Genomic DNA, 48989 nt, shown 5'->3' with positions numbered 1-48989 from the left:
CAACCCACTGTCCGGGATGGGTTGACCACTACACAGAGATTTTTGAGGGCGAGAGAGTACCGCAGACTCAAAAAAGCCGCTTGCTGTCGGGAGCGGTCACGCCGCTAGGTGATACAGCGTTTCTTAGGCGCCGGTGGCAGAGTATTGAGCCGAGAGGAACGAAACAACCGGGCTGAACGAGCGAAGTTGAAAGACTTTCTCTATCAAGGAATCCGCATGAAACAAGGCTTTTGGCCAAACCCGCGCCGCCCGGCGCTCGGCAACTCTGCCCCATCTTGCGAATCACGCTGTGCGTGATTTGCCCTACGTCTTCCAGAGAAACATCCGACGCTCCGGCCCGCCCCATCAGGAGGCCGAGCGGAATCGTCGTGTAGGGGGTTGAGCGGCAGGAGGCCGCGAAAGCCGCCTCGGTCCACGAAGGACCGTGGCGGCGTGCCCCCGGAACGGCGATGGAGGGAGGGAACCCCAGTCGCGAAGCGGCTGGGGCCGGATGCAGGGGCAAGCGTTTTTGGTTACTTTTGCCGCGATTGGCAAAAGTGACTCGCCGGGGGGCGAAACACGGATTTCTGCTAAGTAGCGGTGTATAGAACGTGAAGTGCTTAAATCCTGTTAAATACCTGGTTTTTAAGTTTATCTGAACTTTGTGTTGAAAGTTTTCTCTATGAGTTTTTTTAAGCAGATAACTTTTACTTCTTTTGGGTATTGTGCTCCATCATTGCTTTCTATCTCGTATATTTCCCACTCGAAGTCGGTGTTGTCTGATTGCTTGATTCTTCCAGAGCAAGTGAAAGTGTCTTGAACTATTTGCTCTTCTTCTATGTCCACTTCCCAGGCTACTATGTAATCAACAATTGCTAAGGCGTGGTTGAATGGGCCGTAGTTATTAAAGTTGTACTTGTATTCTATTGATACGATATTTTCACTTGCTAGGGGGTGGGTAGTGCTTGTGTCTTTTATGCCGAGGCTGTCAATCCCCTGGGTGGAGAATGTTATTACTCTTTTCCATTTGTCATAATGTTCATTGCTCGGATCTATTAGGTTATATAGGGATGAGTAAAGAACCCCAACTAAGTACTCTTCGCCAGGTTGTGGGGATACAAAGATTAGATTATTTTTGCTTTGATCTTTTATTCTGAATTTTTCTCTGCTCTTGAGGTCTTCTTTTGATGTGTCGAGTATCTCTATTTGCTCGTTTAGTTTGTTTTCAGTGCTCTCTTTTTTTAGTCGAGAGAGAAGCTCTTGAAATACCTTGTCGGTCTTCTTTAAGTGATCTAGAAATTTTTTTATTTCTTTGAGGAGGTCGGGGTCGGAAAGGGCGTCAAAAGCTTTCTTGCTAAGTGAGTTACGGTTTGTAACGAGGTCGAAGTCGCCATCTAGAATTAACGTGTAATGGCTAGGGCTTTCGCCCTCTGCGAGTATCTCATAGCCTTCCAGGCTAGAGAATATATCCATATATCTACATATCTTTATGCCGTTTACAGAAATGAATAGCCCTCGTTGATCTCCCAGTCGTATACCGGATTTTGTTTTACCTTTTCTATCTAGGTTTGGATAATCTTCGTGAGCCCGTCTATTCCCATCAAGAGCCATGATTACAGTGTAATATGTGCCTGAGATTTGAAATCTTTTTGCTGCTCGAGAAAAGAATCGCCCATCTCTGAGTCGGGAAACTTGAGATGGGGTTTTTACTTCTGCGTCTGTCTCTTTGGATTTTAGATATGGGAAACCAAATGGGATGTTATGCGTTTTTTTGTTTCCATAGAATATAAGTTCTGATTTTTTGAATCCATCAGAAGTCTGAGTTATTTGTGTGGAGCTAAAGCCTTGATCTTTATTTAGAGCACGAGTATCTCCGTGCTTTGTATATAGTCTAACATAGTTGTAAGCATATGATTCTTCAATTTTTCTTCCAAACTGGAAGTATTTGCTAAAATTTTCTGTGTCTAATCCGTCTATTATTATCAATGTCCCGGTTTGGCAGTTTTTTTCTTTTATAAATTTTATTAATGAGTCTATCGCAAGTTGGGTGTCTGCTGATGTTTCGGGTAAAAAGTTAGATATGATTTTCTCAAGATTTTCCGAGGTTTCAGGGGTAATGTTGGTGCTTATGTCTAGGTTTTTTCTAGGGTTTTCGACGGACTTGAAATGCCATTCTGTATTTTTTTTACCAAACTTTGTTGCAATGAGTATGCGAGCGCAGGCGAAGCAAAGCTTGGAGCCTTGGCATTTGTATCCAATAGCTTCTCCTTTTTTCTTTGTTGACTTTCCTATGGAGAAAAATGCTTCGTATGGAGTTACTCCATTTGTCTTCTTTTCAGTGTCAAGGCCTGTTCCATCGTCAAAAAATATAAAACCTTTTTCAGACTTTAGTGGTGCATAAAATAAATTCTTAGCGTCTGCATCGTATGAGTTTGAGATAAGCTCGCGAAGAACTTCGCATGGATCATTTCTATTGACGGATAATTCACTAAGGACGTGTCGGAACTCAATTTGTGGTCGCATTTCTTTCTCCAATAAAAAACCCCGCACAAGGCGGGGCTTCGGTCTTTCTATCGCTTCCCCAACAATCCATGTGGTGGCACAGCGCTACTAATGGTCTCGACCTTTTACACCATCATCAATCCCAGCTCAAGGCCCCCCCCGTCTGGTACTCGATAACCCGCGTCTCGAAGAAGTTCTTCTCCTTCTTCAGGTCCATGATCTCCGACATCCACGGGAACGGGTTGGTGGTCCCCGGATACTCCTCCTTCAGGCCGATCTGGGTCAGGCGCCGGTTGGCGATGAACTTCAGGTAGTCCTCCATCATCGCCGCGTTCATGCCCAGCACCCCGCGCGGCATGGTGTCGCGCGCGTATTCGATCTCCAGCTGGGTGCCCTGGAGGATCATCTGGGTCGCCTCGTCCTTCATCTGGGCGTCCCACAGGTGCGGGTTCTCGATCTTGATCTGGTTGATCACGTCGATACCGAAGTTCAGGTGCATCGACTCGTCGCGGAGGATGTACTGGAACTGCTCGGCGGTGCCGGTCATCTTGTTGCGGCGGCCCATGGAGAGGATCTGGGTGAAGCCGCAGTAGAAGAAGATGCCTTCCAGCACGCAGTAGTAGGCGATCAGGTTGCGCAGGAACTGGCGGTCGGTTTCCGGGGTGCCGGTCTGGAACATCGGGTCGGAGATCGAGCGGGTGTACTTCAGGCCCCACGAGGCCTTCTTCGCCACGCTGGGGATCTCGTGGTACATGTTGAAGATCTCGCCCTCGTCCATGCCCAGCGACTCGATGCAGTACTGGTAGGCGTGGGTGTGGATCGCCTCTTCGAAGGCCTGGCGCAGGATGTACTGGCGGCACTCGGGGTTGGTGATCAGGCGGTACACGGCCAGCACCAGGTTGTTGGCGACCAGGGAGTCGGCGGTGGAGAAGAAGCCGAGGTTGCGCATGACGATGCGCCGCTCGTCTTCGCTGAGGCCGTCCTTGCTCTTCCACAGGGCGATGTCGGCGTTCATGTTGACTTCCTGCGGCATCCAGTGGTTGGCGCAACCATCCAGATATTTCTGCCAGGCCCAGTCGTACTTGAAGGGGACGAGCTGGTTGAGGTCGGCGCGGGCGTTGATCATCTGCTTGTCGCCGACCTGCACGCGCGCGGCGGAGCCTTCGAGGTCGTCCAGGCCTTCCTGGATGTCGAGGTCGTTCAGGGCCTTCTTGGCGCGGGCGACAGCGTCGGAGTCGTCGGCGGAAACGGCGCGCGCTTCTTCCACCGAGCCGGCGGCTTCGTCGTCCAGCTTGTCATGGCCCTGGGCAACGGCCTGGGCGGCGGCGGGCGCGGCCTTGGCTTCGGTCGGGTCTTCTTTGTCGAATTCGTCCCAGCTCAGCATCTTGCTCTCTCCTGGTCTGGCGGCCGTCTCGGCGGCCTGGATATGGGGCGTGAGGTGCACGCGAAAGCGGTGGTCCGGCACGGTCTGGCCGGGCCGTTCTTCTCCCCCGGAGGGAAGAAGGGGATTGTTCCTGGCCCTGGCGAGGGGCCTTGCGCTGCCAGCGTGGCGCTGGACGAGCGACCGTCAGGCGCCGGACAGGCCGGACTCACAGGGGGAGTCCGGCTTGCCCGGCCGCGACACGGACGCCGTTCAGCGACGCGCGATCACTGGCAGGCTTCGCAGTCGGGGTTGTCGATGCTGCATGCCTGCGGCACCGGCGCCGGCTTCGGCTCGGCGGCCGGGGCGGCTTGCAGGCCGTCGTTGCCACCGGCCGACACGGCGTTGAGCTTGCCGGTGTTGATGGTGGACTTCTCGGTGCTGGTGGCGGCCAGGGCACGGAGGTAGTAGGTGGTCTTCAGGCCGCGGAACCAGGCCATGCGGTAGGTCACGTCGAGCTTCTTGCCCGAGGCGCCGGCGATGTACAGGTTCAGCGACTGGGCCTGGTCGATCCACTTCTGGCGACGGCTGGCGGCTTCGACGATCCAGCGGGTCTCGACTTCGAACGCGGTGGCGTAGAGGTCCTTGAGGTCCTGCGGGATGCGCTCGATCTGCTGCACGGAACCGTCGTAGTACTTCAGGTCGTTGACCATGACCGGGTCCCACAGGCCGCGGGCCTTGAGGTCGCGCACCAGGTAGGGGTTGATCACGGTGAACTCGCCGGAGAGGTTCGACTTCACGTACAGGTTCTGGTAGGTCGGCTCGATCGACTGCGAGACGCCGGTGATGTTGGCGATGGTCGCGGTCGGCGCGATGGCCATGATGTTCGAGTTGCGGATGCCTTTCTGTACGCGCTCGCGCAGCGGTGCCCAGTCGAGGGTTTCCGACAGGTCGACTTCGATGTACTTGGCGCCGCGCTCTTCGATCAGCTTCTTCTCCGAGTCGATCGGCAGGATGCCTTGCGACCACAGCGAGCCCTGGAAGGTCTGGTAGGCGCCGCGCTCGTCGGCCAGGTCGCAGGAAGCCTGGATCGCGTAGTAGCTGATGGCTTCCATGGACTGGTCGGCGAAGGCGATGGCCGCGTCCGAACCGTAGGGGATGTGCTGCAGGTACAGGGCGTCCTGGAAGCCCATGATGCCCAGGCCGACCGGACGGTGCTTGAAGTTGGAGTTCTGCGCCTGCGGGACCGAGTAGTAGTTGATGTCGATGACGTTATCGAGCATGCGTACCGCGGTCTTGACGGTCTTCTCCAGCTTGGCGGTGTCCAGCTTGCCGTCGACGATGTGGTTGACCAGGTTGATCGAGCCCAGGTTGCAGACGGCGATCTCGTCCTTGTTGGTGTTCAGGGTGATCTCGGTGCAGAGGTTCGAGCTGTGCACCACGCCCACGTGCTGCTGCGGGCTGCGCAGGTTGCACGGGTCCTTGAAGGTCAGCCACGGGTGGCCGGTCTCGAACAGCATGGAGAGCATCTTGCGCCACAGGTCCTTGGCCTGGACGACCTTGTGCAGCTTCAGCTTGCCGTAGCTGGCCAGGGCCTCGTAGTACTCGTAGCGCTCCTCGAAGGCCTTGCCGTAGAGGTCGTGCAGGTCGGGGACGTCGGACGGCGAGAAGAGGGTCCAGGAGCCGTCGTCGAAGACGCGCTTCATGAACAGGTCGGGGATCCAGTTGGCGGTGTTCATGTCGTGGGTACGACGACGGTCGTCACCGGTGTTCTTGCGCAGCTCGAGGAATTCCTCGATGTCCAGGTGCCAGGTCTCCAGGTAGGCGCAGACCGCGCCCTTGCGCTTGCCGCCCTGGTTGACCGCGACCGCGGTGTCGTTGACCACTTTCAGGAAGGGCACGACGCCCTGGGACTTGCCGTTGGTGCCCTTGATGTAGGAGCCCAGCGCGCGCACCGGGGTCCAGTCGTTGCCCAGGCCGCCGGCGAATTTCGACAGCATGGCGTTGTCGTGGATGGCGCCGTAGATGCCCGACAGGTCGTCCGGCACGGTGGTCAGGTAGCAGCTGGAGAGCTGCGGACGCAGGGTGCCGGCGTTGAACAGGGTGGGGGTGGAACTCATGTAGTCGAAGGACGACAGCAGGTTGTAGAACTCGATGGCGCGTGCCTCGCGGTCCTTCTCCTCGATGGCCAGGCCCATGGCCACGCGCATGAAGAAGATCTGCGGCAGTTCGAAGCGGATGCCGTCCTTGTGGATGAAGTAGCGGTCGTACAGGGTCTGCAGGCCGAGGTAGGTGAACTGCTGGTCGCGCTCGTGATCGATGGCCTTGCCCAGTTTCTCCAGGTCGAATTCCTTCAGCTTGGCATCGACCAGCTCGAACTCGGCGCCTTTCTCGATGTAGGCCGGCAGGGCCTTGGCGTACAGCTCGGCCATTTCGTGATGGGTGGCGCTCTCGGCCACGCCGAGGAAGCCCAGGGCTTCGGCGCGCAGGGTGTCCATCAGCAGGCGGGCGGTGACGTAGGAGTAGTTCGGCTCGCGCTCGACCAGGGTGCGCGCGGTCATCACCAGGGCGGTGTTGACGTCCTTCTCGGCGACGCCGTCGTAGAGGTTCTTCAGGGTCTCGCGCTCGATCAGCGCGCCGTCCACCTCGGCCAGGCCTTCGCAGGCTTCGCTGATGATGGTGTTCAGGCGGCCCATGTCCAGCGGCGACAGGCTGCCGTCGGCGCGGGTGATGCGGATGCTCGGGTGCGGCTGGGCGACATCGCTGGCGGCGCCGGCGTTCTTGCGCTCGGCGGCGCGGGCTTCGCGGTAGATCACGTAGTCGCGGGCGACCTTCTGCTCGCCGGCGCGCATCAGGGCCAGTTCGACCTGGTCCTGGATCTCTTCGATGTGGATGGTGCCGCCGGACGGCATGCGGCGCTTGAAGGTGGCGGTGACCTGCTCGGTCAGGCGGCGCACGGTGTCATGGATACGCGACGAGGCGGCGGCGGTGCCGCCTTCCACGGCGAGGAACGCCTTGGTGATGGCGACGGTGATCTTGTCATCGGTGTAGGGGACTACGGTGCCGTTGCGCTTGATCACGCGTAGCTGGCCCGGCGCGGTGGCGGCCAGATCCTGCGACGAATCGGCGGCCTGCGGCGCGCTGGCCTGCGGGTTCTCGCGTGTGGTGTCGGTATGCATGGGTGGGTATCTCCACGTTCTCGTAATGGTTTTGCTAGCGGGCGCCGGGGCGCCCATTCCCTTGAATCGATAAAGAGCCGGGCAGCCGGCCTCGCGGCGGCTGCTTCATTCGAATGCTGAGGGTGGGGACTGTGAGTGCCTCCCTGGCCCTGGCGGGTTCGTGGCGTTTTGCCGTCGAACACAATACCTAGTGGTGTTGACTGTCTGTTTACAGCGTCCGTTGCAACACCCGTACCGCTTTTCCAACGTCATGAAGGGCTCCTTGCGGTGAGCGCCGTCGATGCTTTCAGTACGTCTGGAAAATGCTTTTTTGCGGAGCCGCCGGAGCCATCAGAGTGGTCCGTGCGCGGTTGGTTCCGTTGTAGCCGTTCGTGCGCTCGAAACCCAAGATATAGGGGGTGGCGACGATGGGGATACAAGATAATGCGCTAATGGGGTGTTTGCAAGGTGACAGTCTGGGGGAAACCTGTGGATAAAGTGTGGGTCTTCTGTGCGTGAGTCCTAGGAAGCGTCCGTAGGCCGCGGCAGCGCTGGAGAATGCCATTCGTCGCCCTCGGAAAGCACCGGCGCAGACCTACTCCCCAACCTTTCGGGGCGCGCACCCTACCCACAATATGTAGTGTTTGCAAGATGTTCCTCGCGTGCTGCCGCGCGGCCCCCGTATTGGCTACAATGCGGGCCGCTCTGAGGGGGCCGCACGGCGGCTCCGGGACCGCGATACGAGGAGGCTGTGTGGAGCAAGAAGCCTGGCGCATCCTGATCGTCGAGGACGATCGACGCCTGGCCGAGCTGACCCGGGAATACCTGGAAGGCAACGGCCTGAAGGTCGACATCGAAGCCAACGGCGCACTGGCGGCGGCGCGTATCCTCGCCGAACGCCCGGACCTGGTGGTGCTCGACCTGATGCTGCCGGGCGAGGACGGCCTGTCCATCTGCCGCCAGGTGCGCCCGCAGTTCGACGGTCCGATCCTGATGCTCACCGCGCGCACCGACGATATGGACGAGGTACTCGGCCTGGAGATGGGCGCCGACGACTACGTGTGCAAGCCGGTGCGCCCGCGTGTGCTGCTGGCGCGCATCCGTGCCCTGTTGCGGCGCAGCGAGGCGCCGGAAGCGGGCGCCCCGGCGGCGGACAGCAAACGCCTGGCGTTCGGTCGCCTGGTGATCGACAACGCGATGCGCGAGGCCTGGCTGGACGGGACCACCATCGAGCTGACCAGCGCCGAATTCGACCTGCTCTGGCTGCTGGCGGCGAACGCCGGGCGCATTCTCTCCCGCGAGGAGATCTTCAACGCCCTGCGCGGCATCGAGTACGACGGCCAGGACCGCTCCATCGACGTGCGCATCTCGCGGATCCGCCCGAAGATCGGCGACGACCCGATGCACCCGCGGCTGATCAAGACCGTACGCAGCAAGGGCTACCTGTTCGTCGGCGAGGGCTGAGGCGCTTTTTTCCTGCGGGCCGGGGCGCGGGCGTCCCGGTCGGCCAGAATCAACAGCAGCGGACAGCGGCCGGGGGCTCGCCGATGAAATCCATCTTCCTGCGCATCTATGGCGGCATGCTCCTGGCCCTGCTGCTGGTCAGCGGCCTGGGCCTGCTCGGCCTGCACTGGATCAACGAGGTGCGCGGCGAGCACTACCGCGAGGAGCTGGCGCGCGGCACCTTCCGCCTGATGGCCGACAACCTGCAACCGATGACCGCCACCGAGCGCAAGCGCGCCCTGGCGCAGTGGAGCCGCTTGCTGGGTATTCCCCTGCAACTGCACGGGCTGGATGAGCTGCGGATGGACGGACGCAGCCGCGCGCGCCTGATGAACGGCCAGGTGCTGGTGAAGCAGACCGCCGAGCACGCCGTCACCGTCTATACCCAGGCCAGCGCCGCCGAGAACCTGGTGCTCAGCGGCGAGGTGCAGCAGGTCAGCGAGCAACTGGCGCGGGCCACGGTTTACCTGCTGATGGACGAACTGGTGCGCTACCCGGCCAGCGAACAGCCTTACCACCTTGCGCGGATCGTCCGCGACAAGCGCTTCGGTTTCCCGGTGCACTTGCTCCAGGTCAAGGAACTGGACCTCGACGACGACCAGCGCCGGCGAGTGGTGGAGGGCGACACGGTGATGGCGCTGGGCAAGGACGGCGACTCGATCCGCATCTTCGCCGGCATCCTCGACACGCCCTGGGTGCTGGAGCTGGGCCCGCTGTTCCAGATGAACCCCTATCCGCCGCAGCTGCTGTTGCTGCTCGGCGCGCTGTGCCTGAGCTTCATCGGCCTGATCACCTACCTGCTGGTGCGTCGCCTGGAGCAGCGCCTGCGCAGCCTGGAGGCGGCCGCCACGCGGATCGCCCGCGGCAGCCTGGATACTCGCGTCGAGGTGCGCGGAGGCGACTCGGTGGGACGCCTGGGCGCGGCCTTCAACCATATGGCCGAGCACATCCACCGGCTGCTGACGGTGCAGCGCGAGATGGTTCGCGCGGTGTCCCACGAGTTGCGCACGCCGGTGGCGCGGTTGCGCTTCGGCCTGGAGATGATCGAGACCGCCGAGACCGACGGCGCCCGCCTGAAGTACCTGGAGGGCATGGACAACGATATCCAGGACCTCGACAAGCTGGTCGACGAGATGCTCACCTACGCACGCCTGGAACAGGGCTCGCCGCCGCTGACCTACCAGCGCCTGGAGCTGGGCGTGCTGGTGCGCCAGGTGGTGGAGGAGATCGCCCCGCTGCGCCGCGAGGTGCTGGTCAGTTGCGAGGAGGGCGCGCTGGTGCCTGAGGAGCTGGGCAGTTGGATCGAGGCCGAGCCGCGCTACCTGCATCGGGCCTTGCAGAACCTGCTGACCAATGCGCTGCGGCATGCCGATCGTCGGGTCAGGATCAGCTACCGGGTCAGCCTGGAGCGTTGCCGGGTGGATGTCGAGGACGACGGGCCGGGGGTGCCGGAGGCGCAATGGGAGCGGCTCTTTACGCCATTCCTACGCCTGGACGATAGCCGGACCCGTGCTTCCGGCGGGCATGGCCTGGGACTGTCCATCGTCCGGCGGATCGTCTACTGGCATGGCGGCCGGGCCTCCATCGGCCGCAGCGAGACTCTGGGCGGTGCCTGCTTCACCCTGGCCTGGCCGCGCAAGGCGGGTCTGCGCGACCGCTGAAAAGCCGACGGAAATATGGCGGCTAGCTATCTGCAAGTGCATGCGCAGACGTATTCCAGGCGTAGCGAAAACATATCGAAAGGCCAGTCCCGCCGGGCGTGGCGAGGATTCCGCCAGGGGCTAAAAAAGTCCTTTTCAGTTGGACTCGTTTGTTTATACTCCGGGACGCGGTGGCTAGTGGAACGCCATTCGAAATGCCCGCTCCAACGGCATTTTGCCGGGGTCGGATAACAAGAACAGCGTTGCGCAGCCGAACCGTCGAAGTCTTCCCGGATTGGGAAGGCCACTTATAAAAAATTGCAAGTTGGAGAGTGTGGTAATGGCTGATCGTGAGGTCGGAACCGTCAAGTGGTTCAATGACGCCAAAGGTTATGGATTCATTCAACGCGATAGCGGTCCGGACGTGTTCGTTCACTACCGCGCCATCCGCGGCGAGGGTCACCGCTCCCTGGTGGAAGGCCAGAAAGTGGAATTCTCGGTGATCCAGGGCCAGAAAGGCCTGCAAGCGGAAGACGTCTCCAAGGTCTGATTCCCGCAAGCAAAAGCCCGTCGCGAGACGGGCTTTTGTCATCCAGCGCATCCACCCCGCCAGGCCCCCGTTGGGCGGCCCCTCGCAGCGCGGGGTTTTCGTCGTTCAGGCGGTGCGCCAGGTAATTTCCTCGACGCCCCCGGCGTCGACCCGCAGCCAGCGGTCGGCGTCCTCTTCGCCCTGGTTTTCCTCCCAGCCGCCCGGCGCGCAGCGGATCTCCACGCCGAGCGCGGCATGCGCGGCCCTGGCGCAGGCGAGGTCGTCGTCCCAGGGCGTGCTGTCGCTCTCCAAGAACAGGCTGTGCCACTTGCCCACCGCCTTCGGCAGCCAGGTGACGCGCACCGCGCCGTGCTCGCCGCGGGCGGTGCACTTGAGGGTCTGGCCGTGCTCCTGCCATGGGCCGCAGGGTCCCAGCGCCTGTTCCAGCCAGGCGGCGACGGCCGCGTGCTCGGCGTCTTTCAGGTAGATCTCGATATCCGGTTGGCGCATGGGGTCCTCGGGGACGGTCAGTCGCGTTGCAGCCAATCGTAGCGCACCGCCACGCTGACTTCGAAGGGTTCGGCCAGGATTCGCGCGCGGCGCTCGGGGTTGACCCGCCAGCCGTGCGGGGTCATGGCCAGGAGGTTTTCCCGCGCGTCGTAGCTGTCCAGCGCCAGGCGGAACTCGAGGGTCTCGGTGTGGCGCAGGCGCAGTTGCGCGGGCAGGCCGGCGAGGTGCTTGTCGTCGGCGTAGTCGCGCACGTCGTCATAGAGCCGCTGGCGCAGTTCCAGCAGGTGCGCGCTGGCCGGGCCCAGGCGCAGTACGCCGCCGCCGGGGGCGAGGACGCGCACGGCTTCGTTCCAGTCGATGGGGCTGAACACGCTGGCGATCAGCTCGCAACTGGCGTCGGCCAGCGGCAGCCGGGCCATGCTCGCCACCAGCCAGGACAACTGCGGCGCGCGGCGGCAGGCGCGTTTCACTGCCTCGCGGGAGATGTCCAGGGCATAGCCTTCGGCGCCTGCCAGGGCTTCGCCGAGCCGGGCGCTGTAGTAGCCCTCGCCGCAACCGATATCCAGCCAGCGTCGCGGCGCGCGTTCGGCGGCCAGTTCGGCCAGGCGCCGGGCAAGCGGCGCGTAGTGGCCGGCGCCGAGGAACTGGCGACGGGCCTCGACCATGGCGGCGTTGTCGCCCGGATCGAGGCTTTTCTTGTGCTGCACCGGCAGCAGGTTCAGGTAGCCCTGGCGGGCGCGGTCGAAGCGGTGCCCGGCGGGGCAGGCGACGCCGTTGTCGACCTCGCCCAGGGCGGCGGAGCAGAGCGGGCAGATCAGCATCAGGCGAGCAGCCTCACCAGGGTCTGGTAGTAGATTTCGGTGAGCAGTTCCAGGTCGCTGGCCAGGACCCGCTCGTTGACCTGGTGGATGGTGGCGTTGACCGGGCCGAGTTCGACCACCTGGGTGCCCATGGTGGCGATGAAGCGTCCGTCGGAGGTGCCGCCGCTGGTCGAGGGCTGGGTCTCGCGACCGGTGACCGCCCTGATGCTGGCGGCCACCGCATCGAGCAGTTCGCCCGGCTCGGTGAGGAACGGCAGGCCGGACAGCGCCCATTCGACGTGCCAGTCCAGGCCGTGCTTGTCGAGGATCGCCTCGACGCGTTTCTGCAGGCCTTCGACGGTGGATTCGGTGGAGAAGCGGAAGTTGAACAGCGCGGTCAGTTCGCCGGGGATGACGTTGGTGGCGCCGGTGCCGGAGTTCAGGTTGGAAACCTGGAAGCTGGTCGGCGGGAAGAAGGCATTGCCGTCGTCCCAGTGTTCCGCCGCCAGTTCGGCCAGCGCCGGGGCGGCCAGGTGGATCGGGTTCTTCGCCAGGTGCGGGTAGGCCACATGGCCCTGTACGCCGCGGATGGTCAGCTTGGCGCCGAGGGAGCCGCGGCGGCCGTTCTTCACCACGTCGCCGACCAGGCTGGTGCTCGACGGTTCGCCGACGATGCACCAGTCCAGGCGCTCGCCGCGTGCGGCGAGGCGTTCGACCACCGCCTTGGTGCCGTGGTGGGCCGGGCCTTCCTCGTCGCTGGTGATGAGGAAGGCGATGGCACCCTTGTGCTCCGGGTGGTCGGCGACGAAGCGCTCGACGGCGACGATCATCGACGCCAGGCTGCCTTTCATGTCCGCCGCGCCGCGCCCGCAGAGCATGCCCTGGTCGTCGATCAGGGCGTCGAAGGGTTGGTGCTGCCAGGCCTGCAGCGGGCCGGTGGGGACCACGTCGGTGTGCCCGGCGAAGCACAGCACCGGGCCGTCGCCGCCGCGCCGTGCCCAGAAGTTGTCCACCTCCTCGATGCGCATCGGCTCCAGGGCGAAGCCGGCGGCTTCCAGGCGGCGCATCATCAGGGCCTGGCAGTCGGCGTCGAGCGGCGTGACGGAGGGGCGGCGGATCAACTCGCAGGCGAGTTCGAGGGTCGGCGAGAGACTCGGCGAAGAGGCGGTCATGGGGAGGGCATCCTGAGCGGGTCGAGCGGAAAGGGGGAATCTTAAAGCATAAACGTGGGCGAAGGGACGCCGTTTAGGCGAGCGGGGCCGGCCGTCCCGACGCCTCGCCCGACCTCAACCGCCGATCTGCTCGGCGCCGCCGGCCAGTTCCTCGCGCGGTTTCGGCAGCGACGAGAGCAAGGCCATGACCAGCGCCGCCAGGTAGGGCAGCGATTGCACCAGGAGCATGGCGACCCAGATCAGCAGGTCGCGGCTCGGCACGCCCTGAACCGCCACGATGCCGGCCGCCGCGCCCCACAGCAGGAGCATCACGAAGACTTCCTCGCGGGCCTCCGCCAGGGCCACCAGCAGGCCGTGGCTGGAGCGCATCTTCGGCGTGCGGAAGAACGGGATGCCGCGGGTGACGAAGCCGTACAGCACCGCCTTGGCAATGGTGTGCGAGAGCGACAGGCCGGCGAGGGCGGCGAAGAACGAGTCGCGCAGGTCGACGCCGACGGTGCGCCGGTAGAGGAAGAGGATCTTGCCGACCTTGAAGACGAACAGGGCCAGCGGCAGGATCGCGAAGATCAGCAGCGGCGGGTCGACGCGCTTGGGCACGATGATCATCGCCGCCGACCAGAGCAGCGCGCCGAGGGTGAAGAAGATGTTCAGGCCGTCGGCGATCCACGGCAGCCAGCCGGCCACGAAGTGGTAGCGCTGGCCGCGGGTCAGGCGGCTGCCGTCGGGACCGCGGCCGCGCAGCAGGGCGTCGGTATGCCGCTTCATGATCTGGATCGCGCCGTAGGCCCAGCGGAAGCGCTGCTTCTTGAAGTCGATGAAGGTATCGGGCATCACCCCCTTGCCGTAGCTGCGCTCGAAGTAGGCGGCCGACAGGCCCTTCTCGAACACCCGCAGGCCCAGCTCGGCGTCCTCGGTGATGCACCATTCCGGCCATCTCAGCTCGTCCAGCACGCTGCGCCGGATCATGGTCATGGTGCCGTGCTCGATGATCGCGTCGCGGTCGTTGCGGGTGACCATGCCGATGTGGAAGAAGCCCTTGTACTCGGCGTAGCAGAGCCGCTTGAAGGCGCTCTCGTGCTGGTCGCGGTAGTCCTGCGGCGACTGCACCACGGCGATCCGCGGGTCGCCGAAGTGCGGCACCATGTGCCTGAGCCAGTCGGGGTCGACGCAGTAGTCGGCGTCGATCACCGCGACCACCTCGACGTCCGCCGCCACGTGGCCCAGGGCGAAGTTCAGCGCGCCGGCCTTGAAGCCTTCCAGCGGGGCGACGTGGAAGAAGCGGAAGCGCTCGCCCAGGCGCGCGCAGTGCGCCTCGACCGGCTGCCAGACGGCCGGGTCGCGGGTGTTGTTGTCGATCACCAGGACTTCGTAGTCCGGGTAGTCGAGGCGGGCAAGGGCGTCGAGGGTCTGCTTCAGCAGTTCCGGCGGCTCGTTGTAGCAGGGTACGTGGATCGACACTTTGGGCCGATAGGCCTGCGCGGCGGTGATCGGCAGGAATGGCCGGCGCCGCTTGCGCGTCCAGACCGCCTCGGCCAGCTCGTGGGCCTCGGTGAACAGCACGATGACCACCCCCAGCGCGCCGACGCCCAGCAACGCGCCGACGGTCAGGCTGAACCAGGTGCTGTACTGCTGGCTGTAGTCGTAGGCGATCCACACCAGCACCGAGGCGCAGGCGAACGAGACCACGGCGAGGAAGGTCCTCCCGCGCTGGCGCAGCGAGGAACTGTCGATCAGCAGCAGGGTGAAGGCGAGTACCGCGAGTACCGCCGAGGCGATGGCCAGGGCGCGCCACTTGGGAATCGGCACCACCGGCCCGGTGAAGTTGAACTTGGCCTTGCGGTCGGCGTTGTAGACGCCCCAGTAGGCGCCCACCGAGCCTTCGGCGCTGACCTTCCAGGGCTGGTCGAAGGCTTCGATGACGAAGTAGCTGTAGCCTTCGCCGTTGAGCGCGTTGGTCAGGCGCCGCAGGTAGATGGCCTGGTCCGCGGGTGTCGCCTCGGCGCTGCCGCGCATGCGCCCGTTGCTCGGCCAGCCGACCTCGGCGAGCAGCAGCGGCTTCCTCGGGAAGGCGGCCTTGAGTTCGCGCGCGCGTTCGAGCACGAAGTCCACCGCGTCGGCCACCGGCGTGGCCTCCCAGTAGGGCAGGACGTGGGCGGCGATCAGGTCGACGTGTTGCGCCAGTTCCGGGTGTTCGCGGTAGACGTGCCACTGTTCGGCGGTGGTCACCGGAACCTTGACCGCCGCGCGGACCCGGTCGAGGTAGGCGATCAACTGTTCCGCCGTCACCTCGCGGCGGAACAGCGCCTCGTTGCCGACTATCACTCGCACCACGCTCGGCGACTCGTTGGCGATGCGGATGGCGCGGGCGATCTCGGCCTCGTTGCTGGCCAGGTCCGGGCCGAGCCAGATGCCCAGGCTGACGCGCAGGCCGAACGCCTCGGCCAGCGCCGGGATGTCGCCGAGCGCGCCCTGGACCGAATAGGTGCGGATGCTGTGGGTGTGCCGGGCGACCAGTTCCAGGTCGGTGCGCATCTGTTCGGCGCTGGGGTAGCGGCCGCTCTGCGGGTTCTGGTTGAGGCGGAACGGCGAGAAGGAGAAGCCGGAGATGCGTTCCGGCCAGTCCGGTACGCTGACCGGACGGTTGTACAGGGCCCAGATGCCGGTGAAGAGGGCGGCCAGGGCGACGATGACCACCAGGTTGAGCCCGATCTTGCGTGAAGACATAGAGATGAAACCAGGTTCCGGATGTTTCGCTGAACACGGGGCGGCGCATGCTACCCCGCACCCCCCGGGGTGTACAGGCACCGGGCCGGCGGGTCTGTTGCAAGTCTAGTCCGGCCTGCGCGACGAGCCGTAAGAACGCAGGCGACGCGGCGGCCGCGGCTTTTTATAATGCGCGCGGCAATCCGCGATTCGGTTTCAGAGGTGGTTGGTGATGCAGGTGGATGAACAGCGCTTCGGCGGTATCGGCCGGTTGTACGGTCGCGAGGGGCTGCAACGCCTGGCCGATAGCCACGTCGCGGTGGTCGGCATCGGTGGGGTCGGTTCCTGGGCGGCGGAAGCGCTGGCCCGCAGCGGCGTCGGCGAGATTTCCCTGTTCGACCTCGACGATGTCTGCGTGACCAACACCAACCGCCAGGTGCATGCCATCGAAGGCTCGGTGGGCAAGGCCAAGGTCGAGGTGATGGCGGCGCGCATCCGGGCCATCAACCCGGCCTGCCGGGTCCACGCGGTGGCCGATTTCGTCACCCGCGAGACCATGGCCGAGTACATCGTCGACTTCGACTACCTGATCGACTGCATCGATAGCGTGGCCGCCAAGGCCGCGCTGATCGCCTGGTGCAAGCGGCGCAAGATCCCGGTGATCACCACCGGCGGCGCCGGTGGCCAGGTCGACCCGACGCAGATCCAGGTCGCCGACCTGAACAAGACCTTCAACGACCCGCTGGCGGCCAAGGTGCGTTCCACCCTGCGCCGCGACTACAACTTCTCGCGCACGCCGGGGCGCACCTACAGCGTGCCCTGCGTGTTCTCCAGCGAACAACTGCGCTACCCGAAGCCGGACGGCACGGTGTGCCAGTCGAAGAGTTTCGTCGGCGAAGGGGTGAAGCTGGACTGCGCCGGCGGCTTCGGCGCGGTGATGATGGTCACCGCCACCTTCGGCATGGTCGCTGCCGCCCGCGCCGTCGAGCGCCTGGCGGAAGGCCGCGCGCTGCGGCCGTCGCGGCGCACGCCGGGGAACGCCTGATCAGGCGCCGACCGCCACCAGGCTGAGCAGGCGTTCGTCGAGCACGGCGAACTGGGCGTCCAGCTCGCTGCCGTGGCGCCACTCCGGCGACAGGTCGGTGAGCAGGCGCAGCCGGGCCTGGCCGTCGGCGCGCCATTCCAGCAGTTCCGCATGTTCGAAATAGAAGCGCTTGCCCACCAGCGGATAGAGCGCCTTGAACAGGCTTTCCTTCAGCGAGAACGCCAGGGTCACCAGCAGGCCGGTGCGTCGCTCCAGGTCGTCGGCGAAGCGCAGGCGCTCGCCTTCGGTGAGTATCTCGCCATGCAGGTAGCGCGCCCGTTCGGCTTCGAGCAGGGTTTCCACGTCCAGGCCGAGCCCGCGCCAGTCGCCGCGCGCCGCCACCAGGGCGGCGGCCCAGCGGTCGCCATGGGTGATCGAGCCGCTGATCGCGGCCGGCCAGACCGGTGCGCGGTCCTCGCCGACGGCCGGCGTCTGGGCGCGGCCATCGAGGGCGAACAGGGCGGCGCGTGCGCAGAGGCGCCCGGCGAGAAACTCGGCCTGGCGCTTGGCCACCGCGCGGAGGATGTTCGCCGGCGGCTGGATGCCGGCCAGGGCGAAGTCGCCGGGTTGCAGCAGCGCCGGGTCGAAGCGGGTGCTGCGCAGTTGCACGCCGGGCAGCGCGACGGGCAGCGGCCAGCGGTCGTCCAGTGGGGTGCAGAAGGAGGGGAGACGGTCGTTCATGGCGCGCATTGTGCCGGTTCCCGACGTGGCCCACCAGTCACGCGGCGCTTACACAAGATTGCAAAAGCGCAACAAAGGAAAACGGACCGCGAGGCCCGGTTTTGACAGACTGCGCCGCGCATTCCTGTGGAATGCAGGTGAGGTTGTTTGTTGATGACGGGATACTGTCCTGTCTCGACCTTTCAAGACGGGAGTCCCTCCGGGGACTCCCGTTTTTTTATGCGTCGGCGCAGGGTTCAACCCTGCCCGAAGATGTCCTTGAGGAACGCCTGCAGGTCTGCCCAGGAGCGCTGGTCGGCCTGGCGGTCGTAGCCGATGTCCAGGCCGTGGCCTTTGTGCGCGTCGGCGTCGGGGTTGGTGAAGCCGTGTTTGGCGTCGTCCTGGATCACCACCCGGTAGTCGGCGCCGGCGGCGTTCAGTTCCTGTTTCAGGGCGTCGAGGTCCTTGGCCGGGACCAGGCTGTCGGCGCTGCCGTGCTCCACCAGGATCTTCGCCTTGACGCTGCCCTTGCTGGCCGGGGTGGCGGTGCCGAGGGCGCCGTGGAAGCTCGCCACGCCGGCCAGCGGCAGGCCCTGGCGGGCCATGTCGAGGACGATCTTGCCGCCGAAGCAGTAGCCGATCGCGGCGATCTGGCTGGGATCGGTCTGCGGTTGCCGCTTCAGCAGTTCCAGGCCGGCGAGGAAGCGCGCCTTGGCGGCGTCGGCATCCCGGGTCGCGGCCTGCATGAAGGCCATCGCGTCCTGCGGGTGCTCGGTGTGCTTGCCTTCGCCGTACATGTCGATGGCCAGGGCGCTGTAGCCGAGTTCGGCGAGGTCGCGGGCGCGGCGTTTGGCATAGTCGTTGAGCCCCCACCATTCGTGGACCACGATGACCCCAGGGCGGATCCCCGGCTTGCTGTCGTCGTAGGCGAAATAGCCGACCATGCGCGTGCCGTCTGCGCTCCGGTAAGGCATCTCGCGGGTCTGGATAGCGGCCTGGGCGCTGGCGGCGCAGGCGATGAACAGCAGGGCGCAGAGCAGGCGCATGGCATCTCTCCGTGAAAGGGTCCCCGATCAAGATAGACGCTTGTGCGCGGGACGCGGGGAAAACCCTCGGTGCCGGCCTTGCGCCGCTCAAACGCGGGCCATTCGGCCAGGCAAAGGGTGCGCCGCTCATCTACCCTATGGGCGAGTCCCTTCCCCTCGCTAGGACACCGTCTGGATGCCTGACCTGAGTACCTGGAACCTGACCATTCCCCAGGGCCGCCCGGCCATCACCATCTCCACCAGCCAATTGCAGCGCGACTACCGCAGCGACTATTTCCAGCGCACCGCCGACGGCATTCGCTTCTGGGTGCCGGTGAACGGCAGCCACACGCGCAACAGCGAGTTCCCGCGCAGCGAGTTGCGCGAGACCCTGTCCAGCGGCAGGCCCTACAACTGGCTGGAGGCGACCCTGCGCATCGAGGCGGTGCCCTCGACCCGGCGCATGATCATCGGCCAGATCCACAGTGATGGCAGCAATAGCGGCCAGGCCGCGCCGCTGGTGAAGCTGCTCTACCAGTTGCGGCTCGACCAGGGGCGGGTCCAGGCGCTGGTCCGCGAGCGGCCGGACGACGGCGGGACCAGAGCCTACACACTGATGGACGGGATTCCTCTCGGCCAGTCGTTCAGCTACCGCATCGGCGTGTCTCGCAGCGGATTGCTCAGCGTGTCGGTGAATGGTAGCGCCCTGGAGCAGCAACTGGACCCGCAGTGGGTCTACCAGGGCCTTTATTTCAAGGCCGGACTCTACCTGCAGGACAACCGCGGACCGTCCAGCGAGGGCGGGCGGGCGACATTCAGCGAGCTGCGCGTTAGCCATCAATGAGCGGTCGAGGCGTCTGCGCCGCGGACTTCGCGTTGTCGTGGCGCTTCGCAACTGCCAGATCTGGCAGGCGCGGAAGAAGGAAAACCTGGCCCGGAAAAAAATATCCGTATTTTTCCAAGGGGAAATAGGCCGCGCGATCTGGCGATTCTGGTACTTCAGTACAGGGAGCCGCCTTGGCGTATCGCCCCGAATAAATGTGACGTTTTGCGCAGCGCCCTTCCGGGTTTGCACGATTGGTATAGCCCTGGCTGGATGAAATTCACTCTTGCCGCTGGCCAGCGTAGTTCTTTGCAAGTCAAAAGTTCGCCGTCAATAATTATTGTGGATAACTATTGTTCCAGGCTTTTCCTGTCAACTGTGCGAAGCGTCAGCTTATTGCCGGTTTTTCCTCTCGCTATTGCTTTCTCCACGTTCCGAAGAAGTTCGGGCGTACAGGTTTCTTTGCTGTTTTCAGCGAGAACCATTCGTTTCAACAATTCGAATATGTGGAGATTCAGAAATGAAAAATCAGGTGAATGCCCTGGCGGTTCTAAGTGTGGGTGAAATCGAACAAGTTTCTGGCGCCGGGACTTTCCTGGGCGATGCCATCATCAACGGCGTCTACGCGGCCAACTCCTTCCTGAACTCGCCGCTGTTCTCCAGCATCGGCAACGCGGCCAGCGCCATCGGCCTCAACCGTACCCACGAGCTGGTCGACCTGCTGGCCTTCCAGGTGCCTTCGGTGGCGGCGATCACCGTCGGCAAGATTCTCGGCGGGACCGACAACCACAATGTTCCGTTGCATTACAACAAGGAAAGCGGCGAAGGGCTTTACAGCTGATCGCAACCTGTTGAAAGAGCGATTCGATGCTCAGGCATCGAGTCGTTCCTGGTTAATGCATTGATGGAGTCGATGATATGAAACGCAGGAGTGTGCTCTTGTCGGGTGTCGCCCTGAGTGGAACCGCACTGGCCAATGACTCGATATTCTTTTCACCCTTGAAATACCTCGGGGCGGAACAACAGCGATCTATCGATGCCTCGCGAAGTTTGCTGGACAACCTGATTCCGCCGAGTTTGCCGCAATATGACAACCTGGCCGGAAAGTTGGCGCGGCGTGCGGTATTGACCAGCAAGAAACTGGTATATGTCTGGACCGAGAACTTCGCCAATGTCAAAGGCGTGCCGATGGCCCGCTCGGTGCCGCTGGGCGAGTTGCCGAATGTCGACTGGCTGTTGAAGACCGCCGGGGTGATCGTCGAGCTGATCGTCAATTTCGTCGCCTCGTTGCCGGCGTCGGCCGCCGCGCAGTTCGAGCGGATCGCCGCCGGGCTCAGCGGTGACCTGGAGGCGGCGCGCCAGGTCCACGAGGCGTTGCTGGAGGAGGCGAAGAACGATCCGGCCGCGGCCGGCAGCCTGCTGCTGCGCTTCACGGAGTTGCAGACGCGGGTGATCGCCTTACTGACGCGGGTCGGCCTGCTGGTCGACGATATTCTCAAGAGCGCCAGCAACCTGGTTACCCAGGGGGGCAGGGCGACGGCCTGAATCGCTTCCGCGCGGTGTTCGGCACCCTGCGCCTGCCAGAGGTCGCCGACAGCTTCCGTGACGACGAAGCGTTCGCCTACTGGCGGGTGGCCGGGCCTAATCCGCTGCTGATCCGTCGCGTCGATGCGCTGCCGGCCAACTTTCCGCTGGGCGAGGAGCAGTTCCGCCGGGTGATGGGCGCCGACGACAGCTTGCTGGAGGCCGCCGCCAGCCGCCGCCTGTATCTGCTGGACTACGCCGAGCTGGGCAAGCTGGCGCCGTCGGGAGCGGTGGACAAACTGCTCACCGGGACGGGCTTCGCCTATGCGCCGATCGCCCTGTTCGCCCTTGGCAAGGATCGGGCGAGGCTATTGCCGGTGGCCATCCAGTGCGGTCAGGACCCCGCTACCCATCCGATGTTCGTGCGTCCCGCGGAGTCGGAGAGTGATCTGTACTGGGGTTGGCAGATGGCCAAGACGGTGGTCCAGGTCGCCGAGGAGAACTACCACGAGATGTTCGTCCACCTGGCCCAGACCCACCTGGTGAGCGAGGCGTTCTGCCTGGCCACCCAGCGCACCCTGGCGCCCAGCCATCCGCTGCACGTCCTGCTCGCCCCGCACTTCGAGGGCACCCTGTTCATCAACGAGGGGGCGGCGCGGATCCTGTTGCCCAGCGCGGGCTTCATCGACGTGATGTTCGCCGCGCCGATCCAGGACACCCAGGCCACCGCCGGCGGCAATCGGCTGGGTTTCGACTTCTACCGCGGCATGTTGCCGGAGAGCCTGAAGGCGCGGAACGTCGACGACCCGCTGGCGCTACCGGACTACCCCTATCGCGACGACGGCCTGCTGGTATGGAATGCCATCCGCCAGTGGGCGGCCGACTACGTGGCGGTGTACTACGCCAGCGACGGCGACGTCACCGCTGACGTCGAACTGGCGGCCTGGGTCGGCGAAGTGATCGGCAGCGGCAAGGTGGCCGGGTTCCGCCCGATCACCGGTCGCAGCCAACTGGTCGAGGTGCTGACCATGGTGATCTTCACTGCCTCCGCGCAGCATGCGGCGGTCAATTTTCCCCAGCCTTCGATGATGACCTACGCACCAGCCATCTGTGCCATGAGCGCGGCGCCGGCACCGGACTCGCCAAGCGGCAAGAGCGAGGCCGATTGGTTGAAGATGATGCCGCCGACCCTGGTGGCGCTGGAGAAGGTGAACATCTATCACCTGCTCGGTTCGGTCTACCACGGTCGCCTGGGCGACTACCGGCAGACCGGGTTCCCCTACGCGCCGGTGTTTTCGGACAGGCGGGTGACCGCCAGCGGCGGCCCGCTGGAGCGCTTCCAGGCACGCCTGAAGGAGGTCGAGGCGACCATTCGCACGCGCAACCAGGCGCGCCGCAGGCCCTACGAGTACCTGTTGCCGAGCCGGATCCCGGCGAGCACCAATATCTGAGCCGGAGAAAGAGGACGGGGCGCCCCTGGGCGCCCCGTTGCTCTTAGCGGCCTTCGCTTTCGGCGGCGTCCGCCGGCGCGGCATGCCGCTGCTTCAACTGGCGGCGCGCCAGGAGGCTGCCGAGGAGGATCACGAACAGCGCGCCGAAGACCGCCGCACCGTAGTGCAGGTAGGAATCCCATTGCGCGTAGGGCGCCAGCCAGGGCTTCAGGGCGCTGTCGGTGAGCAGCATGCCGCCGGCGATCCAGCCGAGCAGGCCGCCGCCGAAGAGGATGATCAGCGGGAAGCGGTCGATCAGGCGCAGGATCAGCTGGCTGCCCCAGACGATGATCGGGATGCTGATCAGCACGCCCAGGGAGACCAGGAAGAAATCCCCGGCCGAGGCGGCGGACAGGGCGATGACGTTGTCCAGGCTCATCACCGCGTCGGCGATGATGATGGTCTTGATCGCGCCGAGCAGGTGGGTGCTGCCCTTGATGTCGTCGCCGTTCTCCTCCTCCGGCAGCAGCAGCTTGATGCCGATCCACAGCAGCAGGAGCGCGCCGATTACCTTGAGGTAGGGCAGGTCGAGCAGGTGCAGGGCGAAGAACAGCAGCAGGATGCGGATCAGGATGGCGCCGGCGACGCCACCGAAGATCGCCTGCTTGCGCCGGTGCGCCGGCAGGTGCCGGCAGGCGAGGGCGATGACTACGGCGTTGTCGCCGCCCAGGAGGATATCGATGGCGACGATCTGCAGCAGGGCTGTCCAGAACGTCGGGTCGCTCAACCAGTGGATCAAGGTTGTACTCCGAAACGTGTAGTGAGGGTGGAAAGCCCGGGGCGGTGGCGGGTGGCGGCCGCCCGGCTTTCCTGCGGTGGTCTGGGACCGTCGGGGCCGGCTCCGGCTTGTGGACGGAGGCGGGGAACACTGCTTGGACCGGCGAACGCCCGGCCAGTGCCCGGAAAACGGACGCGCGGGTGGCGCAGCGCGTTCGGGCACGGATGTGACGCGGCGGATCGGCCGCGAGACACCCGGCATGCGTATTCCATCGCCAGTCTGCCCGAGCAAGGTTTCACCCGCCTTTCAGGGCGGAGATGGCGCCGCACCCGGCGGGACGGTAGGCTAGTGGCCCGTGTGGCTGACTCGACCAGTCGAACGCCGATCACCGAGTCAACCGTACAGGCCACCAGGCCTTCGGCGCCGGGGGAAGCCCGCCGGTGCCATGGATGACCGTTCACCGTACAAGGAAACCCCATGCGCAGTCTTCTTCTCTCCTCGCTGGCCCTGCTACCCGCCCTGGCCCTGGCGCAACCCGACGCCTCGAGCTTCCCTTCCTGCCTCGCCGGCCTGCAGAAGAAGGCCCAGGCGCAGGGCATTTCCGCCGACAGTTATGAGCGCTTCACCAGCGGCCTGCAGGCCGACCTCAGCGTGCTCGACCTGCTCGACGCGCAGCCGGAGTTCACCACCCCGCTGTGGGACTACCTGGCCGGTCTGGTGGACGAGCAGCGGGTCAGCGATGGCAAGGCGATGCTCGCCCAGCACGACAAGCTGCTCGACCAGGTGGCCGCGCGCTACGGCGTGGACAAGTACACGGTGGTGGCGGTGTGGGGCGTGGAAAGCGACTACGGGCGGATCTTCGGCAAGCGTCCGCTGCTGACCTCGCTGTCGACCCTGTCCTGCTACGGGCGCCGCCAGTCGTTCTTCCAGGGCGAGTTCCTCGCCACCCTGAAGCTGTTGCAGGCCGGCGACATCCGCGACGCCGGCATCACCGGCTCCTGGGCCGGGGCCTTCGGCCATACCCAGTTCATGCCATCGACCTACGCGCGGATCGCCGTGGACTTCGACGGCGACGGTCGCCGCGACCTGGTAGGCAGCGTGCCGGATGCCCTCGGTTCCACCGCCAACTACCTGAAGAAGGCTGGCTGGCGTACGGGACAGCCGTGGGGCTATGAAGTGAAGGTGCCGGCCGACTTCCCCGCCAGCCTGGCCGGGCGCGGCAAGCGCCAGCCGCTGTCGGCCTGGGTCGCCCGTGGGGTGAGGCGGGTCGACGGCCAGCCGCTGCCGGGCGGCGACGAGAAGGCCGCGATCCTCCTGCCGGCCGGGGCCCAGGGCCCGGCCTTCCTGGTCTATCGCAACTACGATGCGATCTATTCCTACAACGCCGCGGAAAGCTACGCGCTGGCCATCGCCCTGCTTTCCGACCGCCTGCGCGGCGGCAGCGGCCTGGTGGCGTCCTGGCCGACCGACGACCCGGGCATCAGCCGGCTCGAGCGCAAGCAATTGCAGAAGGCGTTGCTGGCGCGCGGCTACGACATCGGCGAGGCCGACGGGCTGATCGGCACCAGCACGCGCAAGGCGATCCAGGCCGAGCAGAAGCGCCTCGGCCTGACCCCGGCCGACGGTCGCGCCGGGCGCAAGATCCTCGAGGCGCTGAAGGGCGCCCAGCCCTGATTGCGCCGCGCCGCCCGGTCCGCGGGCGGCGCTACCAGCCCTTCACCCCGGTCATGTCCGGCAGGTGGTGGGCGATCCCCTTGTGGCAGTCGATGCAGGTGGCTTCGCCGCTGGCCAGGGCGGTGGAGTGCATCTGCCGCGCGCGCACGCTCTGCCGGGTGAAGTCCATGAACTCGAAGTTGTGGCAGTTGCGGCATTCCAGCGAATCGTTGGCCTTGAGTCGTGCCCATTCGTGCTCGGCCAGCTCGCGGCGGTGATCGAGGAATTTCTCGCGGGTGTTGATGGTGCCGAAGATCTTGCCCCAGACCTCCTTGGAGGCCTGCATCTTGCGCGCGATCTTGTCGGTCCACTTGTGTGGCACGTGGCAGTCGGGACAGGTGGCGCGGACTCCGGAACGGTTGCTGTAGTGGATGGTGTCCTTGAGTTCGACGAACACGTTGTCGCGCATCTCGTGGCAGGAAATGCAGAAGGTCTCGGTGTTGGTCGCCTCCAGGGCGGTGTTGAAGCCGCCCCAGAAGACGATCCCGGCGATGAAGCCGCCGAGGGTGAGGAAGCCCAGGCTGAAATGCACGCTGGGACGACGCAGGACCCGCCAGTAACCGGCCAGCCAGGCGATGAGTGCTTTCATGCGGCCTCCCTCAGGGTTTGCGCGCCGCATTGGCGGCTTCTTTCTCGAGGATCTGGTCGATGTTCTCGAAGCGGTTGTCGACCAGCGGCTTTACGTCCTGTTGCGGCACATGGCACTGCACGCAGAAGTAGCGGCGCGGCGAGACGGCGGCCAGCGGCTGGCCGTCGCGGTCCATGTAGTGGGTGATGCTGATCATCACCGCCTGGGTTCGCGCGCTGTTGGCGCGGCTGTGGCAGGACAGGCACTTGTTGCTGTCCTTGTCGATGCGATAGCCGACGATGCTGTGGGGAATGGTCGGCGGCTGCTCGGGGTAGTTGCGCTCGCGTTTCAGGTCCTTGTTTTCCTCGGCCGCCAGCGGCGGCGCGGGGCGGCTTTCGGCCAGCGTGCCGCCGGGGCGGCGGCCGTCGGGGGCGGGCGCGTCCAGCGGGTAGCCGAGGTCGGCGGCGAAGGCCGCGGGGGCGCCGAGCAGGACGAGGAGCAGGGCAGTCAGCAGAGGTTTCATGGCGCGCTCCTCAGGCCAGGTTGAGCAGTTCGATGCGAACGGCGCACTTCTTGTAGTCGGTCTGCTTGGAAATCGGGTCGGTGGCGTCCAGGGTGACCTTGTTGATCAGCTTGTTGGCGTCGAAGAACGGCACGAACACCAGCCCCTGGGGCGGCTTGTTGCGCCCGCGGGTCTCGACCCGCGCGCGGATCTCGCCGCGCCGGCTCACCACCTTGACCTCGCTGCCGCGGCGCAGCTTGAGCTGGCGCGCATCCTCCGGGTGCATGTAGACCAGCGCGTCGGGCACCGCCTTGTACAGCTCCGGGACCCGCGCGGTCATGCTCCCGGTGTGCCAGTGTTCGAGCACCCGGCCGGTGGCGAGCCAGAACGGGTAGTCCTGGTCCGGCGCCTCGGCCGGCGGCTCGTAGGGCAGGGCGAAGACGATCGCCTTCTTGTCCGGATAGCCATAGAACTGCACGCCGCTGCCCTTGCTCACGTAGGGGTCGTAGCCCTCGCGGTAGCGCCAGCGGGTCTCCTTGCCGTCCACCACCGGCCAGCGCAGGCCGCGCGCCTCGTGGTAGGCGTCGAAGGGGGCGAGGTCGTGGCCGTGGCCGCGACCGAAGGCGGCGTATTCCTCGAACAGACCCTTCTGGATATAGAAGCCGAATGCGTCGACCTCGTCGTTGGCGTAGCCCTTGGCCAGGTCGCTGGCCGGGAAGCGGTCGACCTGGCCGTTGCGGAACAGCACGTCGTAGAGGGTCTTGCCCTTCAGCTCGGGGGCCTTCGCCAGCAGTTCCGCGGGCCAGACCTCGTCGGTGGTGAAGCGCTTGGAGAATTCCACCAACTGCCAGAGGTCGGACTTCGCCTCGCCCGGTGCCTTCACCAACTGGTGCCAGAACTGCGTGCGGCGCTCGGCATTGCCGAAGGCGCCTTCCTTCTCCACCCACATGGCGCTGGGCAGGATCAGGTCGGCGGCCTGGGCCGAGACGGTGGGGTAGACGTCGGAGACGATCACGAAGTTGTCCGGGTTGCGCCAGCCGGGCAGCACTTCCTGCATCACGTTGGGACCGGCCTGCATGTTGTTGCTGACCTGGGTCCAGTAGACGTTGAGCACGCCGTCCTTGAGCATCCGGCTCTGCTGCACGGCGTGGAAGCCGACCTTCTCCTGGATGGTGCCGGCCGGCACCTTCCAGATCTTCTCCGCGGTTTCCCGGTGCTTCGGGTTGGTCACCACCAGGTCGGCGGGGAGCCGGTGGGAGAAGGTGCCGACCTCGCGCGCGGTGCCGCAGGCCGAGGGCTGGCCGGTGAGCGAGAAGGGGCTGTTGCCCGGTTCGCTGATCTTCCCGGTGAGCAGGTGGATGTTGTAGATCAGGTTGTTCGCCCAGACCCCGCGGGTGTGCTGGTTGAAGCCCATGGTCCAGAACGACACCACCTTGCGCTTGGGGTCGGCGTAGAGTTCGGCGAGGGCCTTCAGTCGCTCGGCCGGCACGCCGCTTTCGCGCGCGGTGCGCTCCAGGGTATAGGGCTTGACGAACTCGGCGAAGGCCTTGAAGTCGATATCGCTCCAGGTGTTGGCCTTGTCGGCGTTCTTCGCCTTCTTCTCCAGCGGGTCGTCCGGGCGCAGGCCGTAGCCGATGTCCTCGGCGCCATGGGCGAAGCGCACGTGGCGCTCGACGAAGTCGCGGTTCACCGCGCCGCTCTCGATGATGTGGTTGGCGATATAGTTGAGGATGATCAGGTCGGTCTGCGGCTTGAACACCATGGGCAGGTCGGCCAGCTCGAAGCTGCGGTGCTCGAAGGTGGACAGCACCGCGACCTTGACCTGCGGCGCGCTGAGCCGGCGGTCGGTGACCCGCGACCAGAGCACCGGGTGCATCTCGGCCATGTTCGAGCCCCAGAGGACGAAGCTGTCGGTGGCCTCGATGTCGTCGTAGCAGCCCATCGGCTCGTCCATGCCGAAGCTGCGCATGAAGCCCATCACCGCCGAGGCCATGCAGTGGCGGGCGTTGGGGTCGATGTTGTTGCTGCGCAGGCCGGCCTTGAACAGCTTGTTCGCCGCATAGCCTTCCCAGACCGTCCACTGGCCGGAGCCGAACATGCCGACCGACTCCGGTCCCTTGGCCTTGAGCGCGGCCTTGAACTTCTCGGCCATGATGTCGAAGGCCTGTTCCCAACTGATCGGCTGGAACTCGCCCTGCTTGTCGAACTTGCCGTCCTTCATGCGCAGCAGCGGGCGGGTCAGGCGGTCGCTGCCGTACATGATCTTCGACAGGAAGTAGCCCTTCACGCAGTTGATCCCGCGGTTGACCTCGGCCTTGATGTCGCCATGGGTGGCCACCACCTGGCCGTCGCGGGTGGCGACCATCACGCTGCAACCGGTGCCGCAGAAGCGGCAGGGGGCCTTGTTCCAGACCAGGCTGGTGACGTCCGCCTCGGTCACCAGGTTGCTGGCGCGGACCAGGATCGGCAGGCCGGCCGCCGCCGCGGCGATGGCGGCGGCGTTGGCCTTGGCGAATTCACGACGGGTGAGGTTCATCGATTGTCTCCTCGGGCGAGCACGGTATCGCGCGGTCGGTCATGGCCGCCGCGTCGTTGCTATCGTCGTCGTGCAGGATCTCGTGGTAGACCAGCACGGCGTTGAGCACTCCTGGCAGGTTCTGCAACTGGCCCAGGGTGTCGAGAATCTGTTCTTCGCGTTCGGCTTCCAGCACCAGGATCAGCTTGCCCTGCGGGCTTTCCTGGTAGATCTCCAGGCCGTCGAGCAGCGCCAGGTTGGCCTTCACCGCCGGCAGTCGCTCGGGTCGGCAATGCAGGATGAGGCTGGCGATCTGCAGGGCTTCAGGCATGTCGTGGAGACTCCTTGGTGGATAGCGCGCGCAGTTGGATGGCCTGGCTCGGACAGGGCGCCAGGCAGGCGCCGCAGCCGTTGCAGCGCTGGCTGTCCAGCTCGGCCAGGGCGACGCCGCCGGGGGCCGGGCGGAAGCGGATCGCGGCGGGTTCGCAGGCGTCCTGGCAACTGCGGCAGTGGATCCCGGCCAGGGCCAGGCAGGCTTCGCCGATCGTGGCGATCCAGGGGAAGGCCGGGCGCGCGCCATCGAACAGGCCGGCCTCGCAGCGGCTGGCGCATTCCCCGCACAGCGTGCAGCCGGCGCTGGAGAGGTCGAGTTCGACGAGCCGACCGGCGCCGAGCTTCAGCACGCCTTCCGGGCAGGCCTCGACGCAGGCGGCGCAGCCTGTGCAGCCTGCGGCGAAGTCGGCGGCGGTCCACGGCGGGCGACGCGTCGGCGGGTGCCCGCCGAGGCGGCGGAACAGCTCTCGGCGACTGCTCATACCCGACCTCAGGCCGGCGGCCCGGGCGGGCCGGCCAGTAGCTGGTACATCCAGACGCAGAAACCGAAGCCGCCGACCAGTGCGACGGACAGCAGCGGGAACAGGCAGATCACGAGAAACAGGAAGAGCCTGGCTTCCATGCCCTTGACGCGTCCCTGGTCGGGTTGTTCGTTCATTGGCCCAGCCTCTATGCAGGCGACTGTAGAAAGCCTAGACCCTACTTGCAGTACGGGCAAAAACCTCGCCGAGCCGGCGCGCGGCAGCCTGGAAACAGAGCGTTCGCCGGCAAACGCGAGTCGTTCAGCCCGGGTTCAGCAAGCGTTCAGGGGCGGTTCAGTACCCTGTCCGTACTCTGCAAGCCGTGAACGACACGACTCTCGCAGAACGGAGAAAGACCATGAAAGCACTCAAGACTCTCTTCATCGCCACCGCCCTGCTGGGTTCCGCCGCCGGCGTCCAGGCCGCCGACAACTTCGTCGGCCTGACCTGGGGCGAGACCAGCAACAACATCCAGAAATCCAAGTCGCTGAACCGCAACCTGAACAGCCCGAACCTCGACAAGGTGATCGACAACACCGGCACCTGGGGCATCCGCGCCGGCCAGCAGTTCGAGCAGGGCCGCTACTACGCGACCTACGAGAACATCTCCGACACCAGCAGCGGCAACAAGCTGCGCCAGCAGAACCTGCTCGGCAGCTACGACGCCTTCCTGCCGATCGGCGACAACAACACCAAGCTGTTCGGCGGTGCCACCCTCGGCCTGGTCAAGCTGGAACAGGACGGCAAGGGCTTCAAGCGCGACAGCGATGTCGGCTACGCTGCCGGGCTGCAGGCCGGTATCCTGCAGGAGCTGAGCAAGAATGCCTCGATCGAAGGCGGCTATCGTTATCTGCGCACCAACGCCAGCACCGAGATGACCCCGCATGGCGGCAACAAGCTGGGCTCCCTGGACCTGCACAGCAGCTCGCAATTCTACCTGGGCGCCAACTACAAGTTCTAAATGACCGCGCAGCGCCCGCGAGGGCATGCTTCGATGGCCGGGCCGGAAGGTCCGGCCGCATCTCATCCGGAGGAACCTCATGAAACTGCTGGTAGTGGAAGACGAGGCGCTGTTGCGCCACCACCTCTATACCCGCCTGGGTGAACAGGGGCACGTGGTGGACGCGGTACCGGATGCCGAGGAAGCCCTCTACCGGGTCAGCGAATACCACCACGACCTGGCGGTGATCGACCTCGGCCTGCCGGGCATGAGCGGCCTGGACCTGATCCGCGAGCTGCGTTCGCAGGGCAAGTCCTTCCCGATCCTGATCCTCACCGCCCGCGGCAACTGGCAGGACAAGGTCGAAGGCCTGGCCGCCGGGGCCGACGACTACGTGGTCAAGCCGTTCCAGTTCGAGGAACTGGAAGCGCGCCTGAACGCGTTGCTGCGACGCTCCTCGGGGTTCGTCCAGTCGACCATCGAGGCCGGCCCCCTGGTCCTCGACCTGAACCGCAAGCAGGCGCTGGTCGAGGAGCAACCGGTGGCGCTGACCGCCTACGAATACCGCATCCTCGAATACCTCATGCGGCATCACCAGCAGGTGGTGGCCAAGGAACGCCTGATGGAACAGCTCTACCCCGACGACGAGGAGCGCGACGCCAACGTCATCGAGGTGCTGGTCGGCCGCCTGCGGCGCAAGCTGGAGGCCTGCGGCGGCTTCAAGCCGATCGATACGGTGCGCGGCCAGGGCTACCTGTTCACCGAGCGCTGCCGGTGATCCGTTCCCTGCGCATCCGTCTGATGCTCGGCGCCGCCGCCCTGGCGGTGCTGTTCATGCTGGCGCTGCTGCCGGCCCTGCAGCGGGCCTTCGGCATCGCCCTGGAGAACACCATCGAGCAGCGCCTGGCCGCCGACGTGGCGACCCTGGTCTCGGCGGCGCGGGTGGAGAAGGGCCGCCTGGTGATGCCCGAGCACCTGCCGGTGGAGGAGTTCAACCTGCCGGAGGCCAAGGTCCTCGGCTATATCTACGACCAGAATGGCGATCTGCTCTGGCGCTCCACCTCGGCGGCCGACGAGTCGATCAACTACACGCCGCGCTACGACGGCCGCGGCAACGAATTCCACACCACCCGCGATGCGAAGGGCGAGGAGTTCTTCGTGTTCGACGTCGAGATCGACCTGCTGCGCGGCAAGCAGGCGGCCTACAGCATCGTCACCATGCAATCGGTCAGCGAGTTCGAGAGCCTGCTCAAGGGGTTCCGCGAGCAGCTCTACCTGTGGCTCGGCGGCGCCCTGCTGGTCTTGCTCGGGCTGCTCTGGCTGGGTCTGACCTGGGGCTTCCGGGCGATGCGCGGGTTGAGTTCCGAGCTGGACCAGATCGAATCCGGCGAGCGCGAGAGCCTGAGCGAGGAGCATCCGCGCGAGCTGCTGCGCCTGACCCACTCGCTGAACCGCCTGTTGCGCAGCGAGCACAAGCAGCGCGAGCGCTACCGCCACTCCCTCGGCGACCTGGCGCACAGTCTGAAGACGCCGCTGGCGGTCTTGCAGGGGGTCGGCGACCAGCTCGCCGAGGAGCCCGGCAACCGCGAGCAGGTGCGGGTGCTACAGGGCCAGATCGAGCGCATGAGCCAGCAGATAGGCTATCAGTTGCAGCGCGCCAGCCTGCGCAAGAGCGGCCTGGTACGCCATCGCGAGCAACTGGCGCCGCTGGTGGAGACCCTGTGCGACGCGCTGGACAAGGTCTATCGCGACAAGCGGGTAAGCCTGCAGCGGGACTTCTCGCCGTCCTTCAGCGTGCCGGTGGAGCGCGGCGCGCTGCTGGAACTGCTCGGCAACCTGCTGGAGAACGCCTATCGCCTGTGCCTGGGCCGGGTCCGCGTGGGCGCCCGGCTGGGGCCGGGTTACTCGGAGCTGTGGGTCGAGGACGACGGTCCCGGAGTGCCTGCCGAACAGCGCGCACGAATCATCCGCCGCGGCGAGCGCGCCGATACCCAGCACCCGGGGCAGGGCATCGGCCTGGCCGTGGCGCTGGACATCATCGAGAGCTACGACGGCGAACTGAGCCTGGACGATTCCGAGCTGGGCGGCGCCTGCTTCCGCATACGTTTCGCTACAGTCTGAGACTTGGCGGCCGTTACCTACGTCTGAGGTGTTTCCGCGCTACGCTGAAGTCTGTTCGGCTGGCGCAGTTCCTTTGACGCAGGTACCGGGGATTCGAGCGGATGTTCAGTGGCAAAACCGACGACAGGGGCTTGTGGGCGGGCATCCAGGCCGGTGTGCTGTTCTTTCTCGCCGCCCTGGCCTGCATCTACCTGTCGCGCCAGCCCGCCACCATCGCTGCGATCTGGCTGCCCAACGCGATCCTCACCGCCGCCCTGCTGCGCGCGCCGCTGCGCCAGTGGCCGGCGATCCTGCTCTGCTCCGCCGTGGCCAACCTGGCGGCCAACCGCCTGTATGGCGACAGCCTGTGGATGAGCGCGGCGTTCCTGCCGGCCAACCTGAGCGAAGCGATCTTCGCCGCGATGCTGTTACGCATCAACCGGGTGCGCGAGGACTTCGAATTCAACCTGCATTCGGCGGTTCGCGTGCTCTGGGCCGGCGCGCTGATTCCGCCCTTGCTCGGCGCCTCGGTGGGCGCGGTGCTGGTCAGCGTCTTCGGCATGGGGCGTTTCCCGGAAATGTGGGCGCGCTGGTACGTGGGCGATGCGATGGGCATGCTCGCGCTGCTGCCGTTATGCATGGCCAGCAACCTGGCGGCCTGGCGTCACGCTCTGTCGGGGCGGGCGGGAGTGGACAACGCGATGCTCCTGCTGGTGACCCTGGTGATCAGCTTCGTGGCCCTGACGCGCCTGCCCTACGCCTTCATCTACGTGCTCCTGCCGCTGCTGGTGGCCGCCGCCAGCACCAGCGTGTTCGGTACCGCGCTGATCGGTTGCCTGAACACCTGTTTCATCGCCGTGCTGATCGCCCTCGGCGTGTTCGTCCCCGAGTCGTCCCAGCAACGTTTCGGCGAGCCGCTGCTGTACCTGCCGATGGCCTTGACCCTCATTCCCGCCTTCCTGGTCTCGGTGATCATGGAGCGCAGCCGCCGCGAGCAGCATCAGGTGGCCATCGGCGAGGCGCAGTTCCGCGGCGCCATGGAATTCTCGGCGATCGGCATGGCCCTGGTGTCGCTGGAGGGGCGGCTGTTCAAGGTCAACGAGGCGCTGTGCCGGATGCTCGGCTATTCCGCCGAACGCCTGGGCGAGCTGTCGTTCCAGGAGATCACCTATGTGGACGACCTGGAACTGGACCTCGACCTGGTGCGCGACCTGCTCGCCGGGCGTATCAACTCCTACCAGATGGAGAAGCGCTACCTGCGCCAGGACGGCGAAACCTTCTGGGCGCGCATCAGCGTGTCGCTGGTGCGCGACGAGGAGGGAGTCGCCCAGTACTTCGTCACCCAGGTGGAGGATATCGACAGTCGCAAGCGTGCCGAGCTGGAGCGCGAGCGCCTCGCCGAACGGATCAAGCTGGCCACCGACGCCGGGCAGATCGGCATCTGGGAGTGGGACCTGGCGCGCAACCGCCTGCACTGGGATTTCCGCATGTTCGACCTGTACGGCATCCGCAGCGGTCCCGGGGAGACCACGGTGGAGCAGTGGAAGGCGAGCCTGCATGCCGAGGATCACGACCGCGTGCTGCGCGAGCTGGAGCGCGCCGTCAGCGGGTTGCAGAAATTCGACTGCGAGTTCCGTATCGTCCGCCCCAACCGCGAGGTTCGCCACCTGCGGGCGATCGCCACGCTGACGCGCGACGAGGACAACCGTCCGGTGCGGATGATCGGCATCAACAGCGACATCACCGAGATCCGCACCCTGGCGGAAACCCTGCACGAGGAAAAGGAACGCCTGCAGGTGACCCTGTATTCCATCGGCGATGCCGTGTTGACCACCGACGCCGGCGGCCGCGTGACCTTCATGAACCCGGTGGCCGAGGCGATGACCGGCTGGACCTTGCAGGACGCCATCGGCGCGCCCCACGAACTGGTCTTCAACGTGCTCGACAGCGACACCGGCGAGGCCCTGGAAAGCCCGGTGCGACGCTGCCTGCAGAACACCCGGGTGTTCTACCTGGAGGACGGCGCCACGCTGATCAGCCGCAAGGGCGAGCAGCACGATATCCAGAATTGCGCGGCGCCGGTGCGCACCCGCGATGGCGAGATCATCGGCACCGTGCTGGTGTTCCAGAACGTCACCAAGGCCCGGGCGATGCAGCGCGAGCTGAGCTATCACGCCTCCCACGATGCCCTCACCGGGCTGTTCAACCGCACCAAGTTCGAGGAGGAGCTGCAACGCGCCCTGGCCAACGCCCAGGAGCGGGCGACCCAGCATGCGCTGTGCTTTATCGACCTCGACCGCTTCAAGGTGGTCAACGATTCCGCCGGGCACGCGGCGGGCGACATGCTGCTGCGCGAGCTGAGCCGGATTCTCGCCGACCGCACCCGCGCCTCCGACACCCTGGCGCGGCTGGGCGGCGATGAGTTCGGCCTGCTGCTGTTCGATTGCGACCTGGCGGAGGCGGAGCAGGTGGCGAGCAAGCTCATCGAGCAGATCTGCTCGGTGCGCTTCCCCTGGGAAGGGCGGCTCTACGACGTGGGCGCGAGCATCGGTATCACCGCCCTTACCGCCACCTCGCGCAGCACCAGCGAACTGATGAGCCAGGCCGACGTGGCCTGCTACGCGGCCAAGCATGCCGGGCGCAACCGGGTTTCGGTGTACCAGTTCGGCCATGAGGAAGTGGAGCGCCAGCACCGCGACATACTCCTCGCCAGCGGGCTGCGCGAGGCCCTGGAGAACGACCGCTTCCAGTTGCAGGCGCAGGAGATCGTCCCGGTCGGCCCCCGCCGCGACGGCGACCGGCACTACGAGCTGCTGCTGCGACTGTACGATCCGGATGGCCAGATGACTCCGCCGGGCGCCTTCATCCCGGCCGCCGAGCGCTTCAACCTGATGGCCAGCATCGACCGCTGGGTGATCAACGAGGCGCTGATCAACTTCGGCGCGCGGATCGCCGCGGTGGAGGGCCTGAGCATCGGCATCAACCTGTCCGGCAACTCGCTCAACGATCCGCTGTTCCTGCCTTACCTGCTGGATCGCATCGAACACTCGCCGCTGAGGCCGGAGCGCCTGTACTTCGAGCTGACCGAGACGGCGTTGATGAACCAGTTGTCGGTGGCTTCGCGGATCGTCGCCAAGCTGCGCGACCTCGGCTGCAAGGTGGCGCTGGACGACTTCGGCTCCGGCCTGAGTTCCTTCAATTACCTGAAGAATTTCGTCGTCGACGTGATCAAGATCGACGGCAGCTTCGTCCGCAACCTGGACAAGAGCCCAGTGGACCAGGCCATCGTCGACTCCATCAACCAGATCGCCCACCGCCTGGGCGCGGTGACCGTGGCCGAGTTCGTCGAGAGCCGGGAAATCCTCGATCACCTGGCGCGCCTCGGGGTGGATTTCGCCCAGGGCTACGCGGTCGGGCGGCCGCAGCCGTTCGCCACGGTGCTCGACCAACTGCGCAGCGGGCTTCGTCGCCAGGAGCTGGGCTGAGCTTCAGGCTTCCGCCTGGTGCCGGTACGCGCCGGGGGTGAGGCCGGTCCACTTCTTGAACGCGCGATGGAAGGCCGAGGGCTCGGAAAAGCCGAGCTGCTCGGCGATGTCCTGGATCGATAGCTCGTCCCGACCCAGGTGGTAGATCGCCAGGTCGCGGCGCAGGTGGTCCTTGAGTTGCTGGAAGCTGCCGCCTTCCTCGCGCAGGTGGCGTCGCAGGGTCTGCGAACTCATGTGCAGTTGGCGGGCGACCTGGTCGAGGTCTGGCCAGCGCCGGCAGTCGCGGCCGAGCAGGCGGCGGATCTGGCTGGTCAGGCTGTCGCCGCCGTCCGGGCGCGCCAGCAGGTCGGCGGGAGAGTGCTGGAGGAACTGCTTGAGGGTGCGTTCGTCCTGCAGCAGCGGCATGCCCAGGTAGCGGGCGGCGAACAGCAGGCTGGTGCAGCCGGCGGAAAACCGCCGGGGGCAGGGAAACAGCAGGTCGTACTCGGCCTGGTGGTCCGGCGCCGGGTAGCTGAAGGTGGCTTCCTCCAGGCGGATGCGCTGGCCGATCAGCCAACTGGCGAGGCGGTGCCAGATCACCAGCAGGCTTTCGGCGAGGAAGTGATCCGGGTCCGACAGGTGGCGTTCCTCGAGGCTCAGGCGCACCAGGTCGCCGTCGCGCCGCAGGTGGATCAGCGGCGCCTGGGGGAACAGGCCGTAGAACAGTTCGCCGCGCTGCAGGGCCTTTTCCAGGGTCCGGCAATGAATCAGGGTGTGGCACATCATGGCGAAGGTGCCGCGCTTGCTGCGGACTTCGCCGAAGCCCATGTATTCGTCGTCCAGCACTTCCCAGAGCAACTGCATCAGGCGGGTGAACTGCTCCGGCGCGATGCGTGCCCGCGGTTCGTCCAGCAGGGCCGGCTGGATGCCGGCGCGACGCAGCAGGGCGGGGCCGTCCAGGCCTTGGCGCGTGGCCCCGCGCAACGCGGCGCGGACGAAATGGCTGGCGATGGTGCGCTCACGCATGGCGGCGTCCTTGTTGTTGGAACGGCGATGGTAGGGCGCCACCCGGAAGACGACAAGGGTGGTGGCGGACTCCCGCCATGCTCGCGCGGCACAGCCGGCCCGCCGGGCGGTAATCCGCCACGCTTAGCCCGCTATGCAATTTTCATTTATTATTTAACTTGTTGATATATAAGGATTTTATTTAGAGAAAGAGCATCCTGGCACAGCCTCTGCAATGCCTGGGCAAGGTTCCGCCGCGGCGGTTCACGACAAAAAATCTCCCCAGCAAGGGGGGTAACGCTACCGGTGAGCGCGTTCCAGGGAACTGGTGAAGCGCCCCCGTGAGGACTCTGCCCATGACCAAACAACCCTTCTACAAGAGCCTGTACGTGCAGGTTCTGGTCGCCATCGCCATCGGTATCGCGCTCGGCCACTGGTACCCGGAAACGGCGGTGGCGATGAAGCCGTTCGGCGACGGCTTCGTCAAGCTGATCAAGATGGCCATCGCGCCGATCATCTTCTGCACCGTGGTCACCGGCATCGCCGGCATGCAGAGCATGAAGTCGGTCGGCAAGACCGGCGGCATGGCGCTGCTGTACTTCGAGGTCGTCTCCACCGTGGCCCTGATCATCGGCCTGGTAGTGGTCAACGTGGTCCAGCCGGGCGCCGGCATGCACGTCGACCCGAACACCCTCGACACCAGCAAGATCGCTGCCTACGCCGCTGCCGGCGAGAAGCAGAGCACTGTCGACTTCCTGATGAACGTGATCCCCGGCACCGTGGTCGGCGCGTTCGCCAACGGCGACATCCTCCAGGTCCTGTTCTTCTCCGTGCTCTTCGGCTACGCCCTGCATCGCCTGGGCAGCTACGGCAAGCCGGTGTTCGAGTTCATCGAGCGCGTCTCCCACGTGATGTTCAACATCATCAACGTGATCATGAAGGTCGCCCCGATCGGCGCGTTCGGCGCCATGGCCTTCACCATCGGCGCCTACGGCGTGGGTTCGCTGGTGCAGCTCGGCCAACTGATGCTGTGCTTCTACATCACCTGCATCCTGTTCGTGCTCATCGTCCTCGGCGGCATCGCCCGCGCCCACGGCTTCAGCATCCTGCGCTTCATCAGGTACATCCGCGAGGAACTGCTGATCGTGCTGGGCACCTCGTCTTCCGAGTCGGCCCTGCCGCGGATGATCGACAAGATGGAGAAGCTCGGCTGCAACAAGTCGGTGGTCGGCCTGGTGATTCCCACCGGTTACTCCTTCAACCTCGACGGCACCTCGATCTACCTGACCATGGCCGCGGTGTTCATCGCCCAGGCCACCGATACACCGATGGACATCACCCACCAGATCACCCTGCTGCTGGTGCTGCTGATCGCTTCCAAGGGCGCCGCCGGCGTCACCGGCAGCGGCTTCATCGTGCTCGCCGCGACCCTTTCCGCCGTCGGCCACCTGCCGGTCGCCGGCCTGGCGCTGATCCTCGGCATCGACCGCTTCATGTCCGAAGCCCGCGCGCTGACCAACCTGGTCGGCAACGGCGTGGCCACGGTAGTGGTTTCCAAGTGGTGCAAGCAGCTCGACGAGGGCACTTTGCAGCGCGAACTGGCCGGCGAGGGCAACGCTTCGTCGCCTGCCAGCGATATTCCGGTGGGCGGCCGCGAAGCGGTCTAAGCTCAAACCTGTTCGGCAGGGGGAAGTGAAGAGCTCCCTGCCGCCCTTCGAACCCGCCCTCGTGGCGGGTTTTTTTATGCCTCGGCGGCGGCCTGCTCGCGCAGCCAGGCGAGGAACAGCGAGAGGGGCGCTCGTTGCGCCGCTCCTGGCAGGCTCACCGCGTAATAGGCGAAGCGGCTCGGCCAGGGCCGCTCGAGGGCGACCGCCAGGCGGCCGCTGGCGATCTCGGCGCGGGCATGGATCTCCCGTACCAGCGCGATACCCTGGCCGGCCTCGGCGGCGCGAACCAGCAGCAGGTCGTCGGCGAAAGCCGGACCTCTCTCGCTGCGCGGGTCGTCCTCCACCCCCATCGCCCGCAGCCACAGGCGCCAGTCATTGCGCTCCGACTCCTGCAACAGCGGGTAGGCCAGGCAATCGATCGCTTCGCGGATCTCAGGGCCTTCCGCCAGCAGGCGCGGGCTGGCCACCGGGATCAGCGGCGGGGCCATCAGCGCCTGCACGTCGAGTCCGGGGTAGTCGCCGAGCCCGTGGCGGATGGCGACGTCGATTCGTTCCCGGCGCAGGTCGGCGAGCAGTGCCGTAGCCTCCACGCGGACTTCCACCTGCGGGTGCGACGCGCTGAATTGACCGAGGCGCGGCACCAGCCAGGTGGCGGCGAAGGAGGGCTCGGTGCTGACCGTGAGGGTCTGGCGGGCATTGATCGCCTCCAGCTGGGCAAGGCTCGCGGTGATCTGCTCGAAGGCCTGGCGGAGGCCGGGATAGACCTGCTCGCCCTCCGGCGTCAGGCGCATGCCATGGCTGAAGCGCTGGAACAGGACGACGCCGGTGCGCGCCTGCAGAGCCCTGAGCTGCTGGCTTACCGCGCCGGGAGTGACGCCCATGGCCGCGGCCGCGCGGGTGAGATTGCCATGGCGGGCGGTTTCGACGAAAGCGCGTAGCGCGAGGAGCGGGAGGACGGCACCCATGAATTCAGTTTTTCTATAAACAGGTTGTAGAAAGGATCGTTTTTCATCCGCCGGCCTGGGCTTCAGTATGTGTGGCGAAACGAGAGACTTTAGCCTAGCTGCTTTCTTCGGTGTGCGGGAAGCGGCCGAGGCGGTTTCCCCGGTCGGCGCCGCCCCCATCGCCCAGGCGCCGGATAGTCCAGCGCTGCAAGGATACTTGCCATGCCTTCCCTCCAGCTCTACAGCGACAGTTCACCCAACGGATTCAAGATCACCATCGCCCTCGAGGAACTGGGGCTGCCCTACGCACTGCACCACGTTCGTATCGACCATGGCGAGCAACGCCGCCCGGAATTCCTGCGCCTGAATCCACATGGCCGGATACCGGTGCTGGTAGACCGGGCCGCCGGCATCACCCTGTTCGAGTCGGCGGCGATCCTGCAGTACCTGGCGGAGACCAGCGGGCGGTTGCTTCCCGACGCCCCCCGGGAACGCTGGGAGGCCCTGACCTGGCTGACTTTCCATGCTTCCAGCATGGGGCCCATCCTCGGCCAGCGCGTGCATTTCGAGATATTCGCCGAAGAGCGGTACCCGCCGGCCATCGAACGCTATCGGCGGCTCTCCGAGGAGGTTTTCGCCACCCTCGACCAGCGCCTGGCCGGACGGCCCTGGCTGGCCGGTGAGCAATACTCCATCGCCGATATCGCCACCTTCGGCTGGACCCATACGGCGCGGATCGTCGACTTCGACTTCAGCCATTATCGCCACCTGGACGACTGGCACCGGCGCATGGCCCTGCGGCCTGCGGTGCAGCGCGGGATCCTCCTGCCGGAACCGGCGGTGGGTCCATGAGCGCCCTGCTGCAAGGCGCCTCGGCGCCGGCCTTCGTCGGGCACCCTGGCTATCGGCGCATGTTCGCCGCAGACGCGCTGACCCTGGGCCTGTTCCTGCCGTTGCGTTTCTACCAGGGCGACATGCGGGTGCTGCTGGGCCAGGCGCGGTTGGTCGAAGAAATCGATCGACTGGGATTCGCCGCCGTCTGGGTACGCGACGTACCGCTGTTCGACCCACGCTTCGGCGATGCCGGACAAGTGTTCGACCCGTTCACCTACCTTGGCTATCTGGCCGCGCGGACCCGCCGTATCGCCCTGGCCACCGGCAGCGCGGTGCTTGCCCTGCGCCAACCGGTCGACCTGGCCAAGGCCGCGGCGAGCGTCGACCGGTTGTCCGGCGGACGCCTGGTGCTGGGCCTCGCCTCCGGCGACCGGCCGGTGGAGTTCCCCGCCTACGGGTTGGAGCATGCTCAGCGCGGCGAGCGGTTCGCCCAGGGCCTGGACTACCTGCGCCAACTGCTGCACGGCTGCCGGCACGTCGCCTCGCCGCTCGGTACGCTGGACGACGCCGAACTGTTGCCGCGTCCGCCGGCCGGCGCCATCCCGCTGGTCGTCACCGGCTCCGCGCGGCAGCCGGCGGACTGGCTGGCACGCCAGGCGGATGGCTGGCTGACCTATCCGGAGTCGACTGTCGATGCGTCCGGACCACGTCGCCTGGCCCGGAAGATCCGCGCCTGGAGGATGTCCATCGCGGACGGCGGGTTCCGCCCGCACATGACCAACGAATGGCTGGACCTGGTGGACGACCCGGCGTATCCGCGTACGCCGTTGCACGGCGGCTACGTCCTGCGCACCGGGCGCAACGGCCTGATCGAGCTGCTCGGCGAATGGCGCGCGGCGGGCGTCAACCATGCCGCCCTGGGCATCCAGTTCGCCGCCAGGCCGGCAGCGGAAGTCATCCAGGAACTGGCCGAGGAGGTGCTGCCGTTGTTCCCGTCCCACCCGGGCGTGCAGCCGGCGAGCATGGACTGGTAGCTGACCGATTCGGTCAACCGAGCCTGAGCGCTCGCGTCATTGAGGGCGCCGGCTGGCGCCGCCTACCCTGCGGAACCACTGACCGCAGGGAGTCCCCGTACATGCAACGGCAGATCTTCGAGACCGAACACAACCTGTTCCGCGATGCCTTCCGCGCCTTTCTCGACAAAGAGGTGGTGCCGCACCAGGACGCCTGGGAAGAGGCCGGGGTGGTCGACCGCGCTGTCTGGAGGAAGGCGGGGGAGATGGGCTTCCTGCTGCCCTGGGCGGACGAGGAGTACGGTGGCGCCGGGCTCAAGGACTTCCGCTACGAGCAGATCATGTGCGAGGAGCTGGCGCGGATCAACGAACCGGGCTTCATGATCCCGCTGCACTCGGCGTTGTGCGGGCCGTACATCGCCGAATACGGTAGCGCCGAGCAGAAGGCCCGCCTGTTGCCGGGGATCGTCCGTGGCGAGACCATCCTCGCCGTGGCCATGACCGAGCCGTCCGCCGGCTCCGACCTGGCCGGCATGCGCAGCACCGCGGTGGACAAGGGTGACCACTGGCTGCTCAACGGCTCCAAGGTGTTCATCTCCAACGGCCTGCTGGCCGACCTGGTGATCGTCGCGGCGAAGACCGATCCGGCGAACAAGCACGCCATGGGCCTGTTCCTGGTGGAGCGCGGCATGCAAGGCTTCGAGCGCGGGCGCAACCTGAAGAAGCTCGGCATGAAGAGCCAGGACACCGCCGAGCTGTTCTTCAACAATGTGCGGGTGCCGAAGGAAAACCTGCTGGGCGACGCCAAGGGCGGCTTCTTCTACCTGATGAACATGCTCGCCCAGGAACGCCTGACCAACGCCTGCGGCGCGGTGGCCGGGGCCGAGGCGGCGTTGCAGGCGACCATCGACTACGTGAAGGAGCGCCAGGCCTTCGGCCGGCCGGTGGCGCACTTCCAGAACACCCGCTTCAAGCTCGCCGAAATGCGTACCCAGATCGACGTGGCGCAGGTCTTCACCGACCGCTGCGTGATGGACCACAACCAGAAGAAGCTGTCCCCCGAGGTCGCCGCCGAAGCCAAGCTGTTCACCACCGAGCTGCTGGGCAAGGTGGTCGACGAAGGTGTGCAACTGCATGGCGGCTGGGGCTACATGTGGGAGTATCCGATCTGCAGGATGTACGCCAACGCCCGCATCCAGCGGATCTTCGCCGGTACCTCGGAGATCATGAAAGAGATCATCAGCCGCGGCATGAAGCTCTGACGCCACGGCCATGTCGCGCCGCGCGGCGGGTGGATAGGCTGCTCGGCAGGCGATCCCGACCAATGCCCGGCGACCCAGAGGAGGGAGCATGAAAGGCCCGTTGTCATCGTTGAAAGTGCTGGATTTCTCGACCCTGTTGCCGGGGCCGTTCGCCTCGCTGCTGCTGGCCGACATGGGGGCCGACGTGCTGCGCGTGGAGTCGCCCGGGCGCATGGACCTGGTGCGGGTGCTGCCGCCGCACGTCGACGGCACCTCGGCCAGCCATGCCTACCTGAACCGCAACAAGCGTTCCATCGGCCTCGACCTGAAGCGGCAGGGCGCACGCGAGGTGGTGCTGGAGCTGGTACGCGAATACGACATCGTCCTCGAACAGTTCCGTCCGGGGGTGATGGACAAGCTCGGCGTCGGCTACGAGGCGCTGAAGGCGGCGAACCCGCGGCTGATCTACGTGGCCATCACCGGCTACGGCCAGACCGGGCCGTACCGCGAGCGCGCCGGGCATGACATCAACTACCTGGCGCTGGCCGGCGTCGCCAGCTACACCGGGCGCCGCGAGCGTGGCCCGTTGCCGCTGGGGGTGCAACTGGCGGACCTCGCCGGTGGTTCGCTGCATGGCGTGATGGGCCTGCTGGCGGCGGTCATCCACCGACAGCAGACCGGCGAGGGGCAGTTCGTCGACATCAGCATGACCGACTGCGCCTTCAGCCTGAACGGCATGGCCGGTGCAGGCTATCTCGCGGCCGGGGTCGAGCCGGAGATGGAGGCGCTGGCGCTGAACGGCGGCAGCTTCTACGACTACTACCGCACCCGCGATGGCCGCTGGTTCTCGGTGGGCAGCCTGGAACCGCAGTTCATGCAGCAATTCTGCGCCGCCATCGGCCGCCCGGAACTGGCCGCCCGCGGCCTGTCGCCGAAGCCGGAAGAGCAGCGGGCGCTGAAGCGCGAGATCGAGATGGAGTTCGAGAAACGCGACTTCGCCGAATGGCAGGCGGTGTTCGCCGCCCTGGATGCCTGCGTGGAGCCGCTGCTGCCGCTCTCCGAGGCGCTGGAGCACCCGCAGTTGCAGGCGCGCGGGCTGGTTGCCCGGGTGCCGCTGGCGGACGGCGGCAGCCAGGCGCAGATGGCCTGTCCGATCAAGTTTTCCGCCGGCCTGCCGGCGCCTCGCCACATCGGCGCGGCGCTCGGCGCCGACACCGTGGCGGTGCTCGAAGGCCTGGGCTACTCCGCCGAACGGATCGCCGAGCTGAAGGCGGCCGGGGCTATCGCCTGAATCACTCGCGGAGCACTTCGCCGGTGAACACCAGGGTCGCCTTGCAGCGCCGGCAGTAGTAGCGGCGCCCCTTGGCCACCAGGGTGTGGCGTTGCGGGGAGAACGGGAAGTCGTTGTGCTCCGGGCAATGGCAGCGGTACAGGTAGCGGGTGGTGGCGCGGCGCTTGACCGCGTAGGTGTGGCAGCGGTCCGGCGGCAGGCCGTAGATGCCGCGCATGATCAACTGCCACTCCTCGCCGTGGGGGCGGATGCGCGGGCCGAACAACTGGTGCGCGATCAGGTGCGCGACTTCGTGGGCCACGGTCTGTTCCAGGAAGTGCTCGCGATTCTCGCGGTACAGCTGGGGATTGAAGCGCAGCAGGTTCTCGTCGAGGTGGGCGACCCCGGCTTTCTGGCCGCGCAGGCGGAAGCTGACGGTCGGGCGGGGGAAGCTGCGTTGGAAGAAGTGTTCGGCCTGCCGATAGCAGGCCTCGACGCGGGCGTTGAGGTGTTCGGGCATTCGGGAAGACTCCAGCAGCGGGCGATTATGCCGGAGACAGGAGGGCGGGCGCAGGCGTCGGGACGACCGCTCGTCCGGGGTGCAGGATCAGGCAAGCGCGGCGGCGGGCAAGAAAAAACCGGGCGGCGGTTGCCCGCGGCCCGGTCGTACGATGCGTTCGCTGGACGTCAGCTGGTGTATTCCGGGCCGACCCCGCTGCCCCAGAGGATCACCGACAGGGCGATCATCGCCACCAGCACCACCAGGCCCACCGCCAGCACCGAGCTGGAGAACAGGAAGCCTTCGTCCTTGTGGATGTTCATGAAGGTGGGAATCCCCACGTAGAGCAGGTAGACCGTGTAGCTGATCGCCGCCACCCCGACGATCATTCCCAGCCAGAGGTGCGGATACAGCGCCGCCAGCCCGGCGATGAACAGCGGCGTGGCGTTGTAGGCGGCGAACACGATGCACTGGGTCAGGCTCGGGTTGGCGTCGTAGGTCCGCGCCATCCAGTGGATGAACGCGCCCATCACCGCCACCCCGGCGAGCATCGCCAGGTAGGTGAGGACCGTCATCTGCAACGCGCTGGCCTGGGTCAGCTTGACCGGATCGCCGCCGCCGACCACCCAGCCGACCTGGGTCGTGCCGATATAGGCGGAAATCGCCGGAATGGCAGCCAGGATCAGGATGTGGGTCAGGTACATGTGGCTGATGCTTTCTTCTTCGCCACGGATTTCCTGCCATTCCTGATCGGGATGGGTGAAGAGCCCCCATACATGATGGATCATGCCGTTTCCTCCTCGTTCTTATGTGGTCGCCCCCCAGCGAAGCGCCGGGCGCGCATGGACAGCGCCACCCGGTGCTCGGCCGACCTATGCGACCTTATGTCGCAGTATAGGAACGGCCCGAGCCCGCGTCGCTCGCGGGGTTAGAGCAAATCGAAGCTTCACGGCCGGCTGTAATAGCGTTGCAGTATTTCCATCGCCTTGTTGATCGATTGCAGGCGCGCGGTGCTGCCGCCGCGGTCGGGATGGTGCTGGCTGACCAGTTGCCGGTAGCGCAGCTTGATGGCGGGATAGTCGACCGCGCCTTCCAGCTCGAACAGGGCGAGGGCGGCGGCCTTCTCCTCGCTGCCCTGCATGCGCGTCCAGAAACTCTGCAGCAGCCGCTCGACGTCGGCCTCGCTGGTCTCCCCCAGGTGACGCAGGTCGAGGTAGTAGTCGCGCAGCGGATCGCCCTGTTCCAGCGCCTGCGTGCCATCCACGTAAGGACGCAGGCGCAGGCTCAGCGGGCTGATCTCCAGGTGCGCCTCGCGCTCGGCCCAGAGGTGGTCGCGCAGGTGGTAGAGCGCGTTGAACAGGAGGAAATGGGTGCGGAACAGCACCAGCTTGTCGGCCAGTTCGCGATGGGGGATATGCGTCGAATGGCGGGCCTTCAGCAGCTGGATCAGCTGGTATTCGGAAAGCCCCTCGGGATGCTCGCGCAGCAGGCAGAGGATCTGCCCGGCGAGGTCGAGGCGGTGGTCGAGGTCGGGAGTCATGGGGCAAGACTAGCATCGGGCGTCGGGAGGGGCTGGGGTCGGCGTCGCTTTGTGCGTAAAATAGCCAGCTTTTCTCCTCGAACACCCGGATTCCAGAGCACCATGGGCACCCTTTCGGTCAATCAGAACAAACTGCAGAAGCGCCTGCGCCGCCTGGCCGGCGAGGCCATCACCGACTTCAACATGATCGAGGATGGCGACAAGGTCATGGTCTGCCTGTCCGGCGGCAAGGACAGCTACACCATGCTCGACATCCTGCTCTACCTGCAGAAGGTCGCGCCGATCCGCTTCGAGATCGTCGCGGTGAACATGGACCAGAAGCAGCCCGGTTTTCCCGAGCATGTCCTGCCGGAGTACCTGAAGTCGATCGGCGTGGAGTACCACATCGTCGAGAAGGACACCTACTCGGTGGTCAAGGAGAAGATCCCGGAAGGCAAGACCACCTGCTCGCTGTGCTCGCGCCTGCGCCGTGGCACGCTGTACACCTTCGCCGACGAGATCGGCGCGACCAAGATGGCCCTCGGTCACCATCGCGACGACATCCTCGAGACCTTCTTCCTCAACATGTTCTACGGCGGAACCCTGAAGGCCATGCCGCCGAAGCTGCTGGCCGACGACGGGCGCAACGTGGTGATCCGGCCGCTGGCCTATTGCAGCGAGAAGGACATCGAGGCCTATTCCCAGCTCAAGGAGTTCCCGATCATCCCCTGCAACCTCTGCGGTTCGCAGGAGAACCTGCAGCGCCAGGTGGTCAAGGAAATGCTGCTGGAATGGGAACGCAAATCGCCGGGGCGTACCGAGATCATGTTCCGCGCCCTGCAGAACGTGGTGCCGTCGCAACTGGCCGACCGCAACCTGTTCGACTTCGCCAACCTGCGCATCGACGAGAACGCCACGCCGCGCTTCCTCGACGTGATGAACCTCTGAGCCGCGCCGCGAGTCAGTTCTTCTCTCCGGTCTGCAAGGATTCCCGATGCGCGACTACGCCTGGATGTACGAATACTGCCTGAACCGCTTCGGCTCCAGGGAGGCGCTGGAAGCGCGCCTGCCGCAGCCGAAGAGCGCCGCTGAGCTGCGCGCGGTGGGTGACGACCGCTACCTGTCGCTGATCAGCCTGCGGATCTTCCGCGCCGGCCTCAAGCACAGCCTGGTGGACGCCAAGTGGCCGGCCTTCGAGGAAATGTTCTTCGGCTTCGATCCGCAGAAGGTCGTGCTCATGAGCGCCGAGCATCTCGAGCGGCTGATGCAGGACGCCCGCCTGATCCGCCACCTGGGCAAGCTCAAGAGCGTGCCGCGCAATGCGCAGATGGTGCTCGACCTGGCCCGCGAGCATGGCAGCTTCGGCAACTTCCTCGCGGATTGGCCGGAAACCGACATCGTCGGCCTGTGGAAGCTGCTGAGCAAGCGCGGCAACCAGCTCGGCGGCTTGTCGGCGCCGCGTTTCCTGCGGATGGCCGGCAAGGACACCTTCATTCCCAGCGACGACATGGTCGCCGCGCTGAAGGCCCAGGAGATCATCGACAAACCGCCCACCAGCCTCAAGGACCTGGCTGCCGTGCAGGCCGCCTTCAACCAGTGGCGCGAGGAGAGCGGCCGGCCGCTGTGCCAGCTGTCGGTGATGCTGGCACATACGGTCAATCATTGAGCTAGAGGCTCAGCCGACCGCTGCCGATCATCCATAGCGCCGCCAGCGCGAGGACCAGCACCAGCGCCGCGACGCTGCCTTCGGCGCGATTGCCGAACGCCGGCAGGCCGCGCTGGCGACGGGCATGCAGGAAGAAGCCCAGGCCTGGCGCGTAGAGGATCATCGACAGCAGCAGGTATTTCAGCCCGGCGGCGTAGATCAGCCAGACCCCGTAGAGCGTCCCCAACAGCGCCAGCGCCAGCATCGCGCCCGAGTGCGGGCGGCGCGCCACCAGCTTCAGGCAGAAGCCGGCGCAGAGCAGGTAGGGGATCAGCGCCATCGAGGTGGCCAACTGGATCAGCGCGTTGTAGCCCGAGGCGTTGAGGAAGGCCACCAGCAGCAGCGCAGAGATCAGCGTGCTGGTCAGCCACAGTGCCGGCGCCGGGGTTTCCACCGCATTGGTGCGGCCGAACAGTGCCGGCGCGGTGTGCGTTGGGCCACGGCTGGCCAGGTAGAGCATTTCCACCGCGAGCATGGTCCAGGCCAGCAGCGCGCCGCCGACCGAGACGATCAACCCGACGTTGATCAGCGTGGCGCCCCAGGGGCCCACCGCCGCGGCCATCACCTGGGCCATCGAGGGGTTCTTCATCTGCGCCAGTTCGTGCTGCGGCACCACGCCCAGCGACAGCACCGAGACGCAGACCAGCAACAGCAGGGTGACCACGAAGCCGAGCAGGGTTGCGCGGCTGACATCGGCCGCGTGCCGCGCGTGGCTGGCATAGACCGTGGCGCTCTCGATGCCGAGGAATACCCAGACGGTGTAGAGCATGGTGGTTTCCACCTGGCGGGTGACGTTGCCCAGGGCCGGGCTGCCCCAGAAGTCCAGGTGAAAGGTCTCGATGCGGAAGGCCAGGGCTACGCAGAGGATGAACAGGGCGATCGGCACCACCTTGGCGAGGGTCACGATGGCGTTGGTGATCGCCGCGTTGTGCACGCCGTGGAGGACGAAGGCATGCATCAGCCAGAGCACCGTCAATTCGCCGAGCAGCGCCGGCCAGGTGGTTCCGTCGCCGAAGAAGGCCAGCGCGCCGAACGAGCCGAGGGCGCTGAACAGCACCACCAGGTAGCCGGCGTTGCCGACCCAGGCGGAAATCCAGTAGCCCCAGGCGGCATTGAACCCCAGGTATTCGCCGAAGCCTTCGCGGGCGTAGCCGTAGACGCCGTCGTCCAGTTCGGGGCGGGTGGTCGACAGCCACTGGAATATCCGCGTCAGGGTCAGCATGCCGACGAAGGTGATCGCCCAGGCGATCAGGATCGCGCCGGCGCCTGCGCCTTCGGCCATGTTCTGCGGCAGGCTGAAGATGCCGCTGCCGATGATGCCGCCCACCACCAGCGCTGTCAGCGCCGGCAGCCCCAGTTTTCCCTTGTCCGAATCGGCCATGTGGCACCTCCGAAACTGCATCCGGTATGTCGCGCCAGGCGCAGGCGGAGCCTGCGCCGGGGTGCGACGGCGGGG

Annotated in this window: 40 protein-coding genes and 1 pseudogene; 19 read left to right on the top strand and 22 right to left on the bottom strand. The window is 65.6% G+C overall.

Annotation, left to right across the window (positions count from 1 at the left end; genetic code table 11):
* Positions 1–630: 630 nt before the first annotated feature.
* The 3 genes from HMPREF2716_RS29425 to HMPREF2716_RS16290 form a co-directional block, all read right to left on the bottom strand.
* Positions 631–2502, bottom strand: coding sequence for an ATP-binding protein (locus HMPREF2716_RS29425; RefSeq protein ID WP_023518490.1), 1872 nt, complete (start codon positions 2500–2502; stop codon positions 631–633).
* A 115-nt stretch (positions 2503–2617) separates the two neighbouring features.
* Positions 2618–3865 (bottom strand): ribonucleotide-diphosphate reductase subunit beta, encoded by a 1248-nt coding sequence (locus HMPREF2716_RS16295; RefSeq protein WP_003086547.1) that lies wholly within the window; start codon positions 3863–3865, stop codon positions 2618–2620.
* A gap of 263 nt (positions 3866–4128) precedes the next feature.
* The gene (locus HMPREF2716_RS16290) at positions 4129–7020 is read right to left on the bottom strand and encodes a ribonucleoside-diphosphate reductase subunit alpha (protein WP_003082358.1); all 2892 of its coding nucleotides are present in this window, start codon (positions 7018–7020) and stop codon (positions 4129–4131) included.
* A 732-nt stretch (positions 7021–7752) separates the two neighbouring features.
* Between HMPREF2716_RS16290 and HMPREF2716_RS16285 the strand changes: the two genes are divergently transcribed.
* The 3 genes from HMPREF2716_RS16285 (at position 7753) to HMPREF2716_RS16275 (ending at position 10692) form a co-directional block, all read left to right on the top strand.
* A complete protein-coding gene (locus tag HMPREF2716_RS16285; protein WP_003082360.1) occupies positions 7753–8463 on the top strand; it encodes a winged helix-turn-helix domain-containing protein in 711 nt (236 codons plus the stop codon).
* An 83-nt stretch (positions 8464–8546) separates the two neighbouring features.
* Entirely contained in the window at positions 8547–10163 is a 1617-nt protein-coding gene (locus tag HMPREF2716_RS16280) for an ATP-binding protein (RefSeq protein ID WP_003449089.1), read from the top strand.
* A 319-nt stretch (positions 10164–10482) separates the two neighbouring features.
* A complete protein-coding gene (locus tag HMPREF2716_RS16275; protein WP_003082372.1) occupies positions 10483–10692 on the top strand; it encodes a cold-shock protein in 210 nt (69 codons plus the stop codon).
* A gap of 105 nt (positions 10693–10797) precedes the next feature.
* Here the strand turns inward: HMPREF2716_RS16275 and HMPREF2716_RS16270 are convergent, their stop codons facing one another.
* From HMPREF2716_RS16270 to ndvB, 4 genes are all read right to left on the bottom strand, one after another.
* The gene (locus tag HMPREF2716_RS16270; protein ID WP_003082373.1) at positions 10798–11181 is read right to left on the bottom strand and encodes a hypothetical protein; all 384 of its coding nucleotides are present in this window, start codon (positions 11179–11181) and stop codon (positions 10798–10800) included.
* Between the two features lie 17 nt (positions 11182–11198).
* Positions 11199–12002, bottom strand: a complete 804-nt coding sequence (locus tag HMPREF2716_RS16265) for a putative RNA methyltransferase (RefSeq protein ID WP_003101808.1) — start codon at positions 12000–12002, stop codon at positions 11199–11201.
* Positions 12002–13153 (bottom strand): succinyl-diaminopimelate desuccinylase, encoded by a 1152-nt coding sequence (gene dapE / locus HMPREF2716_RS16260; protein WP_003082377.1) that lies wholly within the window; start codon positions 13151–13153, stop codon positions 12002–12004. The genes HMPREF2716_RS16265 and dapE overlap by 1 nt, the downstream gene beginning before the upstream one ends.
* Before the next feature lie 114 nt (positions 13154–13267).
* Entirely contained in the window at positions 13268–15877 is a 2610-nt protein-coding gene (ndvB, locus tag HMPREF2716_RS16255) for a glycosyltransferase NdvB (protein ID WP_014603166.1), read from the bottom strand.
* Positions 15878–16088: 211 nt separating this feature from the next.
* Here ndvB and tcdA point away from each other — a divergent pair, with 211 nt between their 5' ends.
* Complete coding sequence (tcdA, locus tag HMPREF2716_RS16250; RefSeq protein ID WP_003086553.1) at positions 16089–16901, top strand: tRNA cyclic N6-threonylcarbamoyladenosine(37) synthase TcdA; 813 nt, start codon at positions 16089–16091, stop codon at positions 16899–16901.
* On the opposite strand, the gene HMPREF2716_RS16245 is transcribed toward tcdA, so the two are convergent.
* Together HMPREF2716_RS16245 and HMPREF2716_RS16240 are read right to left on the bottom strand one after the other, a co-directional pair.
* On the bottom strand, positions 16902–17630 hold the full coding sequence (locus HMPREF2716_RS16245) for a 4'-phosphopantetheinyl transferase family protein (RefSeq protein ID WP_003082383.1): 729 nt from the start codon (positions 17628–17630) through the stop codon (positions 16902–16904).
* Between the two features lie 227 nt (positions 17631–17857).
* Entirely contained in the window at positions 17858–18646 is a 789-nt protein-coding gene (locus HMPREF2716_RS16240) for a dienelactone hydrolase family protein (protein ID WP_004348678.1), read from the bottom strand.
* A gap of 175 nt (positions 18647–18821) precedes the next feature.
* Here HMPREF2716_RS16240 and HMPREF2716_RS16235 point away from each other — a divergent pair, with 175 nt between their 5' ends.
* From HMPREF2716_RS16235 to HMPREF2716_RS16225, 3 genes and pseudogenes are all read left to right on the top strand, one after another.
* Positions 18822–19469 (top strand): polysaccharide lyase family 7 protein, encoded by a 648-nt coding sequence (locus HMPREF2716_RS16235; protein ID WP_070621958.1) that lies wholly within the window; start codon positions 18822–18824, stop codon positions 19467–19469.
* A gap of 499 nt (positions 19470–19968) precedes the next feature.
* Positions 19969–20289: a hypothetical protein gene (locus tag HMPREF2716_RS16230; RefSeq protein ID WP_003082401.1), complete on the top strand. Its 321-nt coding sequence runs from the start codon at positions 19969–19971 to the stop codon at positions 20287–20289.
* 77 nt (positions 20290–20366) lie between these two features.
* Positions 20367–22423 (top strand): annotated as a pseudogene (locus tag HMPREF2716_RS16225) (lipoxygenase family protein).
* Between the two features lie 43 nt (positions 22424–22466).
* On the opposite strand, the gene HMPREF2716_RS16220 reads toward HMPREF2716_RS16225, so the two are convergent.
* The gene (locus tag HMPREF2716_RS16220; protein WP_003082405.1) at positions 22467–23201 is read right to left on the bottom strand and encodes a TerC family protein; all 735 of its coding nucleotides are present in this window, start codon (positions 23199–23201) and stop codon (positions 22467–22469) included.
* Between the two features lie 456 nt (positions 23202–23657).
* Between HMPREF2716_RS16220 and HMPREF2716_RS16215 the strand changes: the two genes are divergently transcribed.
* Positions 23658–24854 (top strand): lytic murein transglycosylase, encoded by a 1197-nt coding sequence (locus HMPREF2716_RS16215; protein WP_003082409.1) that lies wholly within the window; start codon positions 23658–23660, stop codon positions 24852–24854.
* A gap of 31 nt (positions 24855–24885) precedes the next feature.
* On the opposite strand, the gene HMPREF2716_RS16210 is transcribed toward HMPREF2716_RS16215, so the two are convergent.
* Genes HMPREF2716_RS16210 through napE form a run of 6 tightly spaced genes read right to left on the bottom strand, consistent with a single transcriptional unit; the run spans position 24886 to position 29469 of the window.
* Positions 24886–25482, bottom strand: coding sequence for a cytochrome c3 family protein (locus HMPREF2716_RS16210; protein WP_003082412.1), 597 nt, complete (start codon positions 25480–25482; stop codon positions 24886–24888).
* Between the two features lie 10 nt (positions 25483–25492).
* Positions 25493–25984: a nitrate reductase cytochrome c-type subunit gene (locus HMPREF2716_RS16205; RefSeq protein WP_003082414.1), complete on the bottom strand. Its 492-nt coding sequence runs from the start codon at positions 25982–25984 to the stop codon at positions 25493–25495.
* 10 nt (positions 25985–25994) lie between these two features.
* The gene (gene napA / locus HMPREF2716_RS16200; RefSeq protein ID WP_003107632.1) at positions 25995–28499 is read right to left on the bottom strand and encodes a nitrate reductase catalytic subunit NapA; all 2505 of its coding nucleotides are present in this window, start codon (positions 28497–28499) and stop codon (positions 25995–25997) included.
* Entirely contained in the window at positions 28480–28809 is a 330-nt protein-coding gene (locus HMPREF2716_RS16195; RefSeq protein WP_003082422.1) for a chaperone NapD, read from the bottom strand. Before HMPREF2716_RS16195 ends, napA begins: the two co-directional genes overlap by 20 nt.
* On the bottom strand, positions 28802–29293 hold the full coding sequence (gene napF, locus HMPREF2716_RS16190) for a ferredoxin-type protein NapF (RefSeq protein ID WP_003116340.1): 492 nt from the start codon (positions 29291–29293) through the stop codon (positions 28802–28804). The genes HMPREF2716_RS16195 and napF overlap by 8 nt, the downstream gene beginning before the upstream one ends.
* A gap of 8 nt (positions 29294–29301) precedes the next feature.
* Positions 29302–29469, bottom strand: a complete 168-nt coding sequence (gene napE / locus HMPREF2716_RS16185) for a periplasmic nitrate reductase, NapE protein (RefSeq protein ID WP_003082429.1) — start codon at positions 29467–29469, stop codon at positions 29302–29304.
* A gap of 221 nt (positions 29470–29690) precedes the next feature.
* Between napE and HMPREF2716_RS16180 the strand changes: the two genes are divergently transcribed.
* From HMPREF2716_RS16180 to HMPREF2716_RS16165, 4 genes are all read left to right on the top strand, one after another.
* Complete coding sequence (locus HMPREF2716_RS16180) at positions 29691–30293, top strand: outer membrane protein (RefSeq protein ID WP_003082431.1); 603 nt, start codon at positions 29691–29693, stop codon at positions 30291–30293.
* A gap of 79 nt (positions 30294–30372) precedes the next feature.
* Positions 30373–31050: a two-component system response regulator PhoP gene (gene phoP / locus HMPREF2716_RS16175; RefSeq protein ID WP_003082436.1), complete on the top strand. Its 678-nt coding sequence runs from the start codon at positions 30373–30375 to the stop codon at positions 31048–31050.
* Positions 31047–32393: a two-component system sensor histidine kinase PhoQ gene (gene phoQ / locus HMPREF2716_RS16170; protein ID WP_003082438.1), complete on the top strand. Its 1347-nt coding sequence runs from the start codon at positions 31047–31049 to the stop codon at positions 32391–32393. The genes phoP and phoQ overlap by 4 nt, the downstream gene beginning before the upstream one ends.
* Positions 32394–32494: 101 nt before the next feature.
* Positions 32495–35857: a diguanylate cyclase gene (locus HMPREF2716_RS16165; protein ID WP_003086577.1), complete on the top strand. Its 3363-nt coding sequence runs from the start codon at positions 32495–32497 to the stop codon at positions 35855–35857.
* A 3-nt stretch (positions 35858–35860) separates the two neighbouring features.
* Here HMPREF2716_RS16165 and HMPREF2716_RS16160 read toward each other — a convergent pair whose 3' ends face one another.
* On the bottom strand, positions 35861–36862 hold the full coding sequence (locus tag HMPREF2716_RS16160; protein WP_003106595.1) for an AraC family transcriptional regulator: 1002 nt from the start codon (positions 36860–36862) through the stop codon (positions 35861–35863).
* A gap of 335 nt (positions 36863–37197) precedes the next feature.
* Between HMPREF2716_RS16160 and dctA the strand changes: the two genes are divergently transcribed.
* Positions 37198–38508 (top strand): C4-dicarboxylate transporter DctC, encoded by a 1311-nt coding sequence (dctA, locus tag HMPREF2716_RS16155; protein WP_003082442.1) that lies wholly within the window; start codon positions 37198–37200, stop codon positions 38506–38508.
* Between the two features lie 74 nt (positions 38509–38582).
* On the opposite strand, the gene HMPREF2716_RS16150 is transcribed toward dctA, so the two are convergent.
* Positions 38583–39473 (bottom strand): LysR substrate-binding domain-containing protein, encoded by an 891-nt coding sequence (locus HMPREF2716_RS16150; RefSeq protein WP_003109209.1) that lies wholly within the window; start codon positions 39471–39473, stop codon positions 38583–38585.
* Between the two features lie 201 nt (positions 39474–39674).
* Between HMPREF2716_RS16150 and HMPREF2716_RS16145 the strand changes: the two genes are divergently transcribed.
* The 4 genes from HMPREF2716_RS16145 to HMPREF2716_RS16130 all read left to right on the top strand — a co-directional run bounded on the left by HMPREF2716_RS16145 (position 39675) and on the right by HMPREF2716_RS16130 (position 43831).
* Complete coding sequence (locus HMPREF2716_RS16145; protein ID WP_003112463.1) at positions 39675–40304, top strand: glutathione S-transferase family protein; 630 nt, start codon at positions 39675–39677, stop codon at positions 40302–40304.
* A complete protein-coding gene (locus tag HMPREF2716_RS16140; protein ID WP_003112461.1) occupies positions 40301–41320 on the top strand; it encodes an LLM class oxidoreductase in 1020 nt (339 codons plus the stop codon). The genes HMPREF2716_RS16145 and HMPREF2716_RS16140 overlap by 4 nt, the downstream gene beginning before the upstream one ends.
* 101 nt (positions 41321–41421) lie before the next feature.
* Positions 41422–42561: an acyl-CoA dehydrogenase family protein gene (locus HMPREF2716_RS16135; protein ID WP_003082447.1), complete on the top strand. Its 1140-nt coding sequence runs from the start codon at positions 41422–41424 to the stop codon at positions 42559–42561.
* Positions 42562–42649: 88 nt separating this feature from the next.
* On the top strand, positions 42650–43831 hold the full coding sequence (locus HMPREF2716_RS16130; RefSeq protein ID WP_003082450.1) for a CaiB/BaiF CoA transferase family protein: 1182 nt from the start codon (positions 42650–42652) through the stop codon (positions 43829–43831).
* A gap of 1 nt (position 43832) precedes the next feature.
* Here HMPREF2716_RS16130 and HMPREF2716_RS16125 read toward each other — a convergent pair whose 3' ends face one another.
* The 3 genes from HMPREF2716_RS16125 to HMPREF2716_RS16115 form a co-directional block, all read right to left on the bottom strand.
* Positions 43833–44330: a SprT family zinc-dependent metalloprotease gene (locus tag HMPREF2716_RS16125; protein WP_003082453.1), complete on the bottom strand. Its 498-nt coding sequence runs from the start codon at positions 44328–44330 to the stop codon at positions 43833–43835.
* A gap of 167 nt (positions 44331–44497) precedes the next feature.
* Positions 44498–45097, bottom strand: coding sequence for a Yip1 family protein (locus HMPREF2716_RS16120; protein ID WP_003082455.1), 600 nt, complete (start codon positions 45095–45097; stop codon positions 44498–44500).
* Between the two features lie 158 nt (positions 45098–45255).
* Entirely contained in the window at positions 45256–45849 is a 594-nt protein-coding gene (locus HMPREF2716_RS16115; RefSeq protein ID WP_003112460.1) for a DNA-J related domain-containing protein, read from the bottom strand.
* Positions 45850–45951: 102 nt separating this feature from the next.
* Here HMPREF2716_RS16115 and ttcA point away from each other — a divergent pair, with 102 nt between their 5' ends.
* Positions 45952–46776 (top strand): tRNA 2-thiocytidine(32) synthetase TtcA, encoded by an 825-nt coding sequence (gene ttcA / locus HMPREF2716_RS16110; RefSeq protein WP_003082462.1) that lies wholly within the window; start codon positions 45952–45954, stop codon positions 46774–46776.
* 46 nt (positions 46777–46822) lie between these two features.
* Positions 46823–47494, top strand: coding sequence for a DNA-3-methyladenine glycosylase I (locus HMPREF2716_RS16105; RefSeq protein ID WP_031801276.1), 672 nt, complete (start codon positions 46823–46825; stop codon positions 47492–47494).
* A 1-nt stretch (position 47495) separates the two neighbouring features.
* Here the strand turns inward: HMPREF2716_RS16105 and HMPREF2716_RS16100 are convergent, their stop codons facing one another.
* Entirely contained in the window at positions 47496–48914 is a 1419-nt protein-coding gene (locus HMPREF2716_RS16100; RefSeq protein WP_023116689.1) for a basic amino acid/polyamine antiporter, read from the bottom strand.
* Positions 48915–48989 lie beyond the last annotated feature (75 nt).

The organism is Pseudomonas sp. HMSC076A11, assembly GCF_001810205.1.
GTDB classification, from domain to species: domain Bacteria; phylum Pseudomonadota; class Gammaproteobacteria; order Pseudomonadales; family Pseudomonadaceae; genus Pseudomonas; species Pseudomonas aeruginosa.
Note: the sequence above shows the minus strand (reverse complement) of the source record. Positions and strands in the feature narration are given on the sequence as shown.

Coding starts and splice junctions, on each gene's coding strand:
- HMPREF2716_RS29425 (WP_023518490.1), bottom strand. CDS start 2,502: ATGCGACCACAAATTGAGTTCCGACACGTCCTTAGTGAATTATCCGTC.
- HMPREF2716_RS16295 (WP_003086547.1), bottom strand. CDS start 3,865: ATGCTGAGCTGGGACGAATTCGACAAAGAAGACCCGACCGAAGCCAAG.
- HMPREF2716_RS16290 (WP_003082358.1), bottom strand. CDS start 7,020: ATGCATACCGACACCACACGCGAGAACCCGCAGGCCAGCGCGCCGCAG.
- HMPREF2716_RS16280 (WP_003449089.1), top strand. CDS start 8,547: ATGAAATCCATCTTCCTGCGCATCTATGGCGGCATGCTCCTGGCCCTG.
- HMPREF2716_RS16275 (WP_003082372.1), top strand. CDS start 10,483: ATGGCTGATCGTGAGGTCGGAACCGTCAAGTGGTTCAATGACGCCAAA.
- HMPREF2716_RS16270 (WP_003082373.1), bottom strand. CDS start 11,181: ATGCGCCAACCGGATATCGAGATCTACCTGAAAGACGCCGAGCACGCG.
- HMPREF2716_RS16265 (WP_003101808.1), bottom strand. CDS start 12,002: ATGCTGATCTGCCCGCTCTGCTCCGCCGCCCTGGGCGAGGTCGACAAC.
- dapE (WP_003082377.1), bottom strand. CDS start 13,153: ATGACCGCCTCTTCGCCGAGTCTCTCGCCGACCCTCGAACTCGCCTGC.
- ndvB (WP_014603166.1), bottom strand. CDS start 15,877: ATGTCTTCACGCAAGATCGGGCTCAACCTGGTGGTCATCGTCGCCCTG.
- tcdA (WP_003086553.1), top strand. CDS start 16,089: ATGCAGGTGGATGAACAGCGCTTCGGCGGTATCGGCCGGTTGTACGGT.
- HMPREF2716_RS16245 (WP_003082383.1), bottom strand. CDS start 17,630: ATGCGCGCCATGAACGACCGTCTCCCCTCCTTCTGCACCCCACTGGAC.
- HMPREF2716_RS16240 (WP_004348678.1), bottom strand. CDS start 18,646: ATGCGCCTGCTCTGCGCCCTGCTGTTCATCGCCTGCGCCGCCAGCGCC.
- HMPREF2716_RS16235 (WP_070621958.1), top strand. CDS start 18,822: ATGCCTGACCTGAGTACCTGGAACCTGACCATTCCCCAGGGCCGCCCG.
- HMPREF2716_RS16230 (WP_003082401.1), top strand. CDS start 19,969: ATGAAAAATCAGGTGAATGCCCTGGCGGTTCTAAGTGTGGGTGAAATC.
- HMPREF2716_RS16215 (WP_003082409.1), top strand. CDS start 23,658: ATGCGCAGTCTTCTTCTCTCCTCGCTGGCCCTGCTACCCGCCCTGGCC.
- HMPREF2716_RS16210 (WP_003082412.1), bottom strand. CDS start 25,482: ATGAAAGCACTCATCGCCTGGCTGGCCGGTTACTGGCGGGTCCTGCGT.
- HMPREF2716_RS16205 (WP_003082414.1), bottom strand. CDS start 25,984: ATGAAACCTCTGCTGACTGCCCTGCTCCTCGTCCTGCTCGGCGCCCCC.
- napA (WP_003107632.1), bottom strand. CDS start 28,499: ATGAACCTCACCCGTCGTGAATTCGCCAAGGCCAACGCCGCCGCCATC.
- HMPREF2716_RS16195 (WP_003082422.1), bottom strand. CDS start 28,809: ATGCCTGAAGCCCTGCAGATCGCCAGCCTCATCCTGCATTGCCGACCC.
- napF (WP_003116340.1), bottom strand. CDS start 29,293: ATGAGCAGTCGCCGAGAGCTGTTCCGCCGCCTCGGCGGGCACCCGCCG.
- napE (WP_003082429.1), bottom strand. CDS start 29,469: ATGAACGAACAACCCGACCAGGGACGCGTCAAGGGCATGGAAGCCAGG.
- HMPREF2716_RS16180 (WP_003082431.1), top strand. CDS start 29,691: ATGAAAGCACTCAAGACTCTCTTCATCGCCACCGCCCTGCTGGGTTCC.
- phoP (WP_003082436.1), top strand. CDS start 30,373: ATGAAACTGCTGGTAGTGGAAGACGAGGCGCTGTTGCGCCACCACCTC.
- HMPREF2716_RS16165 (WP_003086577.1), top strand. CDS start 32,495: ATGTTCAGTGGCAAAACCGACGACAGGGGCTTGTGGGCGGGCATCCAG.
- HMPREF2716_RS16160 (WP_003106595.1), bottom strand. CDS start 36,862: ATGCGTGAGCGCACCATCGCCAGCCATTTCGTCCGCGCCGCGTTGCGC.
- dctA (WP_003082442.1), top strand. CDS start 37,198: ATGACCAAACAACCCTTCTACAAGAGCCTGTACGTGCAGGTTCTGGTC.
- HMPREF2716_RS16150 (WP_003109209.1), bottom strand. CDS start 39,473: ATGGGTGCCGTCCTCCCGCTCCTCGCGCTACGCGCTTTCGTCGAAACC.
- HMPREF2716_RS16145 (WP_003112463.1), top strand. CDS start 39,675: ATGCCTTCCCTCCAGCTCTACAGCGACAGTTCACCCAACGGATTCAAG.
- HMPREF2716_RS16140 (WP_003112461.1), top strand. CDS start 40,301: ATGAGCGCCCTGCTGCAAGGCGCCTCGGCGCCGGCCTTCGTCGGGCAC.
- HMPREF2716_RS16135 (WP_003082447.1), top strand. CDS start 41,422: ATGCAACGGCAGATCTTCGAGACCGAACACAACCTGTTCCGCGATGCC.
- HMPREF2716_RS16130 (WP_003082450.1), top strand. CDS start 42,650: ATGAAAGGCCCGTTGTCATCGTTGAAAGTGCTGGATTTCTCGACCCTG.
- HMPREF2716_RS16125 (WP_003082453.1), bottom strand. CDS start 44,330: ATGCCCGAACACCTCAACGCCCGCGTCGAGGCCTGCTATCGGCAGGCC.
- HMPREF2716_RS16120 (WP_003082455.1), bottom strand. CDS start 45,097: ATGATCCATCATGTATGGGGGCTCTTCACCCATCCCGATCAGGAATGG.
- HMPREF2716_RS16115 (WP_003112460.1), bottom strand. CDS start 45,849: ATGACTCCCGACCTCGACCACCGCCTCGACCTCGCCGGGCAGATCCTC.
- ttcA (WP_003082462.1), top strand. CDS start 45,952: ATGGGCACCCTTTCGGTCAATCAGAACAAACTGCAGAAGCGCCTGCGC.
- HMPREF2716_RS16105 (WP_031801276.1), top strand. CDS start 46,823: ATGCGCGACTACGCCTGGATGTACGAATACTGCCTGAACCGCTTCGGC.
- HMPREF2716_RS16100 (WP_023116689.1), bottom strand. CDS start 48,914: ATGGCCGATTCGGACAAGGGAAAACTGGGGCTGCCGGCGCTGACAGCG.